Annotated in this window: 56 protein-coding genes (1 of these 56 cut by a window edge); 26 read left to right on the forward strand and 30 right to left on the reverse strand. The window is 73.4% G+C overall.

All coding sequences use genetic code 11. From position 1 onward, the window contains the following. Positions 1-150: 150 nt before the first annotated feature. Positions 151-546, reverse strand: coding sequence for an IS5 family transposase (locus tag ACFV3R_RS20760; protein WP_385584870.1), 396 nt, complete (start codon positions 544-546; stop codon positions 151-153). 79 nt (positions 547-625) lie between these two features. Between ACFV3R_RS20760 and ACFV3R_RS20765 the strand changes: the two genes are divergently transcribed. Together ACFV3R_RS20765 and ACFV3R_RS20770 are read left to right on the forward strand one after the other, a co-directional pair. Then, on the forward strand, positions 626-2,140 hold the full coding sequence (locus tag ACFV3R_RS20765; RefSeq protein WP_385584873.1) for a M1 family metallopeptidase: 1,515 nt from the start codon (positions 626-628) through the stop codon (positions 2,138-2,140). A gap of 287 nt (positions 2,141-2,427) precedes the next feature. Next, complete coding sequence (locus ACFV3R_RS20770) at positions 2,428-3,636, forward strand: winged helix DNA-binding domain-containing protein (RefSeq protein ID WP_385584875.1); 1,209 nt, start codon at positions 2,428-2,430, stop codon at positions 3,634-3,636. Positions 3,637-3,724: 88 nt separating this feature from the next. Here ACFV3R_RS20770 and ACFV3R_RS20775 read toward each other — a convergent pair whose 3' ends face one another. Further along, entirely contained in the window at positions 3,725-4,693 is a 969-nt protein-coding gene (locus tag ACFV3R_RS20775; RefSeq protein WP_385584877.1) for a LysR substrate-binding domain-containing protein, read from the reverse strand. A 309-nt stretch (positions 4,694-5,002) separates the two neighbouring features. On the opposite strand from ACFV3R_RS20775, the gene snpA reads away from it, so the two are divergent. Both snpA and ACFV3R_RS20785 read left to right on the forward strand, forming a co-directional pair. Beyond that, positions 5,003-5,662: a snapalysin gene (gene snpA, locus ACFV3R_RS20780; RefSeq protein WP_385584880.1), complete on the forward strand. Its 660-nt coding sequence runs from the start codon at positions 5,003-5,005 to the stop codon at positions 5,660-5,662. 288 nt (positions 5,663-5,950) lie between these two features. Continuing rightward, on the forward strand, positions 5,951-6,298 hold the full coding sequence (locus ACFV3R_RS20785; protein WP_385584883.1) for a TraR/DksA family transcriptional regulator: 348 nt from the start codon (positions 5,951-5,953) through the stop codon (positions 6,296-6,298). Between the two features lie 144 nt (positions 6,299-6,442). Here ACFV3R_RS20785 and ACFV3R_RS20790 read toward each other — a convergent pair whose 3' ends face one another. Next, positions 6,443-7,705: a family 16 glycosylhydrolase gene (locus ACFV3R_RS20790; RefSeq protein WP_385584886.1), complete on the reverse strand. Its 1,263-nt coding sequence runs from the start codon at positions 7,703-7,705 to the stop codon at positions 6,443-6,445. A gap of 402 nt (positions 7,706-8,107) precedes the next feature. Here ACFV3R_RS20790 and ACFV3R_RS20795 point away from each other — a divergent pair, with 402 nt between their 5' ends. The 4 genes from ACFV3R_RS20795 to soxR all read left to right on the forward strand — a co-directional run bounded on the left by ACFV3R_RS20795 (position 8,108) and on the right by soxR (position 12,889). Continuing rightward, entirely contained in the window at positions 8,108-9,496 is a 1,389-nt protein-coding gene (locus ACFV3R_RS20795) for an MFS transporter (RefSeq protein ID WP_385584889.1), read from the forward strand. 137 nt (positions 9,497-9,633) lie between these two features. Continuing rightward, positions 9,634-11,607 carry a helix-turn-helix domain-containing protein gene (locus tag ACFV3R_RS20800; RefSeq protein ID WP_385584892.1) on the forward strand — a complete coding sequence of 658 codons (1,974 nt, stop codon included), beginning with the start codon at positions 9,634-9,636 and terminating at the stop codon, positions 11,605-11,607. Positions 11,608-11,880: 273 nt separating this feature from the next. Continuing rightward, on the forward strand, positions 11,881-12,354 hold the full coding sequence (locus ACFV3R_RS20805; RefSeq protein ID WP_385584893.1) for an NUDIX hydrolase: 474 nt from the start codon (positions 11,881-11,883) through the stop codon (positions 12,352-12,354). Between the two features lie 79 nt (positions 12,355-12,433). Beyond that, entirely contained in the window at positions 12,434-12,889 is a 456-nt protein-coding gene (gene soxR / locus ACFV3R_RS20810; protein ID WP_385584895.1) for a redox-sensitive transcriptional activator SoxR, read from the forward strand. A 154-nt stretch (positions 12,890-13,043) separates the two neighbouring features. On the opposite strand, the gene allB is transcribed toward soxR, so the two are convergent. The 3 genes from allB to ACFV3R_RS20825 all read right to left on the reverse strand — a co-directional run bounded on the left by allB (position 13,044) and on the right by ACFV3R_RS20825 (position 17,071). Next, complete coding sequence (allB, locus tag ACFV3R_RS20815) at positions 13,044-14,387, reverse strand: allantoinase AllB (RefSeq protein ID WP_385584898.1); 1,344 nt, start codon at positions 14,385-14,387, stop codon at positions 13,044-13,046. A 230-nt stretch (positions 14,388-14,617) separates the two neighbouring features. After that, positions 14,618-16,207 carry an NCS1 family nucleobase:cation symporter-1 gene (locus ACFV3R_RS20820; RefSeq protein WP_385584901.1) on the reverse strand — a complete coding sequence of 530 codons (1,590 nt, stop codon included), beginning with the start codon at positions 16,205-16,207 and terminating at the stop codon, positions 14,618-14,620. 45 nt (positions 16,208-16,252) lie between these two features. After that, the gene (locus ACFV3R_RS20825) at positions 16,253-17,071 is read right to left on the reverse strand and encodes an aspartate/glutamate racemase family protein (RefSeq protein WP_385584903.1); all 819 of its coding nucleotides are present in this window, start codon (positions 17,069-17,071) and stop codon (positions 16,253-16,255) included. A 250-nt stretch (positions 17,072-17,321) separates the two neighbouring features. On the opposite strand from ACFV3R_RS20825, the gene ACFV3R_RS20830 reads away from it, so the two are divergent. Further along, positions 17,322-18,113, forward strand: coding sequence for an IclR family transcriptional regulator (locus tag ACFV3R_RS20830; RefSeq protein WP_385584906.1), 792 nt, complete (start codon positions 17,322-17,324; stop codon positions 18,111-18,113). Between the two features lie 97 nt (positions 18,114-18,210). On the opposite strand, the gene ACFV3R_RS20835 is transcribed toward ACFV3R_RS20830, so the two are convergent. After that, on the reverse strand, positions 18,211-18,486 hold the full coding sequence (locus ACFV3R_RS20835; RefSeq protein WP_385585177.1) for a DUF5955 family protein: 276 nt from the start codon (positions 18,484-18,486) through the stop codon (positions 18,211-18,213). Positions 18,487-18,916: 430 nt separating this feature from the next. Here ACFV3R_RS20835 and ACFV3R_RS20840 point away from each other — a divergent pair, with 430 nt between their 5' ends. The 3 genes from ACFV3R_RS20840 (at position 18,917) to ACFV3R_RS20850 (ending at position 21,961) form a co-directional block, all read left to right on the forward strand. Then, positions 18,917-19,504 carry an NTP transferase domain-containing protein gene (locus tag ACFV3R_RS20840; RefSeq protein ID WP_385585181.1) on the forward strand — a complete coding sequence of 196 codons (588 nt, stop codon included), beginning with the start codon at positions 18,917-18,919 and terminating at the stop codon, positions 19,502-19,504. A gap of 250 nt (positions 19,505-19,754) precedes the next feature. After that, positions 19,755-21,392 carry a malate synthase A gene (gene aceB, locus ACFV3R_RS20845; RefSeq protein WP_385584909.1) on the forward strand — a complete coding sequence of 546 codons (1,638 nt, stop codon included), beginning with the start codon at positions 19,755-19,757 and terminating at the stop codon, positions 21,390-21,392. Between the two features lie 128 nt (positions 21,393-21,520). Continuing rightward, positions 21,521-21,961, forward strand: coding sequence for a PPOX class F420-dependent oxidoreductase (locus ACFV3R_RS20850; RefSeq protein ID WP_385585184.1), 441 nt, complete (start codon positions 21,521-21,523; stop codon positions 21,959-21,961). Positions 21,962-22,031: 70 nt separating this feature from the next. On the opposite strand, the gene ACFV3R_RS20855 is transcribed toward ACFV3R_RS20850, so the two are convergent. The 15 genes from ACFV3R_RS20855 to ACFV3R_RS20925 all read right to left on the reverse strand — a co-directional run bounded on the left by ACFV3R_RS20855 (position 22,032) and on the right by ACFV3R_RS20925 (position 36,041). Next, positions 22,032-23,534: a nucleobase:cation symporter-2 family protein gene (locus tag ACFV3R_RS20855; protein ID WP_385584912.1), complete on the reverse strand. Its 1,503-nt coding sequence runs from the start codon at positions 23,532-23,534 to the stop codon at positions 22,032-22,034. A 433-nt stretch (positions 23,535-23,967) separates the two neighbouring features. After that, entirely contained in the window at positions 23,968-25,371 is a 1,404-nt protein-coding gene (locus ACFV3R_RS20860) for an 8-oxoguanine deaminase (RefSeq protein WP_385584915.1), read from the reverse strand. Between the two features lie 76 nt (positions 25,372-25,447). After that, entirely contained in the window at positions 25,448-26,851 is a 1,404-nt protein-coding gene (locus ACFV3R_RS20865) for a nucleobase:cation symporter-2 family protein (RefSeq protein ID WP_385584918.1), read from the reverse strand. A 233-nt stretch (positions 26,852-27,084) separates the two neighbouring features. Next, positions 27,085-28,008: a factor-independent urate hydroxylase gene (pucL, locus tag ACFV3R_RS20870; protein WP_385584921.1), complete on the reverse strand. Its 924-nt coding sequence runs from the start codon at positions 28,006-28,008 to the stop codon at positions 27,085-27,087. Position 28,009: 1 nt separating this feature from the next. Then, the gene (uraH, locus tag ACFV3R_RS20875) at positions 28,010-28,420 is read right to left on the reverse strand and encodes a hydroxyisourate hydrolase (RefSeq protein ID WP_385584924.1); all 411 of its coding nucleotides are present in this window, start codon (positions 28,418-28,420) and stop codon (positions 28,010-28,012) included. After that, positions 28,417-28,935 carry a 2-oxo-4-hydroxy-4-carboxy-5-ureidoimidazoline decarboxylase gene (gene uraD, locus ACFV3R_RS20880; RefSeq protein ID WP_385584927.1) on the reverse strand — a complete coding sequence of 173 codons (519 nt, stop codon included), beginning with the start codon at positions 28,933-28,935 and terminating at the stop codon, positions 28,417-28,419. Before uraD ends, uraH begins: the two co-directional genes overlap by 4 nt. Positions 28,936-29,298: 363 nt before the next feature. Continuing rightward, a complete protein-coding gene (locus tag ACFV3R_RS20885) occupies positions 29,299-29,694 on the reverse strand; it encodes a helix-turn-helix domain-containing protein (RefSeq protein ID WP_385584930.1) in 396 nt (131 codons plus the stop codon). Further along, entirely contained in the window at positions 29,691-29,963 is a 273-nt protein-coding gene (locus ACFV3R_RS20890) for a hypothetical protein (RefSeq protein WP_385584933.1), read from the reverse strand. The genes ACFV3R_RS20885 and ACFV3R_RS20890 overlap by 4 nt, the downstream gene beginning before the upstream one ends. A 361-nt stretch (positions 29,964-30,324) precedes the next feature. Beyond that, positions 30,325-31,239: an ABC transporter substrate-binding protein gene (locus tag ACFV3R_RS20895; protein ID WP_385584935.1), complete on the reverse strand. Its 915-nt coding sequence runs from the start codon at positions 31,237-31,239 to the stop codon at positions 30,325-30,327. 339 nt (positions 31,240-31,578) lie between these two features. Further along, the gene (locus tag ACFV3R_RS20900; RefSeq protein WP_385584938.1) at positions 31,579-31,971 is read right to left on the reverse strand and encodes a DUF2267 domain-containing protein; all 393 of its coding nucleotides are present in this window, start codon (positions 31,969-31,971) and stop codon (positions 31,579-31,581) included. Between the two features lie 230 nt (positions 31,972-32,201). Then, positions 32,202-33,095 carry an RNA polymerase sigma factor SigF gene (locus tag ACFV3R_RS20905; protein WP_385584941.1) on the reverse strand — a complete coding sequence of 298 codons (894 nt, stop codon included), beginning with the start codon at positions 33,093-33,095 and terminating at the stop codon, positions 32,202-32,204. Between the two features lie 175 nt (positions 33,096-33,270). Continuing rightward, complete coding sequence (locus ACFV3R_RS20910; RefSeq protein ID WP_385584944.1) at positions 33,271-33,630, reverse strand: DUF5133 domain-containing protein; 360 nt, start codon at positions 33,628-33,630, stop codon at positions 33,271-33,273. A 257-nt stretch (positions 33,631-33,887) separates the two neighbouring features. Then, positions 33,888-34,598: a GAF and ANTAR domain-containing protein gene (locus tag ACFV3R_RS20915; RefSeq protein WP_385584947.1), complete on the reverse strand. Its 711-nt coding sequence runs from the start codon at positions 34,596-34,598 to the stop codon at positions 33,888-33,890. 143 nt (positions 34,599-34,741) lie between these two features. Further along, complete coding sequence (locus tag ACFV3R_RS20920; protein WP_385584950.1) at positions 34,742-35,203, reverse strand: TIGR03668 family PPOX class F420-dependent oxidoreductase; 462 nt, start codon at positions 35,201-35,203, stop codon at positions 34,742-34,744. A 13-nt stretch (positions 35,204-35,216) separates the two neighbouring features. After that, on the reverse strand, positions 35,217-36,041 hold the full coding sequence (locus ACFV3R_RS20925; RefSeq protein WP_385584953.1) for an LLM class F420-dependent oxidoreductase: 825 nt from the start codon (positions 36,039-36,041) through the stop codon (positions 35,217-35,219). A 189-nt stretch (positions 36,042-36,230) separates the two neighbouring features. On the opposite strand from ACFV3R_RS20925, the gene ACFV3R_RS20930 reads away from it, so the two are divergent. The 5 genes from ACFV3R_RS20930 (at position 36,231) to ACFV3R_RS20950 (ending at position 38,605) form a co-directional block, all read left to right on the forward strand. After that, positions 36,231-36,572 (forward strand): DUF3140 domain-containing protein, encoded by a 342-nt coding sequence (locus ACFV3R_RS20930; protein WP_385584956.1) that lies wholly within the window; start codon positions 36,231-36,233, stop codon positions 36,570-36,572. Next, on the forward strand, positions 36,569-37,228 hold the full coding sequence (locus ACFV3R_RS20935; RefSeq protein ID WP_385584959.1) for an endonuclease: 660 nt from the start codon (positions 36,569-36,571) through the stop codon (positions 37,226-37,228). Before ACFV3R_RS20930 ends, ACFV3R_RS20935 begins: the two co-directional genes overlap by 4 nt. Positions 37,229-37,445: 217 nt before the next feature. Further along, complete coding sequence (locus tag ACFV3R_RS20940; RefSeq protein ID WP_385584961.1) at positions 37,446-37,865, forward strand: phage holin family protein; 420 nt, start codon at positions 37,446-37,448, stop codon at positions 37,863-37,865. After that, a complete protein-coding gene (locus ACFV3R_RS20945; RefSeq protein WP_385584964.1) occupies positions 37,862-38,341 on the forward strand; it encodes a DUF3618 domain-containing protein in 480 nt (159 codons plus the stop codon). The genes ACFV3R_RS20940 and ACFV3R_RS20945 overlap by 4 nt, the downstream gene beginning before the upstream one ends. Before the next feature lie 3 nt (positions 38,342-38,344). After that, positions 38,345-38,605 carry a DUF4235 domain-containing protein gene (locus tag ACFV3R_RS20950; RefSeq protein ID WP_385584967.1) on the forward strand — a complete coding sequence of 87 codons (261 nt, stop codon included), beginning with the start codon at positions 38,345-38,347 and terminating at the stop codon, positions 38,603-38,605. A 93-nt stretch (positions 38,606-38,698) separates the two neighbouring features. Here ACFV3R_RS20950 and ACFV3R_RS20955 read toward each other — a convergent pair whose 3' ends face one another. Further along, positions 38,699-38,935: a DUF2945 domain-containing protein gene (locus tag ACFV3R_RS20955; protein WP_385584970.1), complete on the reverse strand. Its 237-nt coding sequence runs from the start codon at positions 38,933-38,935 to the stop codon at positions 38,699-38,701. 212 nt (positions 38,936-39,147) lie between these two features. Between ACFV3R_RS20955 and ACFV3R_RS20960 the strand changes: the two genes are divergently transcribed. The 4 genes from ACFV3R_RS20960 to ACFV3R_RS20975 all read left to right on the forward strand — a co-directional run bounded on the left by ACFV3R_RS20960 (position 39,148) and on the right by ACFV3R_RS20975 (position 43,554). After that, entirely contained in the window at positions 39,148-39,582 is a 435-nt protein-coding gene (locus ACFV3R_RS20960) for an SRPBCC family protein (RefSeq protein WP_385584973.1), read from the forward strand. Between the two features lie 139 nt (positions 39,583-39,721). Next, a complete protein-coding gene (locus tag ACFV3R_RS20965; RefSeq protein ID WP_385584975.1) occupies positions 39,722-40,561 on the forward strand; it encodes a TIM barrel protein in 840 nt (279 codons plus the stop codon). 247 nt (positions 40,562-40,808) lie between these two features. Further along, complete coding sequence (locus ACFV3R_RS20970) at positions 40,809-42,266, forward strand: catalase (RefSeq protein ID WP_385584978.1); 1,458 nt, start codon at positions 40,809-40,811, stop codon at positions 42,264-42,266. Positions 42,267-42,828: 562 nt separating this feature from the next. Then, the gene (locus tag ACFV3R_RS20975; protein WP_385584981.1) at positions 42,829-43,554 is read left to right on the forward strand and encodes a hypothetical protein; all 726 of its coding nucleotides are present in this window, start codon (positions 42,829-42,831) and stop codon (positions 43,552-43,554) included. Between the two features lie 82 nt (positions 43,555-43,636). Here the strand turns inward: ACFV3R_RS20975 and ACFV3R_RS20980 are convergent, their stop codons facing one another. Continuing rightward, entirely contained in the window at positions 43,637-44,575 is a 939-nt protein-coding gene (locus tag ACFV3R_RS20980; RefSeq protein ID WP_385584984.1) for an alpha/beta fold hydrolase, read from the reverse strand. A gap of 386 nt (positions 44,576-44,961) precedes the next feature. On the opposite strand from ACFV3R_RS20980, the gene ACFV3R_RS20985 reads away from it, so the two are divergent. After that, complete coding sequence (locus ACFV3R_RS20985) at positions 44,962-45,546, forward strand: TetR/AcrR family transcriptional regulator (RefSeq protein ID WP_385584987.1); 585 nt, start codon at positions 44,962-44,964, stop codon at positions 45,544-45,546. A gap of 417 nt (positions 45,547-45,963) precedes the next feature. Then, entirely contained in the window at positions 45,964-47,187 is a 1,224-nt protein-coding gene (gene thrS / locus ACFV3R_RS20990; RefSeq protein WP_385584990.1) for a threonine--tRNA ligase, read from the forward strand. 273 nt (positions 47,188-47,460) lie between these two features. Here the strand turns inward: thrS and ACFV3R_RS20995 are convergent, their stop codons facing one another. The 5 genes from ACFV3R_RS20995 to ACFV3R_RS21015 form a co-directional block, all read right to left on the reverse strand. Continuing rightward, complete coding sequence (locus tag ACFV3R_RS20995) at positions 47,461-48,636, reverse strand: M20/M25/M40 family metallo-hydrolase (RefSeq protein ID WP_385584992.1); 1,176 nt, start codon at positions 48,634-48,636, stop codon at positions 47,461-47,463. Between the two features lie 56 nt (positions 48,637-48,692). Then, complete coding sequence (locus ACFV3R_RS21000) at positions 48,693-49,697, reverse strand: EamA family transporter (RefSeq protein WP_385584995.1); 1,005 nt, start codon at positions 49,695-49,697, stop codon at positions 48,693-48,695. 67 nt (positions 49,698-49,764) lie between these two features. Further along, entirely contained in the window at positions 49,765-50,817 is a 1,053-nt protein-coding gene (locus tag ACFV3R_RS21005; protein WP_385584997.1) for an allantoicase, read from the reverse strand. Between the two features lie 149 nt (positions 50,818-50,966). Next, positions 50,967-51,887 carry a LysR family transcriptional regulator gene (locus ACFV3R_RS21010; protein WP_385585000.1) on the reverse strand — a complete coding sequence of 307 codons (921 nt, stop codon included), beginning with the start codon at positions 51,885-51,887 and terminating at the stop codon, positions 50,967-50,969. A 169-nt stretch (positions 51,888-52,056) separates the two neighbouring features. Then, entirely contained in the window at positions 52,057-52,581 is a 525-nt protein-coding gene (locus ACFV3R_RS21015; protein ID WP_385585003.1) for a hypothetical protein, read from the reverse strand. 262 nt (positions 52,582-52,843) lie between these two features. Between ACFV3R_RS21015 and ACFV3R_RS21020 the strand changes: the two genes are divergently transcribed. The 3 genes from ACFV3R_RS21020 to ACFV3R_RS21030 all read left to right on the forward strand — a co-directional run bounded on the left by ACFV3R_RS21020 (position 52,844) and on the right by ACFV3R_RS21030 (position 54,721). Further along, complete coding sequence (locus ACFV3R_RS21020) at positions 52,844-53,218, forward strand: MmcQ/YjbR family DNA-binding protein (protein WP_385585005.1); 375 nt, start codon at positions 52,844-52,846, stop codon at positions 53,216-53,218. Positions 53,219-53,351: 133 nt separating this feature from the next. Then, complete coding sequence (locus tag ACFV3R_RS21025) at positions 53,352-53,912, forward strand: DUF2243 domain-containing protein (RefSeq protein ID WP_385585008.1); 561 nt, start codon at positions 53,352-53,354, stop codon at positions 53,910-53,912. Beyond that, entirely contained in the window at positions 53,909-54,721 is an 813-nt protein-coding gene (locus ACFV3R_RS21030; RefSeq protein WP_385585010.1) for a cytochrome c oxidase assembly protein, read from the forward strand. Before ACFV3R_RS21025 ends, ACFV3R_RS21030 begins: the two co-directional genes overlap by 4 nt. A gap of 18 nt (positions 54,722-54,739) precedes the next feature. Here the strand turns inward: ACFV3R_RS21030 and ACFV3R_RS21035 are convergent, their stop codons facing one another. Next, on the reverse strand, positions 54,740-55,747 hold the 3' portion of the coding sequence (locus tag ACFV3R_RS21035) for an XdhC family protein (protein WP_385585013.1). 240 nt of this gene lie beyond the right edge of the window; the window shows 1,008 of its 1,248 coding nt (coding positions 241-1,248); its start codon lies beyond the right edge, outside the window; its stop codon occupies positions 54,740-54,742.

The raw sequence follows: 55,747 nt of genomic DNA on the forward strand, positions 1-55,747 counted from the left end.
CAGCGTCGCCCACGTCCTGCACTGGTCCCGCTGGCGGCGACGACGCCAGCACCAGGCTCGGACCAGCCACTACAAGAGACGAGGCCACAGCCCAAGAACTGAAGCCTCGCCACGGTAAGCACCGTTGCAGTACTAGGTGGATCTTCGTGGTCAGTCCGCCGCGGGACCGGCCGATGGCGTGATCGTCCGGCTCGCCGGCCGGGGCCCCTTTTTTTTGCGGGCCCCGGCCGCGTGCTGGTGAGCGCGCACGATGGTGGAGTCCACCGATACCGCCCAGCTGACGTCGTCGTCCGCTTCGGCCTGGGCCACCAGGGCAGTGAACACCCGCTCCCACGTTCCGTCGACGGCCCACATCCGCAGCCGGTTGTAGACGCCGCGCCAGTTGCCGTACTTCTCCGGCAGGTGCACCCACTGGGTACCGGTCTGGAACTTGAAGGCGATCGCGTTGATCACCTCACGATGGTCTCGCCAGCGGCCACCCCGCTTCGGCGTCCGGTCCGGGAGCAACGGCTCGATCCGCGCCCACTGCGCATCAGTCAACGGCACATCCGGACCACGACCGGCTGATCCAAACGAAATGGCCTAGGCTGCGACGGAACGTTCTCCCCTACGAGTTGGAGGACTCGTGCGTCAGAGATACCTCGTCCCGGGCGCCGCAGCCCTGTGCCTGCTCCTGGCGGCACCGGCCTTCGCGGCCACACCCGAGCCGGGCGCACCGGGCATGGGCGACCCCTACTACCCGGACTACGGCAACGGCGGCTACGACGTCTCGCACTACGACCTCAGGCTCGCCTACCAGCCGAAGACCGACCAACTGGACGGCACCGCCACCCTGACCGCCACCACCACCCAGGACCTCTCCCGCTTCGACCTCGACTTCGCGCTGGACGTCAGCAGCGTCCTCGTCGACGGGCACCGGGCGGCCTTCGCGCGCAGCGGCGACCACGAGCTGCAGATCACCCCCGCCCAACCGCTCGCGAAGGGGCAGGAGATCACCGTCGTGGTGCGCTACTCCGGCGTCCCGTCAAGCGTGCAGGCCGAGGGCTTCACCTCCTGGCAGCGCACCCCCGACGGCGGGGTGGCGGCCAACGAGCCCGAGTCGGCCTGGTGGTGGTTCCCGAGCAACGACCACCCGCGGGACAAGGCCACCTACGACGTCTCCGTCACCGTCCCCGACGGCACCCAGGCGATCAGCAACGGCACGCTGCAGTCGACCAGTTCGCAGCTGGGCCGAACGCGGTACAACTGGCGCGAGGACAAGCCGCAGGCCACCTACCTGGCGACGCTGGCGGTGGGCAGGTTCGACATCACGACCGGGAAGACCGACTCCGGCATCCCGGTGACCAACGCGGTCAGCAAGGACCTCGGGGCGAACACGGGCGCCGCGAAGGCCAGCGTCGGGCGGACCTCGGAGATCATCGACTGGGAGTCCACGCTCTTCGGCCCGTACCCCTTCAGTGCGGTCGGCGGGTACGTGCCGAACGTGCCGACGCACTACGCCGTCGAGACGCAGACCCGGCCCTTCTACAGCCCGGCCCAGTTCGCCGACGGCGCCAACCCCTCGGTGATCGTGCACGAGTTGGCGCACCAGTGGTTCGGGGACTGCGTGTCGGTGGAGAACTGGCGCGACATCTGGGTGAACGAGGGGTTCGCCACCTACGCCCAGTGGCTGTGGTCGGAGAAGGAGGGTGAGGGCAGCGCCCGCGACCTCGCCGCCTACACCTACGCCCAGCACCCGGCGGACGACGCGTTCTGGACGGTGAAACCCGGCGACCCCGGCGCGGACAAGCAGTTCGACGACGCGGTCTACGACCGGGGCGCGATGGCACTGCAGGCGCTGCGCCAGAAGACCGGGGACAAGGTGTTCTTCAAGATCCTGAGGAGCTGGACCACCGAGCGCCGGTACGGCAACGGCTCGGTCCAGGACTTCCGGCGGCTCGCCTCCCGCGTCTCGGGGAAGGACCTCGGCCGGCTCTTCACGGACTGGCTGTTCACGCCGGCCCGCCCGAAGGCCCCCGCCTCCTGGCAGCCCGACGCCGCGCCCCGCTCCACCCTCGCCGGGCCGGTGAAGCCGAAGTCCTGGGAGCAGATCCGCACTGCCCGCACCGGTCACCGGGCAGCCGTCCCGGCACCTCGGTGACGGCCGACGTGCCCCGCCCGGGCACCTGAGGGAGCGGGGCGAGGCCCACGGGCCGCCGAACAGGCGCTCCGGGGGCCTTCGCGCGGATGCCGCGCCCGACGCTGGCCGGGGCCGCGGACCGAGGGCCGCCCTGCCGGGGCCGGGCCCCTCAGCCACACCGCCCGCCGGACCGCGGCCCCGTCAGGCCCGTCCTCTCCTCCCGCTAGGGTCGTGCCGAGCGGGGGCGCAGACCGCCCGCAGGAGCCCTTCAGCCGGGCGGTGGCGCGTGGAGTAACTCTGGAGGCGTGATGCGTGGTGTCCCGGTGGCGCAGCGGCGGGCGCGGTTGGCGTGGCGGCACCGTCTGACGCCCGGCCGGCGGGCGGCGGGTCCGGTGGAGGTCGCCGCCGACCTGGTGGCGCTGCACGGCACGGACCCCACCTCGGTGTACGTCTCGGCGTGGGCGCGCATGACGGGCGGTGGGGTCGCCGAGATCGAGCAGGCGCTGTACGAGGACCGGACGCTGATCCGCCTGCTGGCGATGCGGCGCACCGTCTTCGTCACCACCCTGGAGGGGGCAGCGGTGCTCCAGGCCGCCTGCTCGCGGTCGGTGGCGGCACGGGAGCGGCGCAAACTGCTGGGGCTGCTGCTGGACTCCGGTGTCGGCGGGCCCGGGGAGGCGGACGTCGAGCGGTGGCTGGCAGCGACCGAGGAGGTGGCCGAGCGGGCGCTTCGGGCACGGGGTGAGACCACCGCGACCGAGCTGGCCGGTGACGACCCCCGGCTGTCCGCCCAGGTGGTGCTCGCCCGGGGGAAGCACTACGAGGGGCGTCAGAGCGTGGCGAGCCGTCTGCTGCTGCTCATGGCGGCCGAGGGCAGGGCGGTGCGCGCCCGTCCCCGCGGCTCGTGGACCTCGCACCAGTACCGCTGGTCCCCGATGACGCGCTGGTGCCCTGCCGGGATCGCCGAACTGCCCGCCGAGGAGGCGGAGAAGGAACTGGCCCGGCGCTGGCTGTACGCCTTCGGTCCGGCGCCCGCGACCGACCTCCAGTGGTGGGCGGGCTGGACCAGGACGCAGACCCGGCGGGCGCTCGCCGGGCTCGACACCGTCGAGGTGGACCTGGACGGCTGCACCGGACTGCTGCTCGCCGAGGACCAGGAGGAGGTGGCCGAGGTGGAGCCCTGGGCCGCCCTGCTGCCGGCGCTCGACCCCACGCCGATGGGCTGGCACGACCGGGAGTGGTTCCTCGGCCCCCACGGCCACCGCCTGTTCGACCGGGCCGGCAACATCGGGCCCTCGGTGTGGTGGAACGGACGGGTGGTGGGTGGCTGGTCCCAGAACGCCGACGGGGAGATCGTCCACGCCTTCCTGGAGGACGTGGGCGGTGAGGCGCGTGCCGCGGTCGCTGCCGAGACCGAGCGGCTCGCCCGGCGGCTGGGCCCGACCAGGCTGGCCGTGCGGGGCCGGGGGCGGTCCCCGCTGGAGGAGGAGCTGGCGGGCGGCGGACCGCAGGGGTGATCCGGGCGGTGCGGCCGTCCACCGGCCCCGGCTGCGCGCCGGGGCGTCGGTGCCGTCCCGTCCGCCTGGCCGGTCGCCCCGCGGTTCCTCAGCCGGCGACGGGCAGCGGCAGGTCGTGCCGGCCGAGCCACTGCCGGTAGGCGGCGCTCCGCTCCGCCACCTCGCGGTAGGAGGCCCGCAGGTCGGCGAAGAGCCCGGAGTAGCTGTGCGCGGCGAGGACCTGCTCCGGCGAGGTGCGGTGCGCCATGAACAGCCGCACGGCGAGCGGGTCGCCGGCCAGTGGCCGGATGGCCATACCGGGGCGCGGGTGCGTGGTCGGCTGGCAGGGGGTGACGACGACGCCCGCGGCCACCAGGTCGGCCGCCGTGGTGTAGTCACCGTGCACGAACCGGGGGTTGAGCCCGGCGGTGGCGAACACCCGCCGCAGGCCCACCCACTCGCCGTCCACGGTGGAGTCGACCATCCACTCGTCCGCCACCAGGTCCGTGAGTTCCACCACCGACCGGCGCGCGGCCGGGTGGGACTCGGCCAGGGCGACGAACTGCGGCTCGCGGTGTACCAGTTCGCGGGTGGCCAGGCCGTCCGGCACGCGCAGGGGGGCGCCCTCCACCTCGTGCACGAACGCCACGTCGAGCTGTCCGCCGGCCACCATCTGCAGGAGGGCGTTGGCGGACACGTCGACGCGGATGGTGGTGTCCGTCTCGGGCAGCCGGGCCCGCAGCCGGCGCAGCCATCCCGCGACGACACGGCTGCTGGTGCAGCCGATGCGCAGCCGGCCGCCGTGCTCCCGGTTGGTCGCCGCGGCGACCTCGTCGAGCAGGGCGCTCATGTCGGAGACGATGGAGCGGGCGCGGCACAGCACGGAGCGGCCCAGCAGCGTCAGCCGGGTGCCCTCGGGACCGCGTAGGAACAGCTCGCCGCCCAACGCGTTCTCGATGCGTTGCAGTTGCGCCGTGAGAGAGGGTTGCGTGACGCCGAGCGCCCTCGCCGCCTTGCGCACGCTGCCGGCGTCGGCGACGGCGCAGAGTGCCCGCAGGTGCCTGACCTCAAGCTCCACGCGGGGAGCATAGCGAGTTCACAGGCTGCGCCACCAGGTCGACCAATGCCGTCAACAGCACCTTTATGTACGCAGTTTGGGCAGTAATCGATCACTGGCGTTCACTCGTCGGCCATGGAGAGACACAAACCGGCCAGGGGTGCCCGCACTCCGACAGGGGTATCCCCTCGCGCTATACCCACCTGCGATCTCCGGCTGCCCGCCCCCGGGGCTCCAGACTCTCGGCACCAGAGTTCACCCGCCGTCCACCGCCGCGCCGCCCCCACCGGATGCGGCCTCGGACGGCAGGACGACAAAGGAGCCCCCCACATGAGATCTTCCCGGACCGTCCGCTCCGCGGCACTCGGCCTCGGTATCGCCGCCGCCCTCGCCACCGCCGCACCGGTGCACGCCGCCACCCCCGCCCACCAGGCCGCCCACCACCAGGTGACGGCCGCCCGGTACGTCGGCTCGGCGCAGGAGAAGGCCGACACGAAGGCCTTCTACGACGCGGTGATGAAGTCCGCCCGGGCCCGCATGGCGGCCCACCCGAACCTCACGACGGTCACCGTCGTCTACGACCCGAGCGGCGCGCCGACGTTCCAGTCGCAGATATCCCAGGCCGCACAGATCTGGAACAGCGCGGTCAGCAACGTCAAGCTGTCGGCCGGCAGCAACGCCGACTTCTCCTACCGCGAGGGCAACGACTCGCGGGGCTCCTACGCCAGCACCGACGGGCACGGCAGCGGCTACGTCTTCCTGGACTACGCGCAGAACCAGGAGTACAACTCCACCCGCGTCGTCGCCCACGAGACCGGCCACGTCCTCGGCCTGCCCGACGACTACTCCGGCCCCTGCAGCGAGCTGATGTCCGGCGGCGGCCCCGGGCCGTCCTGCCAGAACACCCAGCCGGACGCCAACGAGCGCGCGACCGTGGACCAGCTCTGGGCCAACGGCCTGGCCGGCGCCCACATGGCGCCCGCCTCCTGACCCCGGCACGGGTCCCCCTGCCGGTCCCACCCCCGGCCGCCCGCCCCGGCCACCCCGCGTCCTCCCCGCGGGCGGGGAGGCGGTCGGGCGGGTACCGGCAGTGAACGCCGGGTGGGGCGTCCTCCTCGGAGGGCGCCCCACCCGCCGTTCGCGACACACCCCGTCCGCCGTCGGTACCGGTCCGGCACAAAGCGTGCCCGGCCACACCCGCTGCGTTCGCTCCGAAGCGTGCCGAGGGAACAGCGGGACACCCCCGACCGTTTCCTCCGTATATGACGGGAGAGGGGTATGACGGGAGACGAAGCGCTGGCACGCATGACGGAGCGGCGGGCTGCGACGGTGGAGCTCATCGACTCGCTGACGCGGCTCCGCAACGACGTGGTGGCGGCCGCCGAGTACACCAACGGTGACGACGAGCACGACCCGGAGGGCGCCACCGTCGCCTTCGAGCGGGAGCGCCTCCGCGCCGAGCTGGACCGCCTCCACCGGGAGCTGGCCGACCTCGACCGGGCGACCGAGCGGCTGCGGCAGGGCTCGTACACCGTGTGCGAGAGCTGCGGCGGCCCCATCGGCGCGGAGCGCCTGGCCGCCCGGCCCGCCGCCCGGACCTGCATTTCCTGCGCCGCCACCCGCTGAGCCGCACCGTTCACCCGGGGTGACGGGGCGAGGGCCCACGGTGTCCGCCTCGGTGGACGGCGCCTCCACACCCGACCCGGCCGGGGCGCGGCTCCGAGAAGGCGCGCCCCGGCCGTCGTGCTCAGAAGGTCGGCGGGGCCCCGGTCAGCCCACCGTCCACTTCTGGGCGCTGGTGCCGTTGCAGGTCCAGATCTGCAGCCGGGTGCCGTCGGCCGAGGAGCCTCCCTTGGCGTCCAGGCACTTGTTCGCGCCGGTGTTGGTCAGGTCGTGGGCCGCGGTCCAGGTCCACTTCTGGGCGTTGGTGCCGTTGCAGGTGTACAGCTGGACCGCGGCGCCGTCCGCCGTGGAGCCGCCGGCGACGTCCAGGCACTTGCCGAGCGCGCGCACCGTGCCGTCGCCGGGGAGGGTCCACTGCTGTGCGACGTTGCCGGTGCAGTTGTGGAGCTGGATCGGGGTGCCGTCGGCGCTGGAGCCGCCCGCCACGTCCGCGCACATGCCGCCGATGCCGGTGATGGCCCCGGAGGTGGGGGTGGAGCCGCCGCCGTCGGAGGTGGCGACGCGGACGTAGTCGACGGTCATGGTCTGCGGGAAGGACGTGGACCCGTCGGGGCTGCCCGGCCAGTTCCCGCCGATCGCCAGGTTCAGGATGAGGAAGAAGGGGTGGTCGAAGACCCAGCGGTCACCGCCCAGGTCGGCGGGGGTGCGGGTCTGGTAGGCGGTGCCGTCCACGGACCAGGTGATCGCGTTCGGGCTCCAGTCGACCGCGAAGGTGTGGAAGGCGTCCGCGAAGGCCGCTCCGCCGGGGAGGGAGTAGGGCGCGCCGATGCCCTCGGCCCCGGAGTAGCCCGGGCCGTGGATCGTGCCGTGGACGGTGCCGGGCTCCTTGCCGATGTTCTCCATGATGTCGAGTTCACCGCTGTTCGGCCAGCCGGCGCTGCCCAGGTTGTCGCCGAGCATCCAGAACGCCGGCCACACGCCCTGGCCCCGGGGGATCTTGATGCGGGCCTCGAAGTGCCCGTAGGCCTGGGTGAAGGTGCGCGAGGTGTTCAGGCGGGCGGAGGTGTACTGGCAGGTGCCGTACCAGCACTGCCGGCTCGTGTCGGAGTTCTTCCGGGCGGTGATCACCAGGTGCCCGGCGCCGTCGAGCGCGGCGTTGGAGGTGCTGTTGGTGTAGTACTGCAACTCGTTGTTGCCGTTGCCCGAACCACCGGTCTCGATCGTCCACTTGCCGGAGTCGGGTGGCGACCCGGCTGCGCCGTCGAACTCGTCGGACCAGCTCTGCACGGTCGCGGCGCCGGCCCGCGGCGCGCTGGGGCCGGCGGTGAGCAGCATCGTGCAGCCGAGCGCTGCGAGGACGGTCAGCACCAGGGATCTGAGGCGGAGTCTTCGTGCACGGAGTGCGGCCATGGCCATACGTCCCTCGTCTAGGGGAAGGTCAGGGGTGCGTGCGTGCCGGTGGCGGCGGGCTGTTCGCAGCACGGGAGGGCAGTGCGCTGAGAGCGCTCTCCCGCAGGGCTCACCGCCGTGCGGACCTGATGGTACGGCGGCGGACCGCAACCGCCAACGGGCGCGGACGCACGCGTTCTCCCGCAACCGCCTGGCGGATTCGCCCCCTTGACCGCAGAGGTGTGCCCGCCTGTTCCGCCGCCGTACCCGAGCCGTGGAGGGACCCTTGGGCTCTCCGGCATGGGGGTCGCCCGCACACCCCGCCCCCGAACTGTGTAGCCCCGTCACATGTGCGCTGGATCCGGGCCTTCCTACCGTGTGCCGTCACGGATACGTCCCGGCCGACCCCAGGAAGTGGTGCACATGTCCTCAGCCGCCGCGGCTCCACCCGCCCCCACCGGACTCGGCCGCATCGTCGCGGCCAGTCTCGTCGGCACCACCGTCGAGTGGTACGACTACTTCCTCTACGGCTCGGCGGCGGCGCTCGTCTTCGGGAGGGTGTTCTTCCCCGAGTCCGACCCGCTGACCGGCACCCTGCTCTCGTTCCTGACCTACGCCATCGGTTTCGCCGCCCGGCCGCTGGGCGCCGTGGTCTTCGGCCACTTCGGCGACCGGCTGGGGCGCAAGAAGCTGCTGGTGGTCAGCCTGCTGATGATGGGCGGTGCCACGGCCCTCATCGGGTGTGTGCCGGGCTACGGCACCATCGGGGTGGCGGCGCCCGTGGTGCTGACGGTGCTGCGGCTGATACAGGGTTTCGCGCTGGGCGGTGAGTGGGGCGGTGCGGTGCTGCTGGTCTCCGAGCACGGGGACGCCCGGCGCCGCGGGTTCTGGGCGTCCTGGCCGCAGGGCGGGGCACCCGCGGGCAACCTGCTGGCCGTGGGCGTGCTGTCGCTGATGACGACGGTGCAGAGCGACGCGGCCTTCAACGCCTGGGGATGGCGGGTGCCGTTCCTGCTCTCCGCGGTACTGGTGGGCGTCGGGCTGTGGGTGCGGCTGTCGGTGGACGAGTCCCCGGTGTTCCAGGCCGCGCTCGCGAAGGCCGCGGCCCGCCGGGAGGCCGAACCCGCGGTGGAACGGCAGCCGCTGGCCGCGGTGGTGCGCCACCACTGGCGGGACATCCTGGTGGCGATGGGCGCCCGCATCGCGGAGAACATCTCGTACTACGTCATCACCGCCTTCATCCTCGCCTACTGCGTGGACCACCTGGGCATGGACAAGCAGACCGCGCTGAACGCCGTACTCATCGGCTCGGCGATCCAGTTCGGCCTCATCCCGCTGTTCGGGGCGTTGTCCGACCGGGTGGGCCGCAAGCCGGTCTACCTGGTCGGTGCCGTCGGTATGGGCGCCTGGACCTGGGCGTTCTTCGCCCTGGCCGACACCCGCTCCTTCCCGGCCCTGGTGCTCGCCGTGACGGTGGCGCTGGTGTTCCACAGCGCCATGTACGCCCCGCAGGCCGCCTTCTTCTCCGAGCTGTTCGCCACCCGGATGCGGTACTCCGGCTCGTCGATCGGCGCCCAGCTCTCCTCCGTCGCCGCGGGGGCCCCCGCTCCGCTGATCGCCACCGCGCTGCTCCAGTCCTCGGGCTCGTCCACACCGATCTCGCTGTACGTGTGCGCCGCGGCGGTGGTGACGGTCGTGGCGGTGGTGTGCGCCCGCGAGACCCGTGGCCGGGACCTGGCGAACGTGGGACCGGAGGCCGAGGCGGCGCTGCCGGACGCCGCCCACGGGGAGCAGAGCCCGTCACCCGCCTGACCGGGGCCGGGGCGGCCGGAGCCGGGGCGTACCGCCGCCCGGCCGCCTCCCCTAAAGTGAGTGGGCTCATGCCGCTGCGCCGCCTGAGGACGCGCGCGTCCGGCGGCGTGAGAGTCGACCGCGTAAGGAGGACCGCCGTGTCCGTGTCGTCCTCCCCCGCCCCCCACCTGCGGGGGCTGCTGGACCTGCTGGCCGTGGACGCACCGGCCGAGGCGATCAGCGCCGTCACCGTGCGGGCGCGCTCGGCCGGGGTGGCGCAGGGCGACCTGGCGGAGGTGGAGCAGGCCGTCGGCACCGCGCTGCGGGTGCGCAGCATGCTGCGCCAGCACCGCCGCCGCGAGCAGGAACTGACCGCCCTCTTCGACACCGCGGGCGACCTCGCCGCCTCCACCGACCTGGACTCCGTGCTGCGGTCCATCGTCCGCCGGGCGAGGCGGCTGCTGGGCACCGACAGCGCCTACCTCACGCTGCCGGACGAGGAGGCCGGGGACACGTACATGCGGGTCACCGACGGCTCGGTCTCCCCCGTCTTCCAGAACCTCCGGCTCGGCCTCGGTGACGGACTGGGCGGTCTGGTCGCGCAGACCGCCCGGCCCTACGCCACGCCCGACTACCCCAGTGACGCACGCTTCCGCCACACCGGGTCCATCGACGCGGGCGTGGGCGACGAGGGGCTGGTGGCGATCCTGGGGGTACCGCTGCTGCTCGGCTCGCGGCGGGGTGGCGAGGGCAAGGTCATCGGTGTGCTGTTCGCCGCCGACCGCTCCCCGCGCTCCTTCGGCCAGGACGAGGTGGCGCTGCTGTGCTCGCTGGCCGCGCACGCCGCGATCGCCATCGACACCGCGCGGGCCCTGGACGACACCCGCAGCGCCCTGGCCGAGCTGGCGGACGCCAATGAGGTGGTGCGGCGGCACTCGGCGGCGTTGCAGCGCGCGGAGGAGGCCCACGACCGGCTGACCGACCTGGTGCTGCGCGGCGGGGACGTGTCGGACGTGGCCGCGGCGGTGGCCGCGCTGCTCGGCGGGCCCATCGCGGTGCACGAGCCGGGTGGCCGGCCGCTGGCCGCCGTCACCGCGGACGGTTCGCCCTTCGCGGTGGCCGGCGTCGACGCCGTGTGGCTGGCGGAGGCGGCGGCCGAGTCCCGGCAGCGGGGGCGGGCCGTGCGCCGCGACGGGCAGTGGGTCTGCGCGGTGCTCGCCGGCCGGGAGCTGCTGGCGACCACCGTGCTGCACGACCGGGACGGGCTGGACGGCCCCGACCGCCGCCTCTTCGAACGTGCCTGCGTGGTGACGGGCTTGCTGCTGTTGCTGCGGCGTTCGGTGGCCGAGGCCGAGAACCGGGTCCGGGGCGAGCTGGTCGCCGACCTGCTCAGCGACCCGGACCGCGATCCGGCCGGGTTGCGGGAGCGGGCCCGGCGGCTGGGCGTGGACGTGGACCGGCCGCACCTGGTCCTGGTGGCCCGCACGACGGAGGAGGCGCGGGAGCGGCTGGGGGCGGCGGCCGTCCAGTACCTCTTCGGCGGCGGCCCGGGGGGCCTGGCGGCGGAGCACGGCGGCGCCACGGTCCTGATGCTGCCCGAGGAGGCCGCGGAGGACGGGGCGGGGGCCGGGCGCTCGCCGGGCCAGGTGGCGGGCGAGGCCGCCGCGCGGCTGGGACTGTTCGTGGGCGCTCCGGTCACCGTGGCCGCCGCGGGGCCGGCCACCGGGCCGCAGCGGTTGGCGGCGGCGCACGCGGAGGCGGGGCGCTGCCTGCGGGCGATGCAGGTGCTGGGGCGGACCGGGGAGGGGGCCGGCGCCGCCGAACTGGGCTTCCTCGGTGTGGTGTTGGGGCAGGGGCACGATGTCGCGGGGTTCGTGGCGGGGGTGCTGGGCCCGCTGCTGCGCTACGACGCGCGGCGCGGCACCGAGCTGGTGCGGACGCTGGACGCGTACTTCGGTTGCGGCGGCAGCCTGACCCGGGCCAAGGACGTGCTGCACGTGCACGTCAACACGGTCGTGCAGCGCCTGGACAGGGTGGCGGCGCTGCTCGGTGAGGACTGGAGCGCCCCGGACCGGGCGCTGGAGATCCAGGTCGCGCTGCGCCTGCACCGGCTGGCGGGGGACGTGGGTTAGGGGTCCTTGCCATATGAGCGTCCGGTGAGGTCGCGTGGTCCGGTGCCGTGCATCGCAAGGCGCCGGAGAGCCCTCGTAGCAGAGCTACCAGGACCTTTCGGCAACGCCGCGAGGTGCGGTGCCAGACCACGCGGCCCGGGCGGGCATATGGCAAGGACCCCTGAGGGCCTTTCTTCCGTGTCCTGCCGGGCTCGCGGGGCCTGGCTCCGCTGCCTGCCCGGCCCGGCACCAGAGCAGGGCCCTGGTCCAGGACGTGTCTCAGGAGGTGTCGGCGTGAGTTTCCGGCTGGCGGCGTACGCGGTGTGCGTCGAGGACGGGCGGGCGCTGCTCGCCCGGCACGTACCGGCCAGGGGGGAGGCCACCTGGACGCTTCCGGGCGGCAGGGTCGAGCACGCGGAGGACCCGTTCGACGCGGTGATCCGGGAGGTCGCCGAGGAGACCGGCTGCGAGGCGGTGGTCGAACGTCTGCTGGGCGTGGACTCGCGGGTCGTCCCCGCAGCCGAACGCACCGTGCCCGGCGGACCGGAGCACCAGAACGTCGGCATCTTCTACCAGGTCCGCATCACCGGGGGCCGGCTCCGGCCCGAGCCGGACGGCGAGATCGCCGAGTCGGTCTGGACGCCCCTGCCCGAGGTCGCCGGCCTGCGCCGGTCATCGCTGGTCGATGTCGGCCTGGCCCTGGCCCGGATCCGGCCGGCGACCGGCCATGTCGCCCCCGTCCCGGTCGGCGGGCTGATCCGGCACTGAGGCACTCACCGGTCTGCGTCCGCCCTGCTCCTCCTCGCCCGGCGCCCGGGAGCGGCCGGGGAAGCTCTAGGCTTCCGTCATGACCAGTGGGGAGCGCCGGGTGGTGGAGTTGACGGTGGGGGAACTGGCCGCACGCAGCGGGGTGCAGCCCTCGGCCCTGCGGTTCTACGAGCGGCAGGGGTTGATCCACTCCCGGCGCACCAGCGGCAACCAGCGCCGCTACACCAGGGACACGCTGCGGCGGGTGGCCTTCGTGCGGGCCTCGCAGCGGGTGGGCATCTCGCTGGCGCAGATCAAGGAGGTCCTGGACCTCTTCCCCGCCGACCACGTCCTGACGCGGGAGGACTGGGCGCGCATCACGCAGTGCTGGAAGCAGGATCTGAACAGCCGTATCGAGCAGTTGCAGCGGCTGCGGGACAACCTGACCGACTGCATCGGCTGCGGCTGCCTGTCGCTGGAGCGGTGCACCCTGGCCAACCCCTTCGACCGGCTGGCCGAGGAGGGCCCCGGGCCCCACCGCTACCTGGAGGGCTGAGCACCCGGCGGCCGACGGGGCCGGCGGCTTGACGCGCCGGCCGCCTGAGCCGGCGGCCGGCGCACGTGGTGGCCCCGCGTCCGCCGGCCGTTCGTGCGGTGTCGGCGGGCGCGGGGCGGCTCGGTGGTCCCTGCCGGGACCGGGTGGCCGGGCCTCAGGGGCGGGTGGGGCGCTCCAGGAGGCGGCCGGAGGGGGCGGCGAAGGTGGTGCCGTCGGTGATGCGGCGCCCGCGCAGCCAGGTGGAGCGGACCACTCCGTGCAGGGTGCGGCCGGCGTAGGCGCTGATCTTGTTGCGGTGCTGGAGCGCCTGGACGTCGACGGTGAAGGTCTCCTCGGGTGCCAGGACGGCGAAGTCCGCGTCGCGGCCCGGCTCGATGGCGCCCTTGGTCTCCAGCCCGGCCAGGGCTGCCGGCCGGGCCGACATCCACCGGACGACGTCGTCCAGGGCATGGCCCCGGGCCCGGGCGGCGGTCCAGATGGCGGGCAGGCCCAGCTGGAGGGAGGAGATGCCGCCCCAGGCGGCGCCGAAGTCGGGCGTCTTGAGGTCGGTGGTGGAGGGCGAGTGGTCGGAGACGACGCAGTCGATGGTGCCCTCGGCCAGCCCCTGCCACAGCAGGTCCTGGTTGGCGGCCTCGCGGATGGGCGGGCAGCACTTGAACTCGGAGGCGCCGTCGGGGACTTCCTCCGCGGTGAGGGTCAGGTAGTGCGGGCAGGTCTCGACGGTGAGGCGGACGCCGTCGCGCCTGGCGGCGGCGATGAGCGGCAGGGCGTCGCTGGAGGAGAGGTGGAGGATGTGGACGCGCGCGTCGAGCCGTGCGGCCAGCTCGATCAGGCCGGCTATGGCGTCGTTCTCCGAGACGCGGGGGCGCGAGGCGAGGAAGTCGGCGTAGCGGGGGCCGGAGGCCTGGGGGGCGGCGTCGAGGTGGGTGGGGTCCTCGGCGTGGACGATGAGGAGGCCGCCGAAGCCGGCGATCTCGGTGAGGGAGGCCGCCAGGTGCTCCGCGTCGAGCTCGGGGAACTCCTCGACGCCCGAGGGCGAGAGGAAGCACTTGAAGCCGAAGACGCCGGCGTCGTGCAGGGGACGCAGGTCCTTGACGTTGTCGGGGAGGGCGCCGCCCCAGAAGCCGACGTCGATGTGCGCCTTGTCCCGGGCCACTGCGCGCTTGGTGTCGAGGTGGGGGACGGTGGTGGTCGGCGGGAGGCTGTTGAGCGGCATGTCGATCAGGGTGGTGATGCCGCCGGCGGCCGCTGCGCGGGTGGCGGTCCAGAACCCCTCCCACTCGGTGCGGCCGGGGTCGTTGACGTGGACGTGCGTGTCGACGAGGCCCGGCAGCAACGCGTCGTCCCCGAAGTCCTCCAGCTTCGCGCCGGCGGGCACCTCGGCGTCGTGCGGGAGGAGGTCGACGATGCGCCCCGCCGTGACGGCGACGGACGCGGGGCGCGTTCCCTGCGGTGTGACCACGCGTGTGGAGCGCAGCACCAGCTCTACGTCGGACACCCGGTCTCCTTCTGCTGTTCGGGGCTGTGGGCGGCTTGCGGTGTGCGGTTCCCGGCAGGCCGGGGCCGGGGGGCTGAAGGGGTGGGAGCCACCCGCGCCGTGGGGCCGTGGGCCCGCACGGCCGTCGAGGCCGGCCCTCCCACCGGCTTCAACGTTTTGTTGAAGAAGTTTCACCCGGGCGCGGCCCCGGGTCAAGACCCGCCGGCCACCGCGACCGCACCCGGTGGCGCTCACGCCTGCTCGGCCGGGGCCGTCTCGGGGCGGGGAGCGGGCGTGGCCGCCGCACTCCCCCCGACCGCGGCCCCGTCCGCCGCGGCCTCCTCCCGTGCGGCCACCAGCTCGGCGTGGGAGGTGACGATCTCCTGCGGCACGGGCCGCCCCGAGGTGTCACGTCCGGAGAGGGCGAGGTAGAGGCCGCCTGCCACCAGCATGCCGACGAGCCAGGCGAACGGCGCCACCGCGTCGAGGGCGGGCAGGAGGGCGATCACCGCGGAGACCACGGCGGCCGGCACGAAGGCGACCAGCGCCTTGGGGTTGTAGCCGCGCCGGTAGTGGTAGGCGCCCGCCCTGTCGGCGCTGAAGAGGGCGTCCACGTCGATCCGGCCGCGCCGTACCGCGAAGTAGTCGACGAGGAGGATCGCCACCAGCGGGCCGAGGAAGGCCCCGAGTCCGCCGAGGAAGTACTGGATCACCAGCGCCGAGGAGTACAGCTTCCAGGGCATGACCAGGACCGCGAGCACCGCGGTGATCAGCCCGCCGCGCTTGAAGTTGAGGTACCGGGGGGCGAGGTTGGCGAAGTCGTAGGCGGGCGAGACGAAGTTGGCCACGACGTTGATGCCGATCGTGGCGATGATGAAGGCGAGCGCGCCGATGACCGTGACGACGGGGTTGTCGATCTTCTGGATGACCTTGACCGGATTGTCGATCGCCTCGCCGTAGACCGAGATGGTGCCGGCCGTGACGAGGACCGCGACGACCGCGAAGGCCGTGAAGTTGAGCGGCAGTCCGAGCAGGTTGCCGCGCCGGTAGGAGCGGTGGTCGGGCGTGAACCGCGCGAAGTCGGCGTAGTTCAGGACGAGGGTGAGGAAGGTCGTCACCGTCAGGCTGACGCCGATGACGCTCTCCTTGACCTGGTCGCCCACACCGAGCCCGGTCAGGCTCCTGGTCAGCGAGATGTCACCACCGGACTTCACCACGAGGTAGACGGCGAGCACCAGGACCACCAGCCAGATCACCGGGCCGGTGGCGAAGTCCTGGACCTTGCGGATGAACTCCATGCCGCGGGTGAGCAGCAGCGCCTGGATGCCCCACATGGCCAGGAAGGCGACCCAGCCGAGGGTGGAGAGCCCGAGGAGGTCGTTGTGGTCGTAGGCGTCGAGCCCGGGGGCGACCTGGAGCGCGAGGAGCACCACGGCGGTGGACGCCAGCCAGGTCTGGATGCCGTACCAGGCCACGGCCATGATCGCCCGGATCAGCGCCGGGATGTTGGCGCCGTAGACACCCCAGCTGGCGCGCGCGAGCACCGGGTAGGGGACTCCGGTGCGGTGCCCGGCGTGCCCCATGCGGTTCATCAGGAAGTACACCAGGGTGATGCCGACCAGCAGCGTGGCGAAGACCTCCCAGGCCGGCAGCCCGAGGACGAAGAGGCTGGACGCGAAGGCGTAGTTGCTGATCGCGTGGGTGTCGGACATCCACAGGGCGAAGACGCTGTAGGTGCCCCAGTTGCGTTTCCGCGTCGGGGCGAGGTCGGCGTTGAACAGCCGCGGATCGGGCTGTGCGGCGGGGTGCTCCGGACGGGGGTGTGCGGGGTGTGGAACCACGTGCTGTCCTCCCAGGCAGATGGGGTGGAGCTCGAAGAAAAGATGTCAGACGTCTGATGTCTCGACGGAAAGTTCATGGTTCCGCGCGACGCCCCCGGCGCTCTGCCGGTGTGCCGCGGCGCCGGCCTGCGCCAGGTGGACGCCGAGCGGCCAGCCCCCGATCCGCTTGGGGCGGGGCGGGGCGAAACTGCGGGCCGTGCTGGTGGTCAGCCCCAGCCCGACCACGGCCTCCGCGAACTTCACGGCTGCCGCGACACCGTCCACGACGGGGACGCCCAGCGCGGCGGACACCCGCTCCTGGAGCCCGGCCATGCCCCCGCAGCCCAGGCAGACCACCTCGGCTCCGGCCCGGAGCGTCTCCCGGGCCCGCTCGATGATCACCTCGACGGTGCGCTCAGGGTCCTCCTCCAGCTCCAGGACGCCGAGGCCGGTACCGACCACCGCCGCGCACCGCTGCGCCAGGCCGGCCGTCAGCAGCCGGTCCTCGATCTGGGGCACGGCCCGGTCCAGGGTGGTGACCACGCCGTAGGAGTGGCCGAGGAAGAGAGCCATCTGCGCGGCGCACTCGGTGATGTCAAGAACCGGTACGTCCAGCAGTTCCTGGGCGCCCTCCCGGCCGGGCTCGCCGAAGCCGGCCATCACCAGGGCGTCAAAGGGGCGCAGGTCCGCCTCCAGGGTGCACAGCCGGTCCAGCACGGCGGCGGCGCTGAGGTACCCCTCGAAGTGGCCCTCGATGGACTCCGGCCCCCAGGTGGGTTCAGTTGCCAGGATCTGCGTGCCGGGCGAGGCGACGGACTCGGCCGTGGCCCGGATGGTCGCGGTCATGGCGGCGGTGGTGTTGGGGTTCATGACGAGAAGGCGCATGACACTCCGAGAGAGGGAGGGCAGATTTCCGCTGGGTGGACTGCGGGTTTCGCGCAGCGAACGTAGCCAGGGCGCTGCGGACCGTCAAGGGATGTCCGCCCACCGAACGAGGTCACCGCCCGTTCCCGCCGGACCTCGCCCCTGCCTGGGGCGTGTGCGCTCCGGGGGCGGCCGGTAGGCTGCCCCGGTCGGAGCCGCCGCCACCAGACCACCGGGCGCCGACCCGAACCGCCAGGAAAGGAACGCCGACGTGCCGCCGTCCAGCGCCAGCACCTCCGACGCCAAACCCGCAGCGGGTGGCGTGCAGTCCCTTGAGCGGGCTTTCGACCTGCTGGAGCGGATGGCCGATGCGGGCGGAGAGGTGGGACTCAGCGAACTCTCCGCCAGCAGCGGTCTCCCCCTGCCCACGATCCACCGTCTCATGCGGACGCTGGTGTCCTGCGGTTACGTCCGCCAGCAGCCCAACCGCCGCTACTCGCTGGGGCCTCGGCTGATCCGGCTGGGCGAGAACGCCTCACGGCTGCTGGGCACCTGGGCCCGCCCCCACCTGGCGCGCCTGGTGGAGGAGACCGGTGAGACCGCCAACATGGCGCTGCTGGACGGCGACGAGATCGTCTACGTGGCCCAGGTGCCCTCCCGGCACGCGGTGCGCATGTTCACCGAGGTCGGCCGCCGGGTGCTGCCGCACACCACCGGGGTGGGCAAGGCGCTGCTGGCCAACGTGCCCGCCGAGGAGGTGCGGGCGCTGCTGGGACGCACCGGCATGCCGGCCGCCACCGACCGCACCATCACCGACCCCGACTCCTTCCTGGAGGCGCTCGGCCGGGTGCGTCAGGCCGGCTACGCGGTGGACGACAGCGAGCAGGAGATCGGCGTGCGGTGCCTGGCCGTGGCGGTCCCGGACTCCCCCAGCGCCGCCGCCATCTCCATCTCCGGCCCCACCGGCCGGCTGACGGAGGCCGCGACGGACAGCTTCGTCCCGGTACTGCAGGAGATCGCCGCGCAGCTCTCCAGGACGCTCGCCACCCAGAACCCGTCCTGACGCCGCCGGGCGGGAAGTCCGTGCGGCCGGGCCGTCCGGCACGGTGGCACCGCGGGCTTCCTCCCGGCGGCCACCCGGGCACGCGAGAGCGAGCGGCTCAACCGGTGGGCCCGGGCGGCCCGTCGACGGGTTCACGGGGGGACGGCAGGCCGGGCAGCGCGCCGAAGCGGCCTATGCAGTCGCGCACCTCGGCCAGCGCCGGGGCGAGGGCGCTCACCGAACCGAGCGCCCCGGCGACCAGCAGCAACGAGGCGTGCAGCCGTGGCGCCTCCGGGGCCCCGGACACCGTCATCGCGTTGAGCGCGGCGAGTTCCTCCTCGGCGACCGTCCGGTCGGGTAATTCCACGGGATAGGCGGCCAGTTCACGCCACATCCGGGACACCGCGGCCCGCAGCGCCACCACTCGCGGATCCGGCCCGTCCGCCGGGGGCTGCTCCGCCCCCACCTGCCACTGCTCCACGACTCCGGCTTTCTCCGGGCACGCAGCCCGACGTCCCTGGCCCCACCCGGGTACTGCGCCGGGTGCCGCGGTCAGTTAACGCCACGGGGCGAGGCACGCGCCACAGAAAGAGCGGAATTCGGCCGCTCCTTCCGAAAGAGCCCACCAGGCGCCGGGGAGTGGTACGGAGACGGCCGTACGGTGGCGTCCCGGGCCCGCACGGCGGTCGTCCACTTCGGGCCCGGCACGCCAGCCGCCCCACCCCCGCGCCAGGAGGTCAGCCATGTCTTCTTCTTCCCCTTCCGGTCCCGCGGAGCGCGCTCTGCCCGCACCTGCGGGTACGGCCGGCGCCTCCCGCCCCCCTGTGGCCGGACTGCTGCTGGCGGCCGGTGGCGGCCGGCGGCTGGGCGGACGCCCGAAGGCGCTGCTCGACCTGCGGGGACGGCCGCTGGTGGAGAACGCGGTGCGGGTCCTGCGGGAGGGGGGCTGCGGGACGGTGTGGGTGGTGCTGGGGGCGGCTGCCGACCAGGTCCTGGACCGGGCCGACCTGCGGGGCTGCGAGGTGGTGCGCAACGAGGACTGGGCGGCGGGCATGGGGACCTCGCTGCGGGCCGGCCTCGCGGCGCTGTCGGCCTCCGCCCCCCGGGGGACGTCCGCAGCGGTGGTCTCGCTGGTGGACCAGCCGGGCATCGGGGCCGCCGCGGTGGCGCGGGTGCTGGCGGCCCACGGGAACGGTGAGACGCTGGCGGCGGCCGGTTACGCGGGGGACCGCGGCCACCCGGTGCTGTTCGGTGCCGGGCGCTGGGCGGACGTGGCGGCGAGTGCCGGCGGGGATCGGGGGGCACGCGACTACCTGAGGGCACACCGGGCGGAACTCGCACTGGTCGAGTGCGGCGACGTGGCCGATCCGTACGACATCGACACGCCGCCCGACCTCGCCCGGCTGCACTGAGGCGTAGGGCCGCGGGGCCGGTGGCACCGGGCGCCAGTCGGGACGCCCGATGAGCCCGAATATGTCGGTCCAGAGAATCTCGACGTCAACAGACCATTGAACTTCCGCGATAAGGAAACTAGTCTCCACTGGTCAGAAGCGTCTGACCGCAGACCGGCCCTGCGGGCGTCCCGCCGGCCGCCGCGGCACTCCGTGCCGTTCCGCGTCCGCCGACCGTCCCGGGACCACCGCCCGAATGGAGTGAGCGAGCATGTCCGCACCAGCGCCGTCCCCGCTGGCCATCGTCGAGACCAGCCCCGAGCAGAACCTGCCCCGCCAGGACGAGGTGCTCACCGAGGCCGCGCTGGCCTTCGTGGCCGAGTTGCACCGCCGCTTCACGCCGCGGCGCAACGAGCTCCTCGCCCGCCGGGCCGAGCGGCGCGCCGAGATCGCGCGCACCAGCACGCTGGACTTCCTGCCGGAGACCGCCGCCGTCCGTGAGGACGACAGCTGGCGGGTGGCCGAGGCCCCCGCGGCGCTCAACGACCGCCGCGTGGAGATCACCGGTCCCACCGACCGCAAGATGACGATCAACGCGCTCAACTCCGGCGCGAAGGTGTGGCTGGCCGACTTCGAGGACGCCTCCGCCCCCACCTGGGAGAACGTCGTCGGCGGTCAGATCAACCTGATCGACGCCTACGAGCGCCGCATCGACTTCACCAGCGAGCAGGGCAAGACCTACGCGCTGAAGCCGGCCGAGGAGCTGGCGACCGTGGTGGTCCGCCCCCGCGGCTGGCACCTGGCCGAGCGCCACCTGACCGTCGACGGCGAGCCGGTCCCGGGCGCGCTGGTCGACTTCGGCCTGTACTTCTTCCACAACGCCCAGCGCCTGCTCGACCTCGGCAAGGGCCCGTACTTCTACCTGCCGAAGACCGAGTCGCACCTGGAGGCCCGCCTCTGGAACGACATCTTCGTCTTCGCCCAGGACCACCTCGGCATCGCGCAGGGCACGATCCGCGCCACCGTCCTCATCGAGACGATCACCGCGGCGTACGAGATGGAGGAGATCCTCTACGAGCTGCGCGACCACGCCTCGGGCCTGAACGCCGGCCGCTGGGACTACCTGTTCTCCATCGTGAAGAACTTCCGGGACGGCGGGGAGAAGTTCGTCCTGCCCGACCGCAACGCCGTCACCATGACCGCCCCGTTCATGCGCGCCTACACCGAGCTGCTGGTCCGCACCTGCCACAAGCGCGGTGCCCACGCCATCGGCGGCATGGCCGCGTTCATCCCCAACCGCCGTGACCCGGAGGCCAATGAGCAGGCGCTCGCCAAGGTCCGGGCCGACAAGGACCGGGAGGCCGGTGACGGCTTCGACGGCTCCTGGGTGGCCCACCCCGACCTGGTGCCGGTCGCGCGCGAGTCCTTCGACGCGGTGCTGGGCGAGCGGCCGAACCAGAAGGAGCGGCTGCGCGAGGACGTCTCCGTCTCGGCCGCCGACCTCATCGCCATCGACACCCTGGAGGCGAAGCCGACCTACGACGGCCTGGTCAACGCCGTCCAGGTGGGGCTGCGCTACGTCGAGGCGTGGCTGCGCGGCCTGGGCGCGGTGGCGATCTTCGGCCTGATGGAGGACGCGGCCACGGCCGAGATCTCCCGCTCGCAGATCTGGCAGTGGATCAACGCCGGTGTCGTCTTCCAGGACGGTGAGCACAAGGGCGAGAAGGTCACCCCGGAGCTGGTGCGCACGGTGGCCGCGCAGGACCTGGCCGCGGTCCGCGCCGAGCTGGGTGAGGAGGCGTTCGCCGCCAGCCGCTGGCAGGAGGCGCACGACCTGCTGCTGCGCATCGCGCTGGACACCGACTACGCCGAGTTCCTGACGCTGCCGGCCTACGAGCTGCTGGGCTGAGCACCGCCGCCGAGTGGGGGTGCCGGCACCGCGGTCCGCGACGGGCCGACGGGTCGGCACCCCGCCGTGCTGCCGGCCGGGGTGACAATCGAGGCGTCCGCCTGTTGCACACCGTCCGGAAGGGACCGATCGTGGCAGACCGCCAGGACCAGGACCGCCTCTACAGCCTGCTCGCCGAACGTCCGTGGAGCACCCTAGTGACGCTCAAGTCCGACGGCAGGCCGCAACTCTCCAACGTGCTGCACGCCTTCGACCCGGTCGGCCGTACCGTGCGGGTCTCCGTCACCGAGGACCGCGCCAAGACCCGCAACCTGCGCCGCGACCCGCGGGTGAGCCTGCACGTCTCGACGCCCGACGGCTGGGGGTACGCGGTCTTCGAGGGGGTTGCCGAGCTCTCCCCGGTGGCGGCCGACCCGCAGGACGCGACCGTGGAGGCGCTCGTCCGGCTCTACCGGGACCTCCAGGGCGAGCACTCCGACTGGGACGAGTACCGCGCCGCGATGGTCGCCGACCGGCGGGTGCTCCTCTCCTTCACGGTGGACCACGCCTACGGCGCGGTCCGGGGCTGAGAGGGCTCCGGCGACAGGGCCCGGGGGCGACGGTCCGCCCGCGGCACACCGCCCCCGCCCGGGTGCGGGCTCAGCGCGCGCGGGTCGCCTGCGCCGGGGGTGAGGCCCCGTCGGCCGGCTCGGCGGGTCGCCCGGGGGAACCCTCCTGGCCGGTGGACGCCGACGGGTGAGCCGGGGCCGGGTGGTCCTCCGTCCCGGACAGCGCCTCCGCGGCCTTCTCCAGCCCCTCCTCGCCCCGCCGGCGGCCGAGGTGGTTGAAGAGCAGGTTGAGCACGACCGCCACCACGCAGCCGGTGCTGATGCCGGAGTCCAGGACCACCAGGAGGTCCTTGGGCAGACCGTCGTAGAAGCCGGGGGCGGCGATCGGGATGAGGCCCACGCCCAGGGCGGCGGCGACGATCAGGGCGTTCTCGCCCTTGTCCATGGCGGCCGAGGCGAGGGTCTGGACGCCGCTGGCGGCCACCGACCCGAAGAGCACCACTCCCGCCCCGCCCAGCACCGGCAGCGGCACCAGGGAGATCACGGAGGCCGCGGCCGGGCAGAGCCCCATGACCAGCAGGATCGCCCCGGCGGTGGCGACGACGAACCTGCTGCGGACCTTCGTCATCGCCACCAGGCCGATGTTCTGCGCGAAGGCGCTGTTGGCGAAGCCGTTGAACAGGGGGCTGACCAGCGAGCCGAGGGTGTCGGCGCGCAGGCCGCCCTCGATGGTCCGCTCGTTCGCGGGCCGGTCCACGACACGGCCGAGGGCGAGCATGTCGGCCGTGGACTCCGTCATGCACACCAGCATCACGATGCACATCGAAATGACCGCGGCGGCGTCCAGTTCCGGGGCGCCGAAGTGGAAGGGCGTGGGGAAGCCGACGAGGTCGGCGTGGGCCAGCGGGGAGAAGTCGGTGATGCCCACGGGTATCGCCACCAGGGTCCCGACGACCAGCCCCAGCAGGATGGAGATCTGCTGGAGGAAGCCGCGCAGCACCTTGCGGAGCACCAGGACGACCACGAAGGTGAACAGTGCCATGCCGAGGTTGGTCAGGGACCCGCCTTGAGAGGACTGCTCTCCCCCGCCCTGCGCCCAGCCGTAGGCGACCGGCAGCAGCGAGACGCCTATCAGGGTGATGACGGTGCCGGTGACCACGGGCGGGAAGAAGCGGATGAGCCGGGAGAAGTAGGGCGCCGCCAGGAAGCCGAGCGCGCCGGCGACCATCACCGCGCCGAAGACGACCGGCAGCGCGTGCCCCGGTGCCTGGGACTTGGCGATGGCCACCATCGGGGTGACACCGGCGAAGGACACCCCGTTGACGAACGGCAGCTTGGCGCCGACCCGCCAGAAGCCGAGCGTCTGCAGGAGGGTGGCGATGCCGGCGGTGAAGAGGGCGGCGCCCATGAGGAACGCCGTCTCGGTCGCGTTCAGCCCACAGGCGGGCCCGACGATCATCGGGGGCGCCACCACGCCCGCGTACATCGCGGCCACGTGTTGCAGGCCGCTGGTGAACATGCGCAGGGGCGGGAGGGTGGCGTCGACGGGGTGCCGGCCACCGGTGGGGGCGTCGGGCGCGGAAGTTGCGGCCACGGAAGGCCTCCTTCGATTTCTGCGCGGCCCTCGGGCCGGCGCGAATGCTGTCACGGAGGTGGTGCGAGGCGCGGGCGGTGCGGGCGGCCGGGGTGCGGCCCCGGTCGGTGCGCGGGCCCCTGGTGGGGGCCGTCGCGGGCCAGGTGCGAGCCGAGGGCGTTCAGCCCGGTGCTCGCGGCGCGGATACCGGTGGTGCGGGTGCAGGTGGTGACGCAGAGGCTGCTGGGACGGTGAGACAGGTGGTGCTTGTGGCGTGGGAGTTACGGAGGCGACGAGCGGTGCGTGAACTGGCGGACGGCGCACGCTCGGTGCGGGTCCGGGGGCACGGCGGACCGTCCCCCCGGACGCCGTCGCCCGCCGCAGCCTCCTCCCGGGAGACCGCGGCGGGCTCGGCGGGGAGCCGTCCCTCCCCGCCGGGTCGGGGGGCGCGGGCTCAGCCGCCGGCGGCGATCCGGGCCAGGCGCCGCGCCTGGGTCCGGGCGGCGCGGGCGACCTCGTCCTCGTCGACGCCCGTCAGCCTGCCCCGCTCCACGACGGGTTCGCCGCCGACCAGGGAGAGCGTGACGGGCGCGGCTGCGCCGAAGACGAGGGCGGCGACCGGGTCGGCGATGGTGGAGTGGCCGAGGCCGTCGAGCTTCCACAGCACGAGGTCGGCGAGCTTGCCCACCTCGACGGAGCCCAGCTCCGCCTCACGACCGAGCACGCGGGCGCCGCCGAGGGTGCCCAGCCGCAGTGCCTGCCGCGCGGTGAGCGCCGCCTCCCGGTGCGGGCCGAGGCGGTTGACCAGCAGCGCGTTGCGCAGCTCGGTGTGGAGCTCGCCGGACTCGTTGGAGGCCGTGCCGTCCACCCCCAGCCCCACCGGGACGCCGGCGCGCAGCATGTCGGGCACCCGGGCGATGCCCGCGGCCAGGCGGGCGTTGGAGGAGGGGCAGTGGGCGACGCCGGTACCGGTGGCCGCGAAGGCCGTCACGTCCTCGTCGGTCATGTGGACGCAGTGGGCCATCCACACGTCCTCGCCGAGCCAGCCGGTGGAGCGGAAGTAGTCGGTGGGGCCCATCCCGAACAGCTCGTGGCAGAACTTCTCCTCCTCCACCGTCTCCGAGCCGTGGGTGTGCAGCCGTACGCCCTTGCGGCGGGCCAGTTCGGCGCCCTGCCGCAGGAGTTCGGTGGAGACCGAGAACGGCGAGCAGGGCGCCACGGCGATGTGCACCTTCGACCCGAAGGAGGCGTCGTGGTACCGGTCGAGGGCCTCCTCGGTGGCCAGCAGCGCGCCTTCGGTGGTCTCCACCGCGAAGTCGGGCGGCAGGCCGCCGTCCTTCTCGCTGCGGTCCATCGAGCCGCGGGCCAGGGTGATGCGGGCCCCGACCTCGGCGGCGGCGCGCAGTTCGGCGCCCACCAGGTCGCCGGCGCCGTCGGGGAAGACGTAGTGGTGGTCGGAGGCGGTGGTGACGCCGCCGCGCACCATCATGGCCAGCGAGCCCCGGGTGGCGGCGGCGAGCATCTCCTCGTCGATACGCGCCCAGGTGGGGTAGAGGGCGACCAGCCAGTTGAAGAGGTTGTGGTCGGTCGCCAGCCCCCGCGTGATCCACTGGTAGAAGTGGTGGTGGGTGTTGACCAGCCCGGGGGTGAGCAGGTGTCCGGTGCCGTCGACGCGGCGCACCACGTTCGCCAGGGCCTCGGGGGCCGGGCCCGCGCCGACCGATTCGATGACCTGGTCAGCGACGACGACGTGCCCCGCCGTGTACTCGGTGTCCTCGCCGTCGACGGTGGCGATCGCGCAGTTCTCGATGACGATGCGCTGCCTGACCGGACTGTCAGGGGCTGCCGATGAAGCCATGCTGCTTCCTCTTCCTGGTGACTGGCTGATTCCCCCGGGACGGTGTTCCCCGCCCGGGGGAGGGCACGGCAGGGCCCTACGGGATTTGAGTGCCGGAGCCGGACGCGGCGGGTGACAGTACCGCCGCCCCGGTGGTCCTCCGGGTGCCGAGATGGTGGAAGAACAGGTTGAGCGTGACCGCGACGAGTGCGCCGGCGCTGATGCCGGAGCCGAGCACGGTCTGCGCCCAGGCCGGGAAGTCCGCGTAGAAGCGGGGGGCGGCCAGCGGGATGATACCGGCGCCCAGCGAGACCGCGACCAGGATGATGTTGGAGCTGTCCTCCAGGCCGGCGGCGGAGAGGGTGCGGATGCCGCTGACGGCGATGGAGCCGAAGAGCACGATGCCCGCACCGCCCAGCACCGGCATGGGCACCAGGGAGACGACCCCGCCGAGCACGGGGAAGGCGCCGAGGAAGACGAGAGTGCCGCCGGCCGCCGCCACCACGAAGCGGCTGCGGACCCTGGTGAGCGAGACGACCCCGACGTTCTGGGCGAAGGCGCTGGTGGGGAACGTGCCGAAGACGGGCCCGAGGAGGGTGGCGATGCCGTCGGTGCGCAGCCCTCGGGTGATGGTCCCCGGGGTGCTGGGGCGGTCGCAGATCTCGCCGAGGGCGAGCATGCCCGCGCAGGACTCGGTCATCAGGACCAGCATCACAATGCAGAGCGAGAGGATCGCGGCGGGCTGGAACTCCGGGAGCCCGAAGGCGAAGGGGGTCGGCAGGGCAGCGGCGGGCGCCTGGCGCAGCGTGCTGAAGTCCGCCATGCCGAAGGGTATGGCGACCAGGGTGCCGGCGAGGAGGCCGATGAGGAGCGCCACCTGCTTGAGGAACCCGCTGGTGAACCGCTGGACGAGGAGGATGACCAGCAGGGTGAAGGCGGCGAGGGCCAGGTTGGGCAGCGAGCCGAAGTCGGGGGTGGTCGCGTCGCCGCCCTGGGCCCACTTGACGGGCACGGGCATCAGGGTGACGCCGATGAGCGTGATGACCACGCCGGTGACCAGCGGCGGGAAGAACCGCAGGAGTCTGCCGAAGAACGGGCCGATGGCGAGGCAGAAGGCGCCGGCCACCATCACCGCCCCGTAGATGGCGGGGAGTTGGTGCCCCTTGGCGGTGTTCTCCGCGATGGCGAGCATCGGGGTGATGCCGGCGGAGCTGGCGGCGTTGACGAACGGCAGGCGGTTGCCGGCGAACTTCGCGATGCCGAGGGTCTGCAGGAGGGTGGCGAGTCCGGCGATGAGGAGGCTCGCCGCGATGAGGCGGCTCTGTGCGGCGGCGTCGAGTCCGACTGCCTGGCCGACGATGAGCGGCGGGGTCACCACACCGGCGTACATGGCGGCGATGTGCTGGAGCGCGGCGGGGACCAGGCGCTTCAGTGCGGGCCGCTCGTCCACGGGGTGGACGGTGGGGGGGTGGTGGGAGGCGGGTGCGTGCTGGTGTGCCATGGGTCGCTCCCCTCGCGGTACGCCGCTCCCGCACCGTTGCGGGAGGCGACGTGGCACGACACTGCGTGTGTGGGCCGTGGTGGGCCGTGGTGGGTCGCGCCGGCGGTGAGCCGGGGGCCCCGGGGCCTGGGCCGGGCTGGAGCGCCGGGCCGGCCGTCGCGGCGGGCCCTGGTCTCGGGCCCGCCGGGCGCTGTGGTCGGCCGGACCCCGTGGGGCCCGGCCCTACTGTGCCGTCAGAGGTTGGTCAGGTCGACCGGGATGCGCGCCTCGGCGCCGTCCCGCAGGACGGTGGCCTCGATCAGACCGTAGGGACGGTCCGCCGCGAAGTACACCTCGTTGTCGTTCTTGAGCCCGAACGGCTCCAGGTCGACCAGGAAGTGGTGCTTGTTGGGCAGCGAGAAACGGATCTCGTCCACCTCGGAGCGGCTGTTGATGACCCGCGAGCCCATCTGGAACAGCGTCTGCTGCAGGGAGAGGCTGTAGGTCTCGGCGAAGGCGTGCAGCATGTGCTTCTTGACCTGCTCGTAGGAGCGGTTCCACTGGGGCTGGCGCTGCTCCTCGCCGGTCCAGTTGAAGCGCCAGCGACCGGTCACGGAGGTCGCCAGGATGCGGTCGTAGGCCTCCTTGAGCGTGGTGTAGCGGTCCTTGATGTAGCCCCAGAACTCCGAGTTGGTGGAGTTCATGACGGTGAGGTCCTTCAGGCCCGAGACGACCTCGAAGCCCTCGCCGTCGAAGGTGACCTGGGTCAGGCGGGTCTCCTGGCCCGTGCGCACGAAGGAGTGCTTGACCTCGTCGGCGCCGATGAAGCGGGAGTTGGCGTCGGAGGTCTCGATGCGCTCCCAGCCGTACTCCTCTATTCGGATGCGCGCCCGGTGGATCGGCTCCTGACTGGTGACGAAGTGGCGGGCGAGCTCGATGCCGAACTGCTCGGGCGAGTCGATGCCCTTCTCCTTGGCGAACGCGTAGACCGTGTTCTTGGTGGTGTCGGTCGGCAGGCAGTGGGCGTTCGACCCGGTGAGGTGGACGTCGGAGAGGTCGCCGGAGAGGGCCACCGAGACGTTCAGGTCCTTGATGTGGTGGGTGTCGCCGTCCCGCGTGATCTTGACGACGCGGGTCTCCGCCTTGCCGTACTGGTTCTGGCCGAGAATCGTGGGCATGCTAGCTCCCTCGGTATACGGAGTAGCCGAACGGGTTGAGCAGCAGCGGTACGTGGTAGTGCTCGCCCGGCTTGACGGCGAAGGTGATCGCCACCTCCGGGAAGAAGGCTCCGCTGTCCCTTACGCGGGGGGCGTCCTGCTGTTCCTCGGCTGAGCTGGTGGTCGTGGATGGAGCCGTGAAGTACGCCTCGGTGGCGAACTCCAGGCGGACGTGCGTGGTGCCGTCCGGGAGGGGCGGCAGGTCCTTGCAGCGGCCGTCAGCGTCGGTGGCGGAGGTGCCGTGCGCGGTCCAGTCGCCTTCGGCCGCACGCACCGAGCAGGTGAGTGCGACGCCGTGGGCCGGCAGGCCCCGGCTGGTGTCCAGGATGTGCGTGGACACCGAGGTGGGGCCGGTGGCGGTCGGGCCGCTCATGAGGCGTCTCCTTCTGCTTCCACCATGCGGTTCAGGCGGATGCGGTTGATCTTGCCCAACTCTCCGCGCACGATCTCTCGTTCGTGTTCCGCGGAGTTGTCGATGCGGTCGCGTACGGCGTCACGCATCTGCGCGGCCGTCCGGCCGGTCGCGCAGATGAGGAAGACGTGCCCGAACTTCTCCTGGTAGGCCAGGTTCAGTTCGAGCATCTCCGCCTTGAGCTCCTCCGAGGCGCCGGCCATGCCGCGCTGTTCGCGCGCCGAGGTCGGGTCGCCCGGCTTGGGGCGTCCGATGGGCGGGTGGCCGGCCATCGCCTCGGCGAGGTCCTCGGCGGTCAGTGCGGCCGTGGCGGCCTCACCGGCCGCCAGGAGAGCCGCGAGGTCGGCGTACGGACGGTGCGCGAGGACGGCGTCCCCCCAGGCCCGACTGGTGCACACCTCGTGCAGCGCGGCACGGGCCGCGCCGTCCTCGGCTGCGTTGAACCGGGCCAGTCCCGGCGTCGAACTCGATGACACGGGTGGGCCTCCGTGGCGTGATGCTGATCGGGTTCTGCTGATTGGCTGGGAACAGCTAAGACCCCCGGCAACATCCCGTCAACACTTTGTTGAAAAGTTGGAGCGGGGAAACATCGCCGCGGGCCAGCGGCCCCGGCGAGTTGTGCGGTTGTGGTGAAGGTACCGAAACCCCTTGATCAGGAAGGGCCGGAACCCGCCGCCCGGCAGGACGCAGGCACCGCGCCCCCAGTGCCCCTCCCGACGCGCGGCGGACGGGGGCGGATTGTGGCCACCACGCCCGCAACCGCCGGCCGCACGACGGAACGCCCGCCACCGGGGGGGTGGCGGGCGTTCCGGGCCGGGCCGCAGGCGGCGGGCCCGGGCTCAGCCGGCGTCCGGGGCGCCACCTGCTCCGGTGGCGTTGTCCCTGTTGAGGTAGTTGTAGACGGTGAACCGGGAGACGCCCAGGGCCCCGGCGACGGTCTCCACACCGTGGCGCACCGAGAAGGCGCCGCGCGTCTCCAGGATGCGCACCACCGACTGCTTCGTCTTGCGGTCCAGTTGCGCCAGCGGCTTGCCGTGGCGGCGTTCCAGCTCGGCGAGGATGTGGTCCAGGGACTCCGAGAGGTGGGGCAGCCGCACCGCCACCCGGTCCTCACCGTCCCAGCTCAGGACGACGTCGTCGCCCTCGGCGTCCCCCGGGGGGACCATCCGTGCGCCCATGGCGTCCACCAGCGGCTTCACCGCGCGGACGAAGGGGTGGTCGGCGGGTTCCGTCACACGCCTCTCCCCCCGGGCTCCTCGCCGTCCCCGGGCAGGACGTTGACCTGGAGCGAGACCCGGGTGGCGCCTGCCGCCAGAGAGCGTCGCAGCAGGGCGTCGACCGCGCCCAGCACCTGTTCGGCGCCACCCTCGGCGGTGTTGCCGAAGGGGCCGACGTCCACGGCCTCCAGCGCCGCCCCGGTGACGACCTCCCGGGCCACCACCGCGTGGTCCGGGGTGTCGTCCAGGTCGAACGGCTCCGTCGTGAACTCCACTCTCAATCTCACTAAGCCCCCAGGACCTCAGCTCTGACCTGCGTGTTTCTCTCAATCGGACCGACTGTGAGGGCGCTTTGGGGCACTTTGCCCGGCCCGGCGCGGAACGCACCGGCCCGCCGTGGTCCCGACCGGACGCGCCGGCCCACGGGACGAGGCGACTGTGCACGTGCGCGCCCGTCACAGCGTCGGTGTGCCCCGGCTGCCGAGACGACCTTAACGGAACTCCCCGGACCACCGGCAGGGACGCGGAACCACCCCCCGCACGGTGCTGCGCCCGGGCGCCCGGGCACAGCCGGCCCCGCGCCCGGGCGCCCGGCACCGCCGGCGCGGCCGGGTCGGGGTGCCCCGCGCCGGCCCGGCCGCGCTCCTCTCAGCGGGTCCGGCCGGCGGCTGCGGCGTGGGCCTCCAGGGCGGCGGCGACGGTGTCGAGGAACCTGGCGTGCGCCGGGGCGCTGGCCGGCGGTTCGGGGTTCCAGGGCAGTACGGCTGCGGCCATCCGCGTCCCGGGCGGGCCGGTCAGCTGTGCGGCGGGGGCGGCGTGGGCACGGGCGTCCGCCAGCACGACGTCGGGGTGGAGCGCGGTGGCCTCCGGCCAGGCGGTGGTCGCCCAGTTGGCGCCCGGTCCCTGCGGTGGGGCCGGGAGCCGGACGCCGAGGGCGGCCAGCGCCCGCAGCTCCGGCCATGCCTCGGGGCGCGCCAGGTGAACGGTCCCGGGGCCGGCGGACGAGAGGGCCAGCACGCGGGCCCGGCTGCCGGCGGCGGCCCGGCGCACCCGTTCCCGGGCCGCCGCCAGCTCCGCCAGGCCCGGCTCACCGGTGGCGCCGAGCCCCGTGGCCAGCTCCCGGAAGCGGGCGCGCACCGCGTCCACCTCACGGCCGGGGGCGACGCTCAGGGCGAGGCAGGGTATGCGCTCCTCGATCCGCCCGGTGACGGCCGGCGGCAGGGCGTAGAGGCTCTTCTCGTCGTAGGTGACGGTGACCAGCAGGTCGGGCCCGGCGGCCAGCAGTTCCTCCACCCGGAACCCCTCGCCCGCCCCGTACCAGGTGAGCCGCTCCGCCGGCAGGGACGCGGAGGTCGCCGGGTCCGGGGCGTCGCCGTCGTGCAGGGAGCCGAAGACACCGTGGACGCGGACCCCCAGGTCCTCCAGGGTGGCCGCGGCCTGGACGTAGGCCACCAGCCGCTGAGGAGGCCGGTCGGCGGTGACGCGGTGTCCTCGGTCGTCGGTGAAGCCCCAGGGCGTGATGGGCGGACTCGGGTGGGACGGCTGTGCCGGTGGCGGTGCCATGGCGGTACCCCTTCCACGTGGGCCGCGGCGCCCGTCCTGCCCACCGCCCGGGGCTGCGGTGCGAGGACCGGCCGCCCGTCGCGGGGCGGGGCGCGGCCGGGCCGCCTCCCGTCCGCGGGGCACGGGCCGGGGTGGGACGGGCGCCGGCCGGCGCTCGGACGCGACCGCCGGGGTGGCGCTGCGGTCGCCGGGCCGATACCTGCCCAGGCGCGGCACGGGATATCCGCCCGGTGCCATGGCGGCAGGGCGGAGCGCGGTCTGCGCCACCGGGGCCGGAGGCGGGTGGTGGAGCGGGCGGGTGCGCGGGGCGGGGCCGCCGGTGGCCGCCGGCGTGGCGGGTCAGCTGCTGAGCTCGGGTTTGCCGAAGAGGGCGGCGTATCCGGAGGGGAGCTGGCTCAGGACGCGGTTGAGCTCTCCGCCGGAGATGGTCTGGGCGACGGTGGACAGTACCGCGCTGGCGTCCCACTCGGCGGTGTGGGGCGCGGCGTCGGTGACCTCGGCGACCTGGCGGCAGAACTCCTCGACGCCGAAGTGGGGGGTGTCCTCGGCGGCGGCGCTCTCCAGTGCAGGGTGCAGCGGGGGCGGCAGCTGGGCCGCGAGGTGGCGTACCGAACCTGCGGTGAGCCGGGAGCCGAGGACCTGGAGCACGACCGTGGTGGCCTGCTCGGCCTCCTCACGGCTGGCGTACTCGCCGAGTTCCCGCACCTTCGCCACGAACGCGTCGTAGGTCATCGCTCCTGCTCCCTGCCTCGCCGGTCACGCTGTGACGCGGAGGGCCGCGCGCCACCGGGGGCCGGGTGCCCGCCGCGGCCGGGCCTGATGCAGCAGGGCGGGCAGGGAAAGGGCCCCGGCCGGCAGGGGGGTTCCGGTCGGGGCCCGTGGCAGGGGAACCGGCGCCGCAGTCACCTCGCGGGCTGGGCGGGTGCCCGCTCGGCGCTCCTCGCCGGGCCGGGAGGCGGGGGTCAGTCGTTGCTGAGCATCGCGGTGCGCAGCCGCCCCAGGCAGCGGGAGAGCAGACGGGAGACGTGCATCTGCGAGATGCCGAGCTCCTCCCCTATCTGCGACTGGGTCATCTCCTGGCCGAAGCGCATCTCCAGGATGCGGCGGTCACGCGGCTCCAGCCGGCCGAGCAGCGGCTTGAGGGCGTGCAGGTCCTCCACGAGGTCGAGGTCCTCGTCGCGCTCCCCGATCAGGTCGGCGAGCGGCGCCTCGTTCTCGTCGTCGTTGACCGTGGCGTCGAGGGAGGCGGCGTTGTAGCCGTTGGCCGCGACCTGGCCCTCGATGACCTCCTCCTCGCTGATCCCGAGGTACTCGGCCAGCTCGGCCACGCGAGGGGAGCGGCCGTGGCGGGAGGTGAGCCGCTCGGTCGCCTTGGCGAGGTCCACGCGCAGCTCCTGGAGGCGGCGGGGCACCCGCACGTCCCAGGTGGTGTCGCGGAAGAACCGCTTGATCTCGCCCACGATGTAGGGGATGGCGAGGGTGGTGAACTCCACCTCGCGCTCCAGGTCGTAGCGGTCGATGGCCTTGATCAGGCCGATCGTGCCGACCTGGACGATGTCCTCCATCTCGTCGCCGCGGCTGCGGAAGCGGGAGGCGGCGTACCGGACCAGGGAGAGGTTGATCTCGATGAGGGTGTTGCGCGCGTACTGGTACTCGTGCGTCCCCTCCTCAAGGGTGGCCAGCCGCTCGAAGAACAGCTTGGTCATCTCCCTGGCGTCCTGCGGCGCCACGCTCTGCGGCTGCGCGACGTGCGGCAGTTCCACCGGGGGCGCCGGGGCGTCGCCGCGGGGAATGGCGCGCTCCGTCTCGACGACGCCCTGCGAGATCCCCGTGGTCGGCTCGACGCTCATGGTCATGGCCTGGCTCCTCCCCTGTCGGTCCATCGCGGTACGAGGCACCGCCTACCCAGCCGCCGGCACGGCACGCCTGCCGGTTTGCGACTTCTTTCCGGCCGGCCCGGCCCGGGCGGCCCCACCGGGTGTTCCGGGCTGCGGGCGCCGGGCCGGTACGGTCCCGGCGGTCCGGTCCGGCCTATACGGGGGTGGTGGCGGCCGGGTGCGTCATGGCGGTGCGGGGCGCGGGCAGGACCGCGGCGAGGCCGGTGTCCCGGGCGGTCTCGGGGGCGGTGTCCGGAGCGGCGCTCAGCAGTGAGTCGTCGGTGGTGCGGGCGCCGGGCAGACGGTACTGGGCGGCGAGGAGGGCCGCGTCGACGTCCCCGGTGCCGGTGATGACGCACAGGGTGTGGGACAGGTCGCGGAAGCGCTGCTCGACGGCGGCGTCCGCGGTCCCCGCGAGGACCTCCCGCTCGGCTGCGTGGAAGCGGCGGAGGAGGTCCTGCAGCACTGCCGGGTGCGCCATCAACACGGTGGTCTCCTTGGGAGTCTTATCCATTTGAGCGTTCGATCAGGCCGCGTGGTCCGGTGCCGTGCATCGCAGGGCACCGGGAGGTCCTCGTAGCGGAGCCACGGGGGCTTCCCGGCGGCGCGACGGGGTGCGGTGCCGGGCCGCGCGCCCCGGACGGGCATACGGAACGCGGGCTCCTCAACGGCCTGCCACGGTGGTTCGGGGCCCGGATACCCCGGCCGAAGGCAGCCATGCCGGCGGGCGCCGGGTGCCGCGCGGGCGGGTGCGCGCAGGCCGCAAGGGGGTCAGGGCGCGGGCTCGGCGGCGGTGTCCCCGGTGCGGGTGACCCGGGCGGCCACCTCCCGCAGTTTGATGTTGTGGTCCTGCGAGGCCTTCCGCAGGACCTGGAAGGCCTGTTCCTCGGTGAGCTGGTGGCGGCCCATGAGGATTCCCATGGCCTCGCCGATCTCGTGGCGCGTCTCCAGGGCGTGCCGGAGCTGGGAGTGGGTCCGTGCGCTGGCCATCGCCACCGCGGCGTGCGAGGCGAGCACCCAGCCCGCGTGCTCAGAGGCGCCGCTGAACGCGTGGGAGCGGTAGGAGTAGAGGTTGAGCGCGCCGAGGTTGTCCTCCTCGGTGTAGAGGAGGAAGCCCATCATGCAGCCCACGCCCAGGGCGTGGGCCCGGGGGGCGAACCGCGGAAACCGCTCGGTGCGGGCCATCTCGTCGACGCGGTAGACCCGTTCCCGCTCCCGCAGAGCGTCGAAGCACGGCCCCTCGCCCAACTCGCCCTGCGCGGCGTCCGATTCGCGGACGAGGTCGTCGGTGGCGGCGAGGGTGCGCACCCGACCGCCCTGCACGGTCAGGATGCCCGCGGCGTCACACCCCTCGACCAGTCCGACGGCGTGCGCCGCGATGCGGTCCAGGGTGTCCTGGAAGGACTCCTGGTGCAGGAGGTCGCGCGCCACGTGCGCCAGCTTGGTGGCGTACTCCTCCCAGTCGGTGTCCTGCTCGACCACCGCTCCTCCTCCGGCCGTGGCGCCCGCCGAGGGTGCGCCGGTTTCTGACAGCCTCCCGTACGACGGGCCGACGGGCACGGCGACGCTCAGGCGTTTCCCTTCCGCAGGCGGCGTCTCCCCGCGCCGGGAGCGGGCCCGGGGCTTCAGCGGGCCCGCCAGCCCGACCACCGTTCCACGGTGACCTCGATGACCGGGCCCTGCGGCGGGTGCTCCCGGTAGTGGGCGGGGTAGCGCCCGGCCAGCAGCGCCAGGTGCCGGGAGGCGGTGTCGGCGCCGGGTGCGCACCCGGCTGCCGCCGCCGCGGCTCCGGGGGCCTCCAGCACCTGGGCGCGACCGTCGGCGCGGGCCCACCACAGGGCGTCCCAGTCCTCCTCGTAGTGGTCGGCGAGGAGGCTGACCGCGGGCTGCTCACCGATGTCGGCCAGCCGTCCGAGGTTCCGGGTCCGTTTGGGCTTGTGGTCCACGGCGGTGACCAGCAGGTCGCCCGTGACGGCGAAGACCACGGGGACCAGGTGCGGCCGGCCGCCGGCGTCGGCTGTGGCCAGGCGCGCGATGCGGGAGGCCGCGAACCTCTCCCGCGCCTCCCGGTCGGTCATCCTCGGCACGCCGGCCGCCTCCTCAGCGGTATTCCTGGGCGACGGTGGCCAGGTCGTCGAGGATCCGCAGGGTGCGGGCCTCGGGCTCGGTCGGCAGGTACAGCAGCAGCCGTTCGACGTCCAGTTCGGCGTAGGCGGCGATGTCCCGCGGTTCGGCGGAGGCCCCGTAGACGGTGACTGGCACGTCCCGGCCGGCCCGTGCCCTCATCTGCCGGATCTGGTCGGCCAGCTCCTGTGGCGGGACGCCGTTGGCGAGCCAGACGTCACCGAGTTCGGCGATGCGCGGGAACGCGCCGGGCCCGCCGCCCACCCAGATCGGCGGGTGCGGCTTCTGCACCGGCTTGGGCCAGGAGTGGACGGGGGCGAAGTCGACGAACTCGCCGTGGAACTCGGGCTGCTCCTGTGTCCAGAGCTCCTTCATCGCGCGCAGCCGCTCGTCCACCAGCCGCCCGCGGGTGCGGGGGTCGGTGCCGTGGTTCTCCATCTCCTCGCGGTTCCAGCCGACGCCGACGCCGAAGACGGCCCGGCCACCGGAGACGTGGTCGAGGGAGGCGACCTCCTTCGCCGTGATCAGCGGGTCGCGCTGGGCGACGAGGGCGACGCCGGTGCCCACCAGCAGGCGCTCGGTGACGGCTGCGGCGGCGGAGAGCGTCACGAAGGGGTCGAGGGTGCGGTAGTAGATGCCGGGGAGGTCGCCGCCGCCCGGATAGGGGCTGCGTCGCTCGGCCGGGATGTGCGTGTGCTCGGCCACCAGGAGCGAGTCGAAACCCCGCTCCTCCAGGGCCCGGGCCAGCGGGGCCGGGGCGATGCCCTGGTCGGTGACGAAGGTGGAGACTCCGAACCTCACGTCGTGTCCTTTCCGCAGCGGAACGTCTGTCACTCCCCCGCTCACCGTATGGCTCGCAGGACGCTCCTCACACCTGGTCGGGGCCGCCCGGGGCGACGGCAGCCATGTGGAGCAGTGGGTGTTTTCCCCAGGCCGGCAGGGGCACGCGGGCACCGGTACACCGCAGGCGGTCGGATCTGGAGGAACGCCGTGGCCGACATCTCCCCCAACGAACTGGACACGCTGTGGGACGACTTCCACCGTGTGGTCAACATGACCTCGCAGGAGCTGAGCGTGTGGCTGCTCACCGACTCGGCGGCTGAGGACGGCGCGGAGCCGGACCACCTGGGCACCGAGAAGGGGCGGCACGTACTCCGCATCCTGCAGAAGCGCCGTACCGACCTGACCGACGACGACGTCCGCGTCATGCGCAACGTCGTCGACACCATCACCGCGGAGCGCCGCGAGGACCTGGAGCCCACCGCGGGGCAGGAGAACTGGCGCCACCGTCTGATGCGGCTGGGCCACGATCCGCTCAAGCCCGCCTCGTGAGCACCGCCGACCAGCGGCGGACGGTGTCGGCACTGCTGGCGGGCCACGGCAGGACGTACGCCGCGGAGGCCGGGGTGCGGCTGCGGGACACCCCGCAGCCGCTCTACCAGCTCCTGGTGCTGGCGGGGCTGCTGAGCGCGCGCATCCGCGCCTCGATCGCGGTGGCCGCGGCCCGGGCGCTCTTCGACGCCGGGATGCGGGATCCACGCCGTATGGCGGAGGCGACCTGGCAGCAGCGGGTGGACGCCCTCGGCGAGGGGGGCTACCGGCGGTACGACGAGCGGACCGCCACCCAGTTGGGCGAAGGGGCACAGCTGCTGCGCGACACCTACCGCGGTGACCTGCGGCGCATGCGCCAGGAGGCCGACGGCGACCTGGCGGCGCTGCGTGACGCCCTGCGCAAGGTGCCCGGCATCGGCCCGACGGGAGCCGACATCTTCCTGCGCGAGGCACAGGCGGTGTGGCCCGAGTTCGTGCCCCACCTGGACGGCAAGGCCCTGCAGGGCGCCGAACGCCTGGGGCTGCCTTCCGATCCCCGCGCGCTCGCCCGCCTGGTGGACCGCGACCGGACGGCGGAGCTGGCGGCGGCGCTGGTGCGCGCGGCGCTGGACAAGGAGGTCGTCGAGGACGTGCGGCGCCGGGTCGCCGCCGACTAGCCCGACGGGACGGAGGGGCGGACCGTGGGAGGGAGCCCCGAGGGAGGGCCCGGCCCCGGGTCGGGAAGCCCGTCCGGGGTACACGCCACGGCGGCACGGTTCGTCCGGCGGGGGCTTCGAAGGCTCCCTGCCGGGCACGGCCGCTGCCGGGGCGCGGAGCTTAACCGTCCCCATCAGGGGTAGTCAGAGTCCTCCCGACGAGAAGGGACGCAGGACAGTGACTGGAACCATTGATCACCGCCCGGCCGCTCAGACCGACCACTCGGTGGGAGATCTCGTCCGGCAGGCGTCCGAGCAGCTCTCGACCCTGGTGCGCCAGGAGCTGCGGCTCGCGCAGGTCGAGATGGTCCACAAGGGCAAGCGGGCGGGGATCGGCGGCGGCCTGTTCACCGGCGCCGGTCTCTTCGGCCTGGTCGCCCTGCTGGCCGCGGTGACGGCCGGCATCGCGGCACTGCACCTTGCGCTCCCGCTGTGGGCCGCCGCCCTCGTGATGACGGGGTTCCTGCTGATCGTCGCGGGGGTCATGGCGCTCCTGGGCAAGAAGGAGCTGAGCGGGGCCGCACCGGCGAAGCCGGACCACGCCATCGGCAGCGTGCGTACCGACGTCGAGGAGATCAAGGAGAGGGCACACCCATGAGTACAGGTTCCGAGGGCAAGGAGAGCTCCGAGGAGCGGCAGCTGCGGGCGCAGATCGAGCAGACCCGCGCCGAGCTGGGCGAGACCGTCGAGAACCTCGCCGCCAAGGCCGACGTGCGGTCCCGCGCGCAGGAGAAGGCGGCGCAGACCAGGGCGAAGGCCCAGGCCCGGGTCGCGGAGGTCAGGACGAGGGTGCGGAGTTCCGACCAGGACTCCTCGCCCGGCCGGGCCACCCGTGTGCAGGAGCGGGCGGGTGACTTCACCCACCGCGCCCAGGACCGGGCCGTCGCCGCGGGCCACCAGGCGCAGGCCAGGCTGGAGCAGACCCACGCGCCGGAGCACGCCCGGGACGCCGCCCGCCGGGTGCGGGCGCACACTCCCGAGCGCGCCCGGAGCCTGGCCGTGCCGTTGGCGGCGGCCGCGGCGGTCGCGTTGACGGCGGCCCTCTGGCGCCGTCGTGCCATGAGGGGGTGCTGAGCCGTGGCAGAGAAGCTGTTCAAGATCGTGACGCTGGTGGTGGGCCTGTTCGGCGGTGTGATCGCCGGGGCGCTGTTCAAGCAGGTGTGGAAGCGGACGGCGGGCGAGGAGGAGGCGCCGAGCCCCACCGACGAGGACACCACCTGGAAGGAGATGCTGCCGGCCGCCGCCCTCCAGGGCGCGCTCGCCGGGGTGGTGCGCGCCTGCCTGAGTCGGGGTGGTGCCTCCGCCGTCCGCAAGCTGACGGGGACCTGGCCCGCCTGAGTCGTCCCTGAGGGCAGGGCCTTCCTCAGGGGCCCTGCCGCGTGCGGAGCCTGCACGGGCCCGGCCGGACCGGGTGGTCCGGCGGGCCCGTCGTCACTTCTTCTTCCGGCCGCGGCCGCGGGGCTCGAGCGCTTCCGGCCGGTGCACCGACGACTTCCCCGACTTCTGACTGCGGACCTTGTACTGCGGGTCGTCCGGGGAGGCGTCGACCGTCCGGCCGGCCTCCTCGGTCCGCTCGGTGACCTCCTTCTCGACCGTGCCCTCGGTCTTCGACCCGTGGGTCCGCCAGGCCACCTCGTCGCCCTTGCGCAGCTTCCTGTCCTTCGCCACCGCTTCCTCCTCCTCGGGCCCGGAACGCCGCCGGCGTCCGCCTGCCACAACGTCGGTGCCGGTGACCGCCGGCCGCCCGTGGGGGGCGGTGCCGCGGCCGTGCACGGGGTGACCGGCCGGGCCGCCGGCAAACCCTCAGGGGCCCGAAGACGCCGGTCAGACGGGTTCGATGGGGCGGTGGCGGTGGCCGGCGGCGTGCCTACGATGCGGACATGGCCCTCTTCACCGTCGAGCACGTCACCCCCCTGGGAGCACCTGCGGCCTGGGAGCGGCTGACGGACTGGCCCCGCCACGGTGACCGCGTTCCCCTCACCCGGGTGTCCCGGCGCGGCGCCGGGCCCACCGGCGCGGGCACGGTGGTCCTGGCCAGGACCGGGGTGGGCCGGCTGGGCTTCGACGACCCGATGGAGGTCGTGCACTGGTCGCCGCCGGCGGGAGGCGGCCCCGGCCGCTGCCGACTGGTCAAGCGGGGGCGGGTGGTGCACGGGTGGGCGGAGTTCGAGGTGGTCCCGCTGGCGGTCGGCGCCCGGGCGGTCTGGCGCGAGGAGGTCTCGGTGCGGGGCCTGCCGGCGTGGTGCGAGGCCGCCGTGGCACCGGTCGGACGGCTGCTCTTCGGCGGGGTGCTCCGCCACCTGCTGCGGGGCTGAGGGCGTTCACCGGCGCGCACCGCCGCACCCCTGCCGGGCGACCACGGACAGTCACCCCCTTGACAGGACCCACCCCTGCCCGCCAGTCTTCCATATAACAAAAGTCAGATTCCGCGATGCGAAAGGTAGCCTGGCACTGATGGGCTTCGCCGACCTGCGCCACGACGTCAACCTGTCCATCCTCTTCACCGAACTCCCGCTCCTGGAGCGGCCCGCCGCGGCCCGCGCCGCGGGTTTCACCGCCGTGGAGCTGTGGTGGCCCTGGATCGACGCCCCCGTCCCCGAGGACCGCGAGCTGGACGCGCTGCGCGACGCCCTGCGGGAGGCCGGGACCCAGTTGGTGGGCCTGAACTTCTACGCCGGCGCACTGCCTGGACCGGACCGCGGCGCCCTCTCGGTGCCCGGCGAGGAGTCGGCCCGCTTCCGGGCCAACGTGCCGGTGGCCGCCGAGTTCGCCCGCTCCGTGGGGTGCCGTTCCCTCAACGCCCTCTACGGCAACCGGGTCCAGGGTGTGGATGCGGCCGCACAGGACGAACTCGCCATGGAGAACCTGGTGTTCGCGGCGAAGGCCGCCCACTCCGTGGACGCGACCCTGCTGATCGAGGCGCTCAACCAGCCCGAGTCGCCGGCCTGTCCGATCGTCTCCGCCCCCGCGGCGATCGAGGTGATCGAGAAGGTCAACGCGGCGACCGGACTGGACAACGCCCGCTTCCTGATGGACCTCTACCACCTGTCGATGAACGGCGAGGACCTCGCCGAGGTCATCGACAAGTACACCCCCCTCACCGCCCACGTCCAGATCGCCGACAACCCCGGCCGCGGCGCCCCCGGCACCGGCCGTCTCGACCTCGCCGGCCTGCTGGACCGGTTGCGCGGGCGCGGCTACGAGGGCTGGGTCGGCCTGGAGTACAAGAACGGCGACCGGCCGAGCGCGGAGACCTTCGACTGGCTCCCCCGCGAGGCCCGGGCGGCGCACTGACGCGCCCGCCGGCGAGGTCACCGCGCCCGCGCGGCCGGTGACCCGCTCCCCACAGATCCCCCGGTGGCGACGCTGACAACCTGTCCTGTCGCGCCCAGGCGTCGCCACCGGGGCACCACACGCTGCCCGGGCACCCCCCGGGATCACGCCCACAACTTTTCAACAAACTGTTGACGTTCGAATCGGGAGCTTTCTACGCTCCCCCTGCGGAAGCTGACTTCCGCGTTCTCGTACGGAAGGTCAGGTTATGGCTCAGCCCACGCTGACGACGGAGTCAGGCGCTCCGGTCGCCGACAACCAGAACGCTGCCACCGCCGGCATCGGTGGCCCGCTGCTCCTCCAGGACCAGCACCTCATCGAGAAGCTCGCCCGGTTCAACCGCGAGCGCATCCCGGAGCGCGTGGTGCACGCCCGCGGTTCCGGCGCCTACGGGCACTTCGAGGTCACCGACGACGTCTCCGCGTACACGCAGGCCGCCTTCCTGAACACCGTGGGCAAGCGCACCGAGCTGTTCGCCCGCTTCTCCACCGTCGCCGACAGCCTCGGCGGGGCGGACGCCGTCCGCGACCCCCGTGGCTTCGCGCTGAAGTTCTACACCGAGGAGGGCAACTACGACCTCGTCGGCAACAACACGCCGGTCTTCTTCATCAAGGACCCGCTGAAGTTCCCCGACTTCATCCACAGCCAGAAGCGGGACCCGTTCACCGGCCGCCAGGAGCCGGACAACGTCTGGGACTTCTGGGCCAACTCCCCCGAGGCCACCCACCAGGTGACCTGGCTGATGGGCGACCGCGGCATCCCCGCCTCGTACCGCCACATGAACGGCTACGGCTCGCACACCTACCAGTGGACCAACGCGGCGGGCGAGGCCTTCTTCGTCAAGTACCACTTCAAGACCAACCAGGGCATCCGCTGCCTGAGCGCCGAGCAGGCCGCGCAGACCGTGGGCCAGGACGGCGACTCCCACCAGACCGACCTGCTGCAGTCGATCGAGCGGGGCGTCTTCCCCTCGTGGACGCTGTACGTGCAGATCATGCCGGCGGCGGAGGCGGCCGACTACCGCTTCAACCCCTTCGACCTGACGAAGGTGTGGCCGCACGCCGACTACCCGCTCCAGCGCGTCGGCCGCATGGTGCTGGACCGCAACCCGGACAACGTCTTCGCCGAGGTCGAGCAGTCCGCGTTCTCGCCGAACAACTTCGTTCCCGGCATCGGCCCCTCCCCCGACAAGATGCTCCAGGGCCGGCTGTTCGCCTACGCCGACGCCCAGCGCTACCGGCTCGGTGTCAACCACACCCAGCTCCCGGTCAACGCGCCCCGGGCGACGAGCGCCGTCAACTACGGCCGGGACGGCCTGATGGCGTCCAACCGCTACGCCCGCGACGCCAAGAACTACGAGCCCAACTCCTACGACGGCCCGGTGCAGACCGGTGCCCCGCTCTCGGCCCCGCTGGCGGTCTCCGGCCACACCGGCACCCACGAGGCACCGGCCCACACCAAGGACGACGACTTCTTCCAGGCGGGTGAGCTGTTCCGGCTCATGACCAAGGAGGAGCGCACCCGGCTGGTGGCCAACATCGCGGGCGGCCTCTCGCAGGTCACGCGTGAGGACGTCGTCGAGAAGAACCTGGCCCACTTCCACGCCGCCGACCCCCAGTACGGCCGGCTGGTGGAGGAGAAGGTCAGGGAGCTGCGCGAGGACTGACGCCGCATCCCCGACGGTGACGGAGGAACCGGTTGCGCCGGCCGCCCCGCGCGGGTCCCCCCAGGACCCCGCCGGGCCGGCCTGAGCCGGAGCCGCCACCGCCCACGGACGCGCGGGGCCCACCGGGAGGTCGGGGGCCCGCGCCCGTACCGGCCGGCCCGTTGAGGGGTGGCCGACCGGTACGACGAGGTGGTCCGGGCCTGCGGGCCTGCACCACCTCACCAGGAGGGGCTTCCACGCGCGCGGGCAGCAGCCGGTGCGGTGGCCGGACCGGGCCGAAGGGACGTGCCCGGTCCGCTCGCCCGCGTGGAGCCCTCCTCATCCGGCGCCGCTCCGGGGCCTCGTGCCCGCCGGGCGGCGTTTCGGCGTGAGCGCGGCCGGCGCCCCGTGCGGTGGCCGGGGCCGCCGCCGGTGAACCGTCCGGCCTCCGTACGCGTCCTACCCTTCCCGGGCCCGGTGTGACGGAAGCGGCACTCTCTTCTGCGTCCAAACCTCCCCACAGCCGGTGCCCAGGGGAGAACATGGTTCCCGGCACGAGACGTCGCTCCGCCTGGAGGCCCCTATGACCAGAAGCGTCCCGGAGAGCGTCCCGGTGCGCTGTCCCACCTGCCGGCGGGAGAACTCCTACTCGCCGCCGCCCTTCTCGTGCTCCTGCGGTTCGCCCCTGGCCCTGCCCGTCCTGCGCGGCGCGGTCGCCGAGGAGGTCCGACACCGCACCTGGCAGGCGTCCTGGGTGGAGGTGTGCTGCGAGGTCTGCGGCCGGGTGGACGAGTGGCCGGCCCCCGAGGTCGACTGCACCTGCGGCACGGTGGTACGGCTGACCGTCGTCCCCGTTCCCACACGGCCCGCTGCCAACGAACGGCCCGCCGGCGCGGGCGCGTTGACCTCGGCGCCGCCGGTGCTCCGTCCCGCCTTCCGGCCGGTGACCATCCGTACCGCGCGTGACTGCGTGACGGCCGCAGGCCAGTACCTGAAGTGGCTCGGCTTCACCGACCTGGTGCGCACCGAGGGCGCCGTCACCGGCGGTCCGGACCTCCGGGGCCGCTCCGTGGTGGCCCAGGTGGACCCCAGCACCCGCCCCACCCCGCTGCGCGACGTCGAGTGCCTGTGGCTCAACGGCCTCAACGAGTCAGCCCTGGCCGTCCACTTCTCGCTGGCCGGCTACGCCCCCGAGGCCCGCTCCCGGGCGGACAGCCTGCGCCTGCCGCTCTTCGTCATGGACCTCACCGGCACCCCGCAACCCGTCAACGACGCAGCCGACGACCTCGTGGAGCGGGGGGCCGCGTAGGGCAGGCCCGGCACCGGTCAGGTCTTCGCGGTCCGGGTTCCGCGCGGCCTCGGGCGGCGCGGTCGGGTGCGTCCGACGGGAGTCAGCCCTCGGCGGCGACGAAGTCCGCTATCGCGGCAGCGACGGCTTCGGGCTGCTCGTCGGGGATGAAGTGGCCGGCGCCTGGCACGAGGACCCGGGTGGTGTTCCGGGCCCACGGGCTGATGGAGGCGGCCATGTCCGGGACGGAGCCGTGGCTGCTGGAGACTCCGAGGACCGGCACGGTCAGCTGCCGCCGTTCGAGCGCCTCGCGGTTCCTGCGCGCCGACTCCGCGGCGTCCCGGTAGTAGGCCAGGGAAGCGCGCAGGCCGCCGTCGGCGGCGACGGCCGCCGCGTAGTGGTCGAGCTCGGCGTCGTCGAACGTGTCGGCAGACAGGGCCTTCGCCCTCAGGAACCAGCCGACGTACTCGCGTTCCCGGCCGGCGAGCAGCACCTCGGGCAGGCCGGGCACGACGTGGAAGGCGAAGTGCCAGGTCTTATAGGCCCGGTCCGGATCGGTGGGAACCGCCTCCGGGAGAGTGATGCCGGGGATCCCGGCGTCGAGCAGAGCGACCCCGCGCAGGTGGCTCTCGAAGCGGAGGGCGAGGGAGAAGGCGACCCAGGCGCCGATGTCGTGGGCGACCAGCCAGTAGGCCGGCACTCCGAGGGCGGTCACGGCGGCGTGGACGTGCGCGGCGACCGCGTGTGTGTCGTAGCCGCGCTCCGGACGCTCGGAGTGGCCCTGCCCCGGCAGGTCGATCGCGAGGACGTGGAACCGCTCGGTGAGGCCGGGCATCACCTTCCGCCAGGCCCACCAGGTCTGCGGGAATCCGGCGAGCAGGACGACGGTCGGGCCGCCTTGCCGTCCGCCTTCGACTACATGGAGGCGGACGCCGTCCGCGTCGACCCAGCGGTGAGTGAATCCGGCGAGGTGCTGCAGGGGAAGGTCGCGGACAGGGTTGCTTTCGGAGACGGGCGGAGTACTGGTCGCCGGTCCGGTCACGGGAATCCTCCATCGGTGTCAGGTGTGCGGTGAGGACGGTGGTGGCTGAGGGGTCCTTGCCATATGAGCGTCCGATGAGGTCGCGTGGTCCGGTGCCGTGCATCGCAAGGCGCCGGAGAGTCCTCGTAGCGGAGCTACCAGGGCTTTTCGGCAACGCCGCGAGGTGCGGTGCCAGACCACGCGACCCGGGCGGGCATATGGCAAGGACCCCTGAGGGGGCGGCTGGGACCGCGTGGCGTGCTTCCTCGCACGGTCGCGGAGTGCGCGGTGGGCCCAGGTCGCGGCCCTGCCGGAAAGCTAACACATCTTGAACTGATTGGTCCAAGATAGGATGGGGCGTGACAGAGAGAGTCCGGACCCTCGACACATCGGCAGGGAAGTGCAGCGTGGCAGGCAGGAAGCAGTTCGACATGGACGCGGTGCTCGACGCCGCGATGATCCAGTTCTGGCGCGACGGCTACGCCGACACCTCGCTGGACGACCTGTCCCGGGCGACCGGCCTGAACCGCAGTTCCATCTACTCCTCCCTCGGCGACAAGGACACGCTCTTCCTGCGCTGCCTGGATCTCTACGCCGCGCGCTACGGCGAGAAGTACGACGCCGCCCTGGCGTGTGCGGCCTCGGAGCCCGTTGCCGCTGTCCGTGCGTTCTTCGAGGTCACCCTCCATCGCATCGCCGATCCCGCACTGCCTGACGGATGCCTGATCGCCCAGTCGGCCATGGCGGTTCCCGTGCTGAGTCCGGCTGTGGCGGCGCACGCCAGGCAGGCGCTCGGCTTCCAGCACGTGCGCCTGCACGCCGCGCTGAAGGCCGGCGGGCTGACCGACCGGGACGCCGAGGCCTTCGCTGTGCACGTGGCGGCCGTGAACCAGTCGCTCGCCGTCATGAGCAGGGCCGGTGCGGGCCCGGAGCAGCTCCTGGCCATCGTGGGCGTGACCGTGGACGCGCTGTCGCAGGCCTTGCGCGCATGACGCCCCCGGTGCGGCCGCCGGGTTCGCAGCCTGGCACGCACCGTCGTGTCATGCCTTCGAGGCGTGCGCGGCAGCGGTGCCGAGGGGCTCGGGCCCGGCGGCTTCGCCGCCCGTCGGGACGGGCCGGACGGGAGACGGGTTCGGGGGGTGGTGCATCGGCCGGGTATCGCGTGGGCGGCACGGGATCCCGGGGACGGTCGGCGCGGCCGGGCCGCAGTCGTGCCCGCAGCCGGGCGGAAAACCAGGTGCGGCGGCCTCCGGGCACGGTTACGGTCACCGACATGAAGCGCGCTGCCATGACGACGACGCCGGAGAGTGTCCCGGCGCGCTGACAGCTGCCTTGTCGAAGAGCCCCGGGGCGAGTGCCCCGGGGCTTCGCGCTGCGGTCACTCCCCCGACGCACCTGAGGAGACCGCCATGCACGACCACCGCAGACTCGGCCGTGAACTCGGCCTGTTCGACACCGACCCGCTGATCGGCGCGGGGCTGCCGTACTGGCTGCCGGACGGTGCGACCGTGCGGCACACCCTGGAGGAGTACCTGCGCACCGTCGAGCGGCGGGCGGGCTACCGGCACGTGTACTCACCGGTGCTCGGCAAGCGCGAGCTGTACGAGATCTCCGGGCACTGGGCGCACTACAGCGAGGAGATGTTCCCGCCGATGGACCTCGCAGGGGAGCAGGTCGTGCTGCGGCCCAGCCTCTGTCCCCACCACGCGCTGATCTACCGCTCCCGGCCCCGCAGCCACCGTGAGCTGCCGCTGCGCCTCGCCGAGCTCGGCGGCATGTACCGCTCCGAACTCTCGGGCGTCCTCGCGGGACTGACCCGGGTCCGGGCGATCCAGCTCAACGACGCGCACCTGTTCTGCACCCTCGACCAGGTGGCCGGTGAGGTGCAGGCGGCTCTGGCGCTGATCGGCCGGGCCCACCGGGCGCTCGGCCTCACCGGGGCCCGCTACCGGCTCTCCCTCCCCGGCCCGGGTGGCAAGTACGTCGCGGCGCCCGGGAAGTGGCGCCGGTCGGTCGCCCTGCTGACCGAGGCCCTGGAGAACTCCGGTCTGCGTTACGAGGCGGTGGAGGGCGAGGCCGCGTTCTACGGGCCCAAGATCGACGTCCAGGTCAGTGACCACGCGGGCCGGGAGTCGACCCTGTCCACCGTCCAGGTCGACTTCCACCAGCCCGAGCGGTTCGGCCTGACCTACACCGGTGCGGACGGCGCCGGGCACCGCCCGGTGATGATCCACCGCAGTGTGCTCGGCAGCCTGGAGCGCGCCGTCGCCCATCTCGTCGAGGAACACGGCGGCGCCTTCCCTGCCTGGCTCGCCCCCCTCCAACTGGCCGTCCTCCCGGTCTCGGACGCCCAGCTGCCCAGCGCCGCCGCCTTCGTGGACCGGTGTCTCGATTTGGGGCTGCGCGCCGAGGTCCGCGGACCGGAGCGGGGCAGTCTGGGCGCTCGTGTGGCGGCGGCCAGGCTGGTCCCCTACCAGGCCGTCATCGGTGCCCGGGAGGCCGCCGGCGACCTGGTCGCCCTGCGGCTGCGGGACGGTCGCCGCCTCGCCGCCCAGCCGGTCGACGAGGTGCTCACCCGGGTCTGCGCTCTCGTCGGCGGGCACAGCACCGAGCTGTGGGAGGCCGTCAGCTAGGCAGTGTCTTCACAGTGGCGTCGTTCGCCCGAAGGGCGGGTCCGGTGGTCTCTGGTGCGTGCGATCGCAAGGCGGAGGGAGGAGAGCGCAGCGGGCTGCGCCGACGACCGACAACGCGGCGAGCGTGCGTGCCAGACACCACCGGACAGGCGGGACTTTGAAGACACTGCCTGGGCCCAGCGGCACCGCTGCCCCGGTGGCGGTCCGGCACACGCACGACACCGCGGCCCCGCCCCGGCCGGGCGTGCCGCGGTGTTCGTACGAGGGCGCAGGCTACGCCGCGACGGTCAGGGCCGGGAGCGCGGAGCCGGCCTGCACCACGCTGACGGCCGCCTCCAGCAGCGCCTGGGCGCCCATGACCAGTTGGTGGTCGGGTGTGTGCTCCAGGACGTTGTGGCTGATGCCCGAGGTGCTGGGGACGAAGAGCATGCCGGTGGGGACGCGGGTGCTCATGACGCTGGCGTCGTGGCCCGCGTAGCTGGCCATGGGCGCCACCCGGTCGCTGGCGGCTCGGCACACCTTCTCGACGGTCTCGACGATCTCGGGGTCGAAGGCGGCGACCGGCTTGGCCGAGATGCGGCGGATCTCGCAGGTGCAGCCCTCCTCCTCGGCCAGCGCGGCGAAGTCCCGGCGTATGCGGGTGCGCAGCTGCTGGAGGAGGTCCTCGGTGGTGGCGCGGACCTCCAGCTGGAGGGTGGCCTCCCCGGGGACGACGTTGGCCGCGCCGGGCGAGAACGTGCAGGCGCCGATGTTGCCGATGATCCCGACGGGGTCGATGTCCTGGCACAGCGGCATGAGGGCCGCCGCGGCCCGGGTGGCGGCGCGGCCGGCGTCGGCACGCAGGTGGAAGGGGGAGGCGCCGGCGTGGTTCTCCTGGCCGCGCATCGTGACCTCGTACCGCTCCACGCCGACGATGCCGGTGACGGGGCTCAGGTCCAGCCCCCCGGCCTCCATGCGGGGGCCCTGTTCCACGTGGAGCTCCAGGTAGGCGCTGATGTCCTCGATGTGCGGGCTGTTGCACAGGGCAGTTGAGCCGGTGAGGCCGCCGCGCGACTCGGGGGCGACCCCCTCCTCGTCCCAGAAGGCCACGATCTCCACGTGCCGGGCCGCCGGGTGCCCGGCTTCGACCAGCGTGCGCAGCACCTCGATGGCCGCGATGACGCCGTAGGCGCCGTCCAGGTGGCCCGCGGCGGGCACCGTGTCGGCGTGGGAGCCGAGCAGTACGTACGGCCCCTCGGCGTCGGGCAGGCGCCCGTAGACGTTGCCGATCTCGTCGCGGTGTCCGGTGAGGCCGGCGACCTTCATGGTCTTGCTCAGCCAGTCGCGGGCAGCCAGGTCGGCTCGGGAACCGGCGACGCGGTGGATGGCTCCGTCCGCGCCTGCGCCGATCTGTGCGAGGTGGGTGAGCTCGGTCAGCATGCGGGGGGCGTCGATCATGGGGGTGTGCACGGCGGTTCCCGTCTGCGAAGGAAGAGGTGGTGTGGTCGGGTGTGCGGGGTGTGGGGTCAGGCTTTGCTGCGGGAGCTGAGGGCGACCCCGATGGCGATGAGGACCATGCTGGCGATCTGCGCCAGGTTGATCCCCTCGCCGAGTGCGAAGAAGGCCAGCAGGGCCACGAAGGCCGGTTCGAGGTAGTAGACGACGCCGGCGCGGCCCGCCCCGACGGTCGCGATGGCCTTGTTCCAGGCGAAGTAGGCGACCGCGGAGGAGAGGACGCCCACGTACAGGAGGGCGCCGGCGGTGGAGGGGTGGACGTCGAAGCCGCCGTGTGCGGTCACGTCCCAGGCGTAGGCGGGTGCCAGGAAGGCGGTCCCGAGGGTGAAGGTGCCGAGCAGCAGGCTGAGACCGGAGATGCCCTCGGGGGTGCGGCGCAGCATGAGGCTGTAGGCGGCGAAGGTCAGCATGGCGGCCACCATCCAGAGGTCGCCGGTGGAGAAGTCCAGCCCCAGGAGGGTGCTGAGGGAGCCCTTGGTAATGAGGACGACGATGCCGACCAGGGACAGCAGGGCACCCGTCCAGCGGGTCGCGCTCATCCGCTCCCGCCACAGGACGCGTGCCCCGATGACGATGACCAGGGGTGAGGCGGCGGCCAGCAGCGCCATGTTGGTGGCCGGGCTGGTGTGACCCGCGGTGTAGATCAGGGTGTTGAAGAGGGTGACGCCCAGGACGGCGGCCAGCGAGAGGAATCCGAGGTGGCGGCGGATGACGGGCCAGTCCCGTCGCACGTGCCGGACGGCCAGGGGGGCTACCGCGACCAGGGCGATCACCCAGCGCCAGAAGGCGAGTTGGATGGGCGGGATGCTGCCCGACATGCCGTCGGCGATGACGAAGTTGCCCGACCAGATCACGGTGGCGACGGTGGCGAGGACCATGCCGCGGACACCGGTCGGCAGGAGTGCCCGCCGGGTGGTGGCCGGGGCGGCGGAGGGGCGGGCAGGCCCTCGGTCGGCGGGGGCGCTGCTCGGTGAGGTCGGGGGTGTGGCGGGTTCGGTGTCGACGGGCGTGGCCATGGAGTGCTCCTCAGCTCGGAGCGGGGGCCGGTGGGGCCCCGCGGCGGATGGGTGGCGGTGTGCGAGGTCAGGCGGCGGCAGCGGCCTCGGGCGCGGGTGCCTGGGCACTCGCGGGGCCGGTCTGCTCCCAGTGGCGGGTGACGCGGGCCGCTCCCGCGGGGGTGAGTTCCCCCCACAGGCGCAGCCGGGCGAGGCCGCCGTGGGGAAGGGCGTCCAGCCGCACGTGGGTGGCCGGCCGGTCGGTCGAGACGGGGTAGCGGTGCCGGGTGTCGGGCTGCACCGCGGTCGGCGGCAGGATCTCGAACCAGGTGCCGGGCTCGTGGAGGGCGGCCGTGGTGGCGTTCATGCCGTAGAGGGCGATCTGGGCAGGGGCGGTGCCGGGGCAGAAGCGGGTGTCGACCTCCACCTGGCGCACCAGACCCTCTTCGACCAGGCGCAGTTGCACCCAGTCGTTGCCCTCGTCCCGTCGCCTGGGCGGGGCCCAGCCGTGGCCGGGGTGCGTCGGGGGCCCGGGGGCGGTCAGTGCCGGCGGCCGGTGCGGGTCGAGGTTGCCGGAGTGGTCGAGCACGACGGCGCCGTTCTCCTGGGCGGCGAGGTCGGTGCGACCGGTGGCCAGCAGCCGCGGGTCGGGGACCACGTGCCCGTGGACGCGGAGTCGCGCCACGGCTCCGTCGGGGCTGATGCGCAGCCGCACGTGGGTGTAGCGGTGCGGGTCCTGCACGTCGAAGGCGTTGGGGGTGTCGGCGCTCAGCGGGGTCGGGGGGAGCAGCGTGGTCCAGGGGGTGCGGGGGTCCAGCAGGGCGGTCGGCCCGGGGTAGCCCTCGACGGTGCAGGCCTGTACGGCGGCGGTGCGGGGGCTGTTCCCACCGCAGTGGGAGGTGTCGACGACGAGGGTGGAGATGACGCCCGGCTCGCCGAGGCGTACGAGGGCCCAGTCGTCGCCGGGCTCGTGACGGTGCCGGGTGGCCCAGGCGTCCGAACCCGGTCCGCCGGCACCCGGGGCGGGCGCCTCGGGGCGGAGGAGGTTCTCCTTGGCTGCACACGTCTCGTCGTTCGCCGCCATGACGACACCGCCCAATGCAGCGGACGCAAGGTCCAGTTGGGCTGTGAGGGCTGTCATCGCACGTCTCCTTCCTTGTGTGGGGCCCGAGTTGCCGCTCGGTGTTGCCGCGGCCCCGCTCGGACAACCAGAGCTTGGCCCCACAGGAAGGTTTACGTCCATCTAATGATTCGACAGGTACTGTTCAGTTGCACTACAGACCTTCGGGGCTACAGGATGGGATGCAGGCGGCGCCGCTCCTCTGCCACCCGGCGGAGGCTCTGGACGACCGCCTGGAGGCGCGGCGCCCCCTCCGAGCCCCGTCGCACGGCGCCGACCACGTGGCGTTGCGGCTTGTCGGCGGCCAGCACCCGCACCCTGACCCCGGGGCGGCGGGTGTCGACCAGCCGCGGCACCAGCGCCACCGCGAGTCCGGCCTGGACCAGCGACATGATCGCGCCCCAGTCGGACGCCGTGTGGGCGGCCCGCGGCGCGAACCCGGCGGTCGCGCACACCGCGAGCGTGATCTCCCGCCAGGGCCCGGTGGCGCCGTAGACCCAGGGCTCGTCCGCGGCGTCCACCAGGTTCAGGCCCACCTTCTCGGCCAGCCGGTGGCCGGCCGGCACGGCGAAGTCCAGGGGGTCGGCGAGCAGGGAGAAGCGGGCGAAACGGCCGTCGGCGGCGGACGGTGTCTGGGCGGCGAGCGAGAGGGCGACGTCGATCTCGCCCCGGTCCAGGAGCGTGAAGACCTCGGAGGCCTCGGCTTCGTGGATCTCGACCGACAGCGTCGGGTGGGAGTCGCGCAGCACGTCGAGGGCGGGGATGACCAGGGACTCCACCCCGGTGGCGAAGGAGCCGACCCGCACCAGCCCCGCCTCGCCGCCGAGATAGGCCTCCACCTCGGCCTCGGCCTGTTCGAGCTGGGCGAAGACCGACTCACCGTGCCGCAGCAGCAGGTGGGCGAGCTCCGTCAGCCGCACCCGCCGCCCCTCGGGTTCCACCACGGGGGCGCCGAGCTGCCGCGTCAGCGAGGACAGCGCCTGCGAGACCGCCGAGGGCGTCAGGGACAACGCCTGCGCCGCCGCCGTCACCGTCCCCTGCCGCCGCAGCTCCCGCAGTACCCGAAACTTCCGAAGGTCCCAGTCGATCATTCAGTTGAACTTACTCCACCGTTATCGGATGGACAATCCAACACAACGATTTTCGCCCGCGGCCCGCCGTTGTGGAGACGGGGCACGGGGACTGCGCCCTTCCCTGCCGGCTCGCCCCCGGGGGCCGGCCGCACCGTGAGACACCGGTCCGCGGACCCGGCCGCACGGCCTACCGGCGTTCGGGGGGATGCGGGTCCCAGCCCGCGGCGAAGGACCAGACGGTCCGGGCGCCTTCCGGTGTGAACACGAGCGTCGCCCGCCGGCGTCCCGAGCCGAAGCCGATCTCGTCGAGCAGGGGCTGGACCTTCCCGGAGCCGCACGGCACGGTGAACGAGGCGCCGGCGGCCTTCACGGCGACGGTCAGCCTCCCCGGGCCCTGGCAGTCGACGGCGACAGCCAGCGTCCCCCCTCCGACGATCCCGCCCTTCAGGGGGTACTCGGCCTTTCCCCTGACGGCCGCCCCCGACACCAGGACCGCCACACCCCGCGCTCCGAGGTTCGGTGCCCTGGACGCAGAGGCCGCATGCGGGTCGGCCGTGGAGCGGGGCGCGAGCGCCGTCGCGACAGGGGCGGGAGGGTGGGCGGTCCTCCCGCCGCTCGGCCGGGCCTGTGGTGCCGCGCACCCCGCGACCGCGCTCAGGGCCAGCAGGACCCCACCGAGCACCTTGGTGCCGACACCCGGACGCCTGACCATGGAAGGAGAGTCCCGGGGGAGAGCGGACCCGTCAAGGGAGCGCAGCGGGGACCGGCCCGTCACCCGGACCGCTTGCCGACGGGCGGTCGTTGCGGCGGGCGGGGCGCGCTCCGCGGTGGTGGTGCGAGAAAGCAACGCCCTCACGGGTCGAGGCGGCGCGCCTGCCGGCCCGGCTCCTCCCGGTCCCGGGCCGGGAGAGGCTGAGGAGGCGGTGGTCGCCGTCGGCCGCCCTCCCCCGCCGCCGAAGCCCGACAATGGCCCCATGATCGACGCCGAGGCGCTGCGCGCCGCATGCCTGGAGTTCAACGGAACCATCGAGGAACGGCCGTTCCCCGGCAACCAGGAGATCACCACCTTCAAGGTCGAGGGGAAGATCTTCGTGATCAGTGCGCTGGAGGCCGTTCCGCTGACCGTCAGCCTCAAGTGCGAGCCGGAGAACGCCGTCCGGCTCCGCGGCCGCCACCCGCAGATCGTGCCCGGCTACCACCTGGACAAGCGGCACTGGAACACCGTCACCCTGGACGGGGCGCTGCCCGACGCCCTGGTGTGGGAGATGGTGGAGGACTCCTACGACCTCGTCGTGGCGGGTCTGCCCCGCTCCCGGCGGCTGGCGCTGGACTGGCCGGGCGAGCGCTGACGCGCCGGACACCGCCCGGGGCGCGGTGGCCCGGTCGGACCAATCCTCCTCCGGCCGTGTGACGAGGGCGCCGCCGACGGGAAGACCGCACCGACGAGGGCGCGGCACACCGGTTGCGGGAGGAGACGGGCGCATGACGACGACGGCGGCGGAGACCGGGACCGAGGTGGCGCCGGTGAGTCTGCGGCTGCCGGGCCTCGTGCTGGGGGTGGGGCTCGGCGGTTTCGTCGACGGCATCCTGCTGCACCAGCTCCTCCAGTGGCACCACATGCTCACCAGCACCAACCAGGACCGCATCGGCGTGAAGTACTACGACCCCCGCACCGTCTCGGGCCTGGAGATGAACACGGTGTGGGACGGGATCTTCCACGCCGTGTGCTGGCTCGCCGTGCTGACGGGCCTGGCCGTCCTGTACGCGCGGGTCACCCACGACCGCCGACGGGTGTGGGGGTCGCGGGTGCTGTGGGGCTGGGTGCTGGCCGGCTGGGGCCTGTTCAACCTGGTCGAGGGCCTCCTGGACCACCAGGTCCTCGGCATCCACCACGTCCACGGCGGCCCCTACCAGGTGTGGTGGGACGTCGGCTTCCTCGTCCTGGGTGCCCTCTTCCTCGTGGGCGGCCACCTGGTCCGGCGCGGCGCTCCTCCCGCCGGGGCGGGCCGGAGCGCAGTGGCAGGGACGGCGAGGGACCGGTGACGGGCCACGGAACGCACCCCGGCCACGCGGGCACGGGCGGCGGCCTCCTGCCGGTGCTGCTCCCGGCTCTGGTCCTGCTGGCGTGCTCCGGCCTCCACCTGTACCTGGTGGGCAGGGCGCGGCACCGCAACCCGGAGCCGGTCCGGAGCCGGTGGCGGGCGGTCAGTCTCACCGCGGGCCTGGCGCTGCTGGCCGTCGCACTGCTGCCGCCGCTGGCCCCCTTCGCCCACCGCGACTTCCGCGGTCACATGGCGCAGCACCTGCTGGTGGGCATGTACGCCCCGCTCGCGCTGGTGCTGGGTGCCCCCGTCACGCTGCTGCTGCGCAACCTCCGCCCCGGCCACGGCCGGCGACTGACCGCCGTCCTGCACAGCCGTCCCGTCCGGGTGGTGGCGCATCCGCTCAGCGCGCTGCTGCTGGCCACCGGCAGCCTGGTGCCGCTGTACTTCACACCGCTGTACGACAGCCTCACCGCCCACCCCGCCGGCCACTGGTTGCTGCACGTCCACTTCCTGCTCTCGGGCTGCCTGTTCGCCTACGTGGTGGCGGGCCCGGACCCGGCGCCGGGCCGGCCGGGGGTGCCGGCGCGGTTGTGGCTGCTGGGCTGCGCCATCGCCGTGCACGCCGTGGTCTCCCAGCTGATGTACGGCGGCTTCTTCACGCACGTCCACGCGCCCGTCGCGCAGGTCCGGGGCGGGGCCGAGCTGATGTACTACGGCGGGGACATCGCCGAGCTGCTGCTCGCGGCGGCCCTCGTCACCACCTGGCGTCCGGAGCGCCGGCCCCGGCCCGTCGCGGCGGCTGCCTGACGGCCGGGGCGGGCTGCTTCAGGCCACCGAACCGATGTGCCCGGCCCTCGCCGTGTCGCGGTGGATGGGGGTGTGGGCGCCCGTCAGCGGGACGCCGGTGCCGCCACGCCGGTCCGCGACGATCTCCGCGGCGATGGACAGCGCGGTCTCCTCCGGGGTGTGCGCCCCGAGGTCCAGGCCGATGGGTGAGCGGAGCCGGTGCAGCTCGCGGTCGGTCAGGCCCGTCTCGCGCAGCCGGCGGAGCCGGTCGAGGTGGGTGCGGCGGGAACCCATGGCGCCGACGTAGGCGACGGGCAGCCGCAGCGCGCGTTCCAGCAGCGGGATGTCGAACTTGGCGTCGTGGGTGAGGACGCACAGGACGGTGCGGGCGTCGAGGGTCTGGGAGTCGAGGTAGCGGTGGGGCCAGTCGACGACGACCTCGTGGGCGTCGGGGAAGCGGGCCGCGGTGGCGAAGACGGGGCGGGCGTCGCAGACGGTGACGTGGTAGCCGAGGAAACGGCCGACGCGGACCAGTGCCGAGGCGAAGTCGATGGCGCCGAAGACCAGCATGCGGGGCGGCGGGACGGAGGACTCGACCAGAAGGGTGAGGGAGGGCCCGCACACCCCCGGGGCCGCCCCGCCGGCCGGGGCGGGGGTGACGCCCAAGTGCCCGGAGCCGCCACTGCCCTCCCCCGGGCCGCCGAGGCCGATCTCCACGGTGGCGGTGCGCCCCATCTCCAGCAGGGCTCGGGCCCGGCCCGCCGCGGCCCGGTCCAGCGCCGGGGAGCCGAGGCTGCCGTGGTGGGGGCCCTCGGGGCGGACCAGCAGTGCCCGGCCGAGCAGGTCCGGCGGACCGGCCACGACGCGGGCCAGGGCCGCGGTGTGGCCTGCGGCGGCGAGGGCCACCGCCTCGGTGAGCGTGGCGGACGTCGGCGCCGTGGGGGACGGGACGCCCCCCGGCGCCCCGTCCCGCTCCGGCAGCACCGGGGTGACCAGTACCTCGATCACGCCGCCGCAGGTCAGGCCGACGGCGAAGGCGTCCTCGTC

Source organism: Streptomyces sp. NPDC059740, from assembly GCF_042733155.1.
GTDB lineage: Bacteria > Actinomycetota > Actinomycetes > Streptomycetales > Streptomycetaceae > Streptomyces.

Bases quoted from the DNA above. Each gene is read 5' to 3' on its own strand.
- ACFV3R_RS21005 (WP_385584997.1), bottom strand. From the start codon at position 50,817: ATGACAGCCCTCACAGCCCAACTGGACCTTGCGTCCGCTGCATTGGGC.
- ACFV3R_RS20945 (WP_385584964.1), top strand. From the start codon at position 37,862: ATGAGTACAGGTTCCGAGGGCAAGGAGAGCTCCGAGGAGCGGCAGCTG.
- ACFV3R_RS21015 (WP_385585003.1), bottom strand. From the start codon at position 52,581: ATGGTCAGGCGTCCGGGTGTCGGCACCAAGGTGCTCGGTGGGGTCCTG.
- pucL (WP_385584921.1), bottom strand. From the start codon at position 28,008: ATGCCCACGATTCTCGGCCAGAACCAGTACGGCAAGGCGGAGACCCGC.
- soxR (WP_385584895.1), top strand. From the start codon at position 12,434: ATGACCAGTGGGGAGCGCCGGGTGGTGGAGTTGACGGTGGGGGAACTG.
- thrS (WP_385584990.1), top strand. From the start codon at position 45,964: ATGCACGACCACCGCAGACTCGGCCGTGAACTCGGCCTGTTCGACACC.
- ACFV3R_RS20965 (WP_385584975.1), top strand. From the start codon at position 39,722: ATGGGCTTCGCCGACCTGCGCCACGACGTCAACCTGTCCATCCTCTTC.
- ACFV3R_RS20865 (WP_385584918.1), bottom strand. From the start codon at position 26,851: ATGGCACACCAGCACGCACCCGCCTCCCACCACCCCCCCACCGTCCAC.
- ACFV3R_RS20910 (WP_385584944.1), bottom strand. From the start codon at position 33,630: ATGGATAAGACTCCCAAGGAGACCACCGTGTTGATGGCGCACCCGGCA.
- ACFV3R_RS20970 (WP_385584978.1), top strand. From the start codon at position 40,809: ATGGCTCAGCCCACGCTGACGACGGAGTCAGGCGCTCCGGTCGCCGAC.
- ACFV3R_RS20790 (WP_385584886.1), bottom strand. From the start codon at position 7,705: ATGGCCGCACTCCGTGCACGAAGACTCCGCCTCAGATCCCTGGTGCTG.
- ACFV3R_RS20860 (WP_385584915.1), bottom strand. From the start codon at position 25,371: ATGGCTTCATCGGCAGCCCCTGACAGTCCGGTCAGGCAGCGCATCGTC.
- snpA (WP_385584880.1), top strand. From the start codon at position 5,003: ATGAGATCTTCCCGGACCGTCCGCTCCGCGGCACTCGGCCTCGGTATC.
- ACFV3R_RS20900 (WP_385584938.1), bottom strand. From the start codon at position 31,971: ATGACCTACGACGCGTTCGTGGCGAAGGTGCGGGAACTCGGCGAGTAC.
- ACFV3R_RS21010 (WP_385585000.1), bottom strand. From the start codon at position 51,887: ATGATCGACTGGGACCTTCGGAAGTTTCGGGTACTGCGGGAGCTGCGG.
- ACFV3R_RS20785 (WP_385584883.1), top strand. From the start codon at position 5,951: ATGACGGGAGACGAAGCGCTGGCACGCATGACGGAGCGGCGGGCTGCG.
- uraH (WP_385584924.1), bottom strand. From the start codon at position 28,420: ATGAGCGGCCCGACCGCCACCGGCCCCACCTCGGTGTCCACGCACATC.
- ACFV3R_RS20835 (WP_385585177.1), bottom strand. From the start codon at position 18,486: ATGTGGCGTGAACTGGCCGCCTATCCCGTGGAATTACCCGACCGGACG.
- ACFV3R_RS20770 (WP_385584875.1), top strand. From the start codon at position 2,428: ATGCGTGGTGTCCCGGTGGCGCAGCGGCGGGCGCGGTTGGCGTGGCGG.
- ACFV3R_RS20795 (WP_385584889.1), top strand. From the start codon at position 8,108: ATGTCCTCAGCCGCCGCGGCTCCACCCGCCCCCACCGGACTCGGCCGC.
- ACFV3R_RS20975 (WP_385584981.1), top strand. From the start codon at position 42,829: ATGACCAGAAGCGTCCCGGAGAGCGTCCCGGTGCGCTGTCCCACCTGC.
- ACFV3R_RS21025 (WP_385585008.1), top strand. From the start codon at position 53,352: ATGACGACGACGGCGGCGGAGACCGGGACCGAGGTGGCGCCGGTGAGT.
- ACFV3R_RS20905 (WP_385584941.1), bottom strand. From the start codon at position 33,095: ATGACCATGAGCGTCGAGCCGACCACGGGGATCTCGCAGGGCGTCGTC.
- ACFV3R_RS20960 (WP_385584973.1), top strand. From the start codon at position 39,148: ATGGCCCTCTTCACCGTCGAGCACGTCACCCCCCTGGGAGCACCTGCG.
- ACFV3R_RS20825 (WP_385584903.1), bottom strand. From the start codon at position 17,071: ATGCGCCTTCTCGTCATGAACCCCAACACCACCGCCGCCATGACCGCG.
- ACFV3R_RS21000 (WP_385584995.1), bottom strand. From the start codon at position 49,697: ATGGCCACGCCCGTCGACACCGAACCCGCCACACCCCCGACCTCACCG.
- ACFV3R_RS21020 (WP_385585005.1), top strand. From the start codon at position 52,844: ATGATCGACGCCGAGGCGCTGCGCGCCGCATGCCTGGAGTTCAACGGA.
- aceB (WP_385584909.1), top strand. From the start codon at position 19,755: ATGTCCGCACCAGCGCCGTCCCCGCTGGCCATCGTCGAGACCAGCCCC.
- ACFV3R_RS20895 (WP_385584935.1), bottom strand. From the start codon at position 31,239: ATGGCACCGCCACCGGCACAGCCGTCCCACCCGAGTCCGCCCATCACG.